General features: G+C 44.2%; 49 protein-coding genes, 2 tRNA genes and 1 pseudogene (1 of these 52 running past the window's edge). 36 read left to right on the forward strand and 16 right to left on the reverse strand.

The window, feature by feature from the left end:
* Window positions 1–121: 121 nt before the first annotated feature.
* From idi to GKR71_RS07860, 4 genes are all read right to left on the reverse strand, one after another.
* Window positions 122–643 carry an isopentenyl-diphosphate Delta-isomerase gene (gene idi / locus GKR71_RS07845; RefSeq protein ID WP_154599534.1) on the reverse strand — a complete coding sequence of 174 codons (522 nt, stop codon included), beginning with the start codon at window positions 641–643 and terminating at the stop codon, window positions 122–124.
* 178 nt (window positions 644–821) lie between these two features.
* A complete protein-coding gene (gene narL, locus GKR71_RS07850; protein ID WP_036950165.1) occupies window positions 822–1460 on the reverse strand; it encodes a two-component system response regulator NarL in 639 nt (212 codons plus the stop codon).
* Window positions 1461–1514: 54 nt separating this feature from the next.
* Window positions 1515–3293, reverse strand: coding sequence for a nitrate/nitrite two-component system sensor histidine kinase NarX (gene narX / locus GKR71_RS07855; RefSeq protein WP_108479617.1), 1779 nt, complete (start codon window positions 3291–3293; stop codon window positions 1515–1517).
* Between the two features lie 74 nt (window positions 3294–3367).
* The gene (locus tag GKR71_RS07860; RefSeq protein ID WP_036950169.1) at window positions 3368–4288 is read right to left on the reverse strand and encodes a DUF808 domain-containing protein; all 921 of its coding nucleotides are present in this window, start codon (window positions 4286–4288) and stop codon (window positions 3368–3370) included.
* A 212-nt stretch (window positions 4289–4500) separates the two neighbouring features.
* On the opposite strand from GKR71_RS07860, the gene GKR71_RS07865 reads away from it, so the two are divergent.
* The 5 genes from GKR71_RS07865 (at window position 4501) to GKR71_RS07885 (ending at window position 10073) form a co-directional block, all read left to right on the forward strand.
* Window positions 4501–5487: a glycosyltransferase gene (locus GKR71_RS07865; protein WP_036950171.1), complete on the forward strand. Its 987-nt coding sequence runs from the start codon at window positions 4501–4503 to the stop codon at window positions 5485–5487.
* A gap of 239 nt (window positions 5488–5726) precedes the next feature.
* On the forward strand, window positions 5727–6473 hold the full coding sequence (locus GKR71_RS07870) for a helix-turn-helix transcriptional regulator (RefSeq protein ID WP_036950174.1): 747 nt from the start codon (window positions 5727–5729) through the stop codon (window positions 6471–6473).
* 349 nt (window positions 6474–6822) lie between these two features.
* Window positions 6823–8124 carry an NAD(P)/FAD-dependent oxidoreductase gene (locus tag GKR71_RS07875; RefSeq protein WP_036950176.1) on the forward strand — a complete coding sequence of 434 codons (1302 nt, stop codon included), beginning with the start codon at window positions 6823–6825 and terminating at the stop codon, window positions 8122–8124.
* Between the two features lie 57 nt (window positions 8125–8181).
* Entirely contained in the window at window positions 8182–8550 is a 369-nt protein-coding gene (locus tag GKR71_RS07880; RefSeq protein ID WP_036950178.1) for a cupin domain-containing protein, read from the forward strand.
* Window positions 8551–8579: 29 nt separating this feature from the next.
* Window positions 8580–10073 carry an aldehyde dehydrogenase family protein gene (locus tag GKR71_RS07885; protein ID WP_154599533.1) on the forward strand — a complete coding sequence of 498 codons (1494 nt, stop codon included), beginning with the start codon at window positions 8580–8582 and terminating at the stop codon, window positions 10071–10073.
* Between the two features lie 63 nt (window positions 10074–10136).
* Here GKR71_RS07885 and GKR71_RS07890 read toward each other — a convergent pair whose 3' ends face one another.
* Window positions 10137–10805 (reverse strand): helix-turn-helix transcriptional regulator, encoded by a 669-nt coding sequence (locus tag GKR71_RS07890; RefSeq protein ID WP_132496283.1) that lies wholly within the window; start codon window positions 10803–10805, stop codon window positions 10137–10139.
* 397 nt (window positions 10806–11202) lie between these two features.
* Between GKR71_RS07890 and GKR71_RS07895 the strand changes: the two genes are divergently transcribed.
* The 5 genes from GKR71_RS07895 (at window position 11203) to GKR71_RS07915 (ending at window position 16038) form a co-directional block, all read left to right on the forward strand.
* Complete coding sequence (locus GKR71_RS07895; protein ID WP_036950184.1) at window positions 11203–12696, forward strand: APC family permease; 1494 nt, start codon at window positions 11203–11205, stop codon at window positions 12694–12696.
* On the forward strand, window positions 12671–13276 hold the full coding sequence (locus GKR71_RS07900) for a DUF3156 family protein (RefSeq protein WP_230083374.1): 606 nt from the start codon (window positions 12671–12673) through the stop codon (window positions 13274–13276). Before GKR71_RS07895 ends, GKR71_RS07900 begins: the two co-directional genes overlap by 26 nt.
* Window positions 13277–13472: 196 nt before the next feature.
* Entirely contained in the window at window positions 13473–14912 is a 1440-nt protein-coding gene (gene phoA / locus GKR71_RS07905) for an alkaline phosphatase (protein ID WP_036950188.1), read from the forward strand.
* Window positions 14913–15100: 188 nt separating this feature from the next.
* Window positions 15101–15631 carry a GNAT family N-acetyltransferase gene (locus GKR71_RS07910; RefSeq protein WP_036950191.1) on the forward strand — a complete coding sequence of 177 codons (531 nt, stop codon included), beginning with the start codon at window positions 15101–15103 and terminating at the stop codon, window positions 15629–15631.
* Window positions 15632–15783: 152 nt separating this feature from the next.
* Window positions 15784–16038 (forward strand): DUF1435 family protein, encoded by a 255-nt coding sequence (locus GKR71_RS07915; RefSeq protein WP_036950193.1) that lies wholly within the window; start codon window positions 15784–15786, stop codon window positions 16036–16038.
* A 109-nt stretch (window positions 16039–16147) separates the two neighbouring features.
* On the opposite strand, the gene GKR71_RS07920 is transcribed toward GKR71_RS07915, so the two are convergent.
* The 3 genes from GKR71_RS07920 to rsmC form a co-directional block, all read right to left on the reverse strand.
* Window positions 16148–16233: transfer RNA gene (locus tag GKR71_RS07920), tRNA-Leu, on the reverse strand.
* Window positions 16234–16355: 122 nt separating this feature from the next.
* Window positions 16356–16441 (reverse strand) — tRNA-Leu (locus GKR71_RS07925).
* Between the two features lie 174 nt (window positions 16442–16615).
* Window positions 16616–17629: a 16S rRNA (guanine(1207)-N(2))-methyltransferase RsmC gene (gene rsmC / locus GKR71_RS07930; protein ID WP_154599532.1), complete on the reverse strand. Its 1014-nt coding sequence runs from the start codon at window positions 17627–17629 to the stop codon at window positions 16616–16618.
* Window positions 17630–17761: 132 nt separating this feature from the next.
* On the opposite strand from rsmC, the gene GKR71_RS07935 reads away from it, so the two are divergent.
* Window positions 17762–18172, forward strand: coding sequence for a DNA polymerase III subunit psi (locus GKR71_RS07935; RefSeq protein WP_036950197.1), 411 nt, complete (start codon window positions 17762–17764; stop codon window positions 18170–18172).
* The gene (gene rimI, locus GKR71_RS07940; protein ID WP_154634107.1) at window positions 18141–18611 is read left to right on the forward strand and encodes a ribosomal protein S18-alanine N-acetyltransferase; all 471 of its coding nucleotides are present in this window, start codon (window positions 18141–18143) and stop codon (window positions 18609–18611) included. The genes GKR71_RS07935 and rimI overlap by 32 nt, the downstream gene beginning before the upstream one ends.
* Window positions 18612–18704: 93 nt before the next feature.
* On the opposite strand, the gene GKR71_RS07945 is transcribed toward rimI, so the two are convergent.
* On the reverse strand, window positions 18705–20267 hold the full coding sequence (locus tag GKR71_RS07945) for a BCCT family transporter (protein ID WP_148444757.1): 1563 nt from the start codon (window positions 20265–20267) through the stop codon (window positions 18705–18707).
* A 292-nt stretch (window positions 20268–20559) separates the two neighbouring features.
* Here GKR71_RS07945 and GKR71_RS07950 point away from each other — a divergent pair.
* The 3 genes and pseudogenes from GKR71_RS07950 to GKR71_RS07960 all read left to right on the forward strand — a co-directional run bounded on the left by GKR71_RS07950 (window position 20560) and on the right by GKR71_RS07960 (window position 24131).
* Window positions 20560–21687: pseudogene (locus tag GKR71_RS07950) on the forward strand (aromatic ring-hydroxylating oxygenase subunit alpha).
* 24 nt (window positions 21688–21711) lie between these two features.
* The gene (locus tag GKR71_RS07955) at window positions 21712–23160 is read left to right on the forward strand and encodes an NAD-dependent succinate-semialdehyde dehydrogenase (RefSeq protein ID WP_154599531.1); all 1449 of its coding nucleotides are present in this window, start codon (window positions 21712–21714) and stop codon (window positions 23158–23160) included.
* A gap of 17 nt (window positions 23161–23177) precedes the next feature.
* Window positions 23178–24131 carry a PDR/VanB family oxidoreductase gene (locus GKR71_RS07960; RefSeq protein WP_036950203.1) on the forward strand — a complete coding sequence of 318 codons (954 nt, stop codon included), beginning with the start codon at window positions 23178–23180 and terminating at the stop codon, window positions 24129–24131.
* A 62-nt stretch (window positions 24132–24193) separates the two neighbouring features.
* Here GKR71_RS07960 and GKR71_RS07965 read toward each other — a convergent pair whose 3' ends face one another.
* Both GKR71_RS07965 and GKR71_RS07970 read right to left on the reverse strand, forming a co-directional pair.
* On the reverse strand, window positions 24194–25099 hold the full coding sequence (locus GKR71_RS07965; protein WP_154634108.1) for a helix-turn-helix domain-containing protein: 906 nt from the start codon (window positions 25097–25099) through the stop codon (window positions 24194–24196).
* Window positions 25099–26043 (reverse strand): LysR substrate-binding domain-containing protein, encoded by a 945-nt coding sequence (locus GKR71_RS07970; protein ID WP_036950207.1) that lies wholly within the window; start codon window positions 26041–26043, stop codon window positions 25099–25101. Before GKR71_RS07970 ends, GKR71_RS07965 begins: the two co-directional genes overlap by 1 nt.
* A gap of 96 nt (window positions 26044–26139) precedes the next feature.
* Between GKR71_RS07970 and GKR71_RS07975 the strand changes: the two genes are divergently transcribed.
* Window positions 26140–27210, forward strand: coding sequence for a tartrate dehydrogenase (locus GKR71_RS07975; protein ID WP_154599530.1), 1071 nt, complete (start codon window positions 26140–26142; stop codon window positions 27208–27210).
* Between the two features lie 859 nt (window positions 27211–28069).
* A complete protein-coding gene (locus tag GKR71_RS20340) occupies window positions 28070–28264 on the forward strand; it encodes a DNA-binding protein (protein ID WP_154634109.1) in 195 nt (64 codons plus the stop codon).
* Between the two features lie 11 nt (window positions 28265–28275).
* On the opposite strand, the gene GKR71_RS07985 is transcribed toward GKR71_RS20340, so the two are convergent.
* The 3 genes from GKR71_RS07985 to GKR71_RS07995 are packed head-to-tail and all read right to left on the reverse strand — an operon-like array spanning window position 28276 to window position 30765.
* Window positions 28276–29517, reverse strand: coding sequence for a tyrosine-type recombinase/integrase (locus GKR71_RS07985; protein ID WP_154634110.1), 1242 nt, complete (start codon window positions 29515–29517; stop codon window positions 28276–28278).
* 1 nt (window position 29518) lies between these two features.
* A complete protein-coding gene (locus GKR71_RS20345; protein WP_154634111.1) occupies window positions 29519–29788 on the reverse strand; it encodes a hypothetical protein in 270 nt (89 codons plus the stop codon).
* Window positions 29789–29790: 2 nt separating this feature from the next.
* Window positions 29791–30765, reverse strand: coding sequence for a ParM/StbA family protein (locus GKR71_RS07995; protein WP_000497807.1), 975 nt, complete (start codon window positions 30763–30765; stop codon window positions 29791–29793).
* A 482-nt stretch (window positions 30766–31247) separates the two neighbouring features.
* Between GKR71_RS07995 and mobI the strand changes: the two genes are divergently transcribed.
* Window positions 31248–31673: a conjugative transfer protein MobI(A/C) gene (gene mobI, locus GKR71_RS08000; RefSeq protein ID WP_442959411.1), complete on the forward strand. Its 426-nt coding sequence runs from the start codon at window positions 31248–31250 to the stop codon at window positions 31671–31673.
* Window positions 31674–31683: 10 nt separating this feature from the next.
* Here the strand turns inward: mobI and umuC are convergent, their stop codons facing one another.
* Both umuC and umuD read right to left on the reverse strand, forming a co-directional pair.
* Window positions 31684–32952 (reverse strand): translesion error-prone DNA polymerase V subunit UmuC, encoded by a 1269-nt coding sequence (gene umuC, locus GKR71_RS08005; RefSeq protein WP_154634113.1) that lies wholly within the window; start codon window positions 32950–32952, stop codon window positions 31684–31686.
* 7 nt (window positions 32953–32959) lie between these two features.
* Window positions 32960–33409, reverse strand: a complete 450-nt coding sequence (gene umuD, locus GKR71_RS08010; protein ID WP_154634114.1) for a translesion error-prone DNA polymerase V autoproteolytic subunit — start codon at window positions 33407–33409, stop codon at window positions 32960–32962.
* A gap of 646 nt (window positions 33410–34055) precedes the next feature.
* On the opposite strand from umuD, the gene GKR71_RS08015 reads away from it, so the two are divergent.
* From GKR71_RS08015 to GKR71_RS20350, 18 genes are all read left to right on the forward strand, one after another.
* The gene (locus GKR71_RS08015) at window positions 34056–34964 is read left to right on the forward strand and encodes a 3'-5' exonuclease (RefSeq protein ID WP_154634115.1); all 909 of its coding nucleotides are present in this window, start codon (window positions 34056–34058) and stop codon (window positions 34962–34964) included.
* A gap of 73 nt (window positions 34965–35037) precedes the next feature.
* Window positions 35038–35352: a hypothetical protein gene (locus GKR71_RS08020; RefSeq protein ID WP_000284113.1), complete on the forward strand. Its 315-nt coding sequence runs from the start codon at window positions 35038–35040 to the stop codon at window positions 35350–35352.
* A 68-nt stretch (window positions 35353–35420) separates the two neighbouring features.
* The gene (locus GKR71_RS08025) at window positions 35421–36347 is read left to right on the forward strand and encodes a WYL domain-containing protein (RefSeq protein WP_154634116.1); all 927 of its coding nucleotides are present in this window, start codon (window positions 35421–35423) and stop codon (window positions 36345–36347) included.
* 9 nt (window positions 36348–36356) lie between these two features.
* Window positions 36357–36956, forward strand: coding sequence for a DUF1819 family protein (locus GKR71_RS08030; RefSeq protein ID WP_001021937.1), 600 nt, complete (start codon window positions 36357–36359; stop codon window positions 36954–36956).
* On the forward strand, window positions 36953–37537 hold the full coding sequence (locus tag GKR71_RS08035; RefSeq protein WP_000645939.1) for a DUF1788 domain-containing protein: 585 nt from the start codon (window positions 36953–36955) through the stop codon (window positions 37535–37537). Before GKR71_RS08030 ends, GKR71_RS08035 begins: the two co-directional genes overlap by 4 nt.
* An 18-nt stretch (window positions 37538–37555) precedes the next feature.
* Window positions 37556–41233: a BREX system P-loop protein BrxC gene (gene brxC / locus GKR71_RS08040; RefSeq protein WP_108479632.1), complete on the forward strand. Its 3678-nt coding sequence runs from the start codon at window positions 37556–37558 to the stop codon at window positions 41231–41233.
* 16 nt (window positions 41234–41249) lie between these two features.
* Window positions 41250–43013 (forward strand): DUF262 domain-containing protein, encoded by a 1764-nt coding sequence (locus GKR71_RS08045; protein ID WP_108479633.1) that lies wholly within the window; start codon window positions 41250–41252, stop codon window positions 43011–43013.
* Between the two features lie 15 nt (window positions 43014–43028).
* Entirely contained in the window at window positions 43029–46667 is a 3639-nt protein-coding gene (gene pglX / locus GKR71_RS08050; protein WP_154634117.1) for a BREX-1 system adenine-specific DNA-methyltransferase PglX, read from the forward strand.
* Window positions 46667–49324 carry a BREX-1 system phosphatase PglZ type A gene (pglZ, locus tag GKR71_RS08055; protein WP_108479635.1) on the forward strand — a complete coding sequence of 886 codons (2658 nt, stop codon included), beginning with the start codon at window positions 46667–46669 and terminating at the stop codon, window positions 49322–49324. Before pglX ends, pglZ begins: the two co-directional genes overlap by 1 nt.
* A 16-nt stretch (window positions 49325–49340) precedes the next feature.
* On the forward strand, window positions 49341–51416 hold the full coding sequence (brxL, locus tag GKR71_RS08060; protein ID WP_047929053.1) for a protease Lon-related BREX system protein BrxL: 2076 nt from the start codon (window positions 49341–49343) through the stop codon (window positions 51414–51416).
* Window positions 51417–51434: 18 nt separating this feature from the next.
* Window positions 51435–52925 (forward strand): sigma-54-dependent transcriptional regulator, encoded by a 1491-nt coding sequence (locus GKR71_RS08065; RefSeq protein ID WP_108479636.1) that lies wholly within the window; start codon window positions 51435–51437, stop codon window positions 52923–52925.
* A 93-nt stretch (window positions 52926–53018) separates the two neighbouring features.
* Window positions 53019–53393 carry a thermonuclease family protein gene (locus GKR71_RS08070; protein WP_108479637.1) on the forward strand — a complete coding sequence of 125 codons (375 nt, stop codon included), beginning with the start codon at window positions 53019–53021 and terminating at the stop codon, window positions 53391–53393.
* Between the two features lie 46 nt (window positions 53394–53439).
* Entirely contained in the window at window positions 53440–54150 is a 711-nt protein-coding gene (locus tag GKR71_RS08075; RefSeq protein ID WP_108479638.1) for a vWA domain-containing protein, read from the forward strand.
* Between the two features lie 21 nt (window positions 54151–54171).
* Entirely contained in the window at window positions 54172–54441 is a 270-nt protein-coding gene (locus tag GKR71_RS08080) for a WXG100 family type VII secretion target (RefSeq protein WP_039183657.1), read from the forward strand.
* A gap of 8 nt (window positions 54442–54449) precedes the next feature.
* The gene (locus tag GKR71_RS08085; protein WP_108479639.1) at window positions 54450–55778 is read left to right on the forward strand and encodes a hypothetical protein; all 1329 of its coding nucleotides are present in this window, start codon (window positions 54450–54452) and stop codon (window positions 55776–55778) included.
* Complete coding sequence (locus GKR71_RS08090) at window positions 55768–56145, forward strand: hypothetical protein (RefSeq protein ID WP_199908615.1); 378 nt, start codon at window positions 55768–55770, stop codon at window positions 56143–56145. The genes GKR71_RS08085 and GKR71_RS08090 overlap by 11 nt, the downstream gene beginning before the upstream one ends.
* Complete coding sequence (locus GKR71_RS08095) at window positions 56138–56359, forward strand: hypothetical protein (protein ID WP_108479641.1); 222 nt, start codon at window positions 56138–56140, stop codon at window positions 56357–56359. The genes GKR71_RS08090 and GKR71_RS08095 overlap by 8 nt, the downstream gene beginning before the upstream one ends.
* 22 nt (window positions 56360–56381) lie before the next feature.
* Window positions 56382–57671, forward strand: partial view of an FtsK/SpoIIIE domain-containing protein gene (locus GKR71_RS20350; RefSeq protein ID WP_199908616.1) — the beginning only. Its footprint extends 1866 nt past the window's final position; 1290 of the gene's 3156 nt are visible here — the first part of the coding sequence; the start codon lies at window positions 56382–56384; the stop codon falls past the right edge of the window.

A 57671-nucleotide genomic window follows, 5' to 3' on the forward strand; every position in this document is an offset into this window, starting at 1 on the left:
TATTCTATTGTAAGAAAATATCTATATATTAATTGGTTATACTATCTGTTGCTTATGAAAAGACTATCTGGTAACAGAGAAAAAAGGAATACGTTATGGCTGACGTAATATAAAAGAAGGATTAGGAAGAAAAATTCAGTAACGGGTATTTTTCCCAGATTTTCTTGAACCACGGAGTAAATTTTTCAGGATGAGTACTGATTTCTTGGGCTAAAGTTTCAAGGCTAATCCAGCAGGTAGCACTGACTTCTTCAGGATTAGGAATGACTTGATTGTCATAGTAGCCCACAAATAGGTGGTCATACTCATGCTCAATTAGCCCGCCATTCACATCAGCTTTATAAATAAACTCACCAACATGAGTTAATGAAGTTGAAAACCCGAGTTCTTCTGTTAAGCGGCGTAAAGCTGCATCATGGGTATCTTCTTGCGGCCTTGGATGGCTACAGCAGGAATTTGCCCACTGCCCAGCGGAATGATATTTATGAAATGCGCGTTGTTGAATGAGTAATTCGTTCTTACGGTTATAAATAAAGATAGAAAATGCACGATGTAGGCAACCTTGCTGATGAGCAAGTAGTTTTGGCATGCTACCAATTGGCGTGTCTTGTTCATTAACTAAAATAAGTTGTTCTTCTATCATAAGGATAATCTGTATCAGTAAGAGTCAAAAGCAAGCTTATTATAACTGGAAAAAAATGACTTGTAGATTAGAGCTATTAATAGCCCTTGCTAATTTATACAGTGAGATTGATAAGTGCACTCATAGCTAGATGAATCAATCATTTAGCTATGAATGAAGACGGTATGATGAAAAAATATTATTTTTGTTGGAGCACCCAGACAGCAGCTTCGACTCTAGATTTTAGATTTAGTTTTTTAAGTAAATGTTTTACATGTACTTTTACTGTGCTCTCTGCGATATCTAAATTTCGAGCGATCATTTTATTTGATAATCCTTGAGCGATAAGCTCTAAAATGTCGGATTCTCGTGGTGTTAGTGCGATTGCATCGCTTTCATTTTGTGATTGGTTTTCTCTTAATGATTCAGCAAGGACAGAGGTTAATGTCGGGCTAACCACCATTTTTCCACTTGCGGCTTCTTTGAGTGCGATAATCAGTTCTTCAGGCTCCATATCTTTTAGCAAATAACCATCAGCACCTCGCTTAAGCGCACTGATCAAATCATCACTATAATTCGATACGGTAAAGAGAATAATTCTGCCTGAGAGTTCACGTTTTCTGAGTTCATCTAGGGTTTCAAAGCCATTCATTCCAGGCATATTGAGATCTAAAAGGATCAGGTCAGGATCTTGCTCTTCTGCTATCTGAATACCTGTTTTTCCATCTCCAGCTTCACCGATAACTTTAAGTGAAGGCTCTAAGCTAATCAGCTGTTTTACACCATTTCGGAGCATTGGGTGATCATCAATAAGTAGGATCGTTGATTTTTCGGTCATTATATTTTTAGTCTCCATGAATGATTTGATCCGGTGTTCTAAATATCAGATGTTTTAGATGTCAGATAAGGGGAATGTGACTTTCACTTCGGTTCCCCCTCCGGCACGTTGAGTAATGTAGCACTCGCCATTCAGGCTAAGTGCTCTTTCTCTCATAATAATGAGGCCATAATGGTTAAGTTTATTTGGATTGTCATCAATACCATTACCATTATCATCAATTGTAATGGTGACAGTGCCTCTATGTTGGCTTAATGAAACTTTAGCCCAAGTTGCATTAGCATGCTTCAGAATATTACTTAGTGCTTCTCGAATTATTTGTATTATGTGGATAGATTGGTGTGGTGAGATACTTTTCGCTGGAATTTCATAATGAAGCTGAATATTAAAGCCAATACGCCCACTAAATTCACCTAAAGTACTTTTGAGTGAAGGTAATAGACCTGATTCAGTGAGTTTCAAGCGGAAAGTCGTTAATAATTCCCGTAACTGGCTGTATGCAGTATTAATTTCTGTACGCATCTCATTGAGCAAATGTAGAGTTGTTTCTGGTAATGGTTCTGGTTGCATTTGCAGATAGCTAATTTGCATTTTTAAACATGAGAGTGATTGTGCGATAGAGTCATGAAGCTCTCTAGCAATAGCGGCACGTTCATCCATGATTAGCAGCTGCTGCTGTTGCTCTATCTGTTGCTCCATGGTGAGCATACCTGAAATCTGTTTCGCTAGCATAAGAACCAATCTGTTTTTTTCATCAGAAAATGGTTGTTTTTGCTCAATTTCACCAATAATTACACCATATCGGTGCATGTTATCAGAGAGATCCCACTGTAACGTTTGATATTCTTTTGCTGGATCATTGTGTAATGGATGCTGATTAGTGGAAGATAGCTTTGTTTTATCTATTTCGAGATTGGTCGTGGCATAAGAGATTTCATGAAAATATTGTTCATTGCTATCTTCATATAATTTGAGGCGCAAGTTCTCTAGCTGCGTAATGTTTTTCAGCTCGGCGAGAACTTTTTGTAATCTTGAATAAAGCGTTTCCGATGAGTGTAATATTTGATTTGATTGATAAAGATATGACAAAACTCGGTTTTTAGCGAGTAAGTCCGCGGTTTTTTCGGCCACACGTTCTTCGAGTTGGTGGTAACTTTGCGCCAGCTCATCAGACATATGATTGAGGGTTTCACCTAGGGCATTGAGCTCATCTTGCTTATTATTCTTCATGGGATAGCGCTGAGTAAAGTCTTTACGCCCAATAGCATTAACCATAGAAAGCAGTTTCATCCATGGGTAATAAATTTTTCGTCTTAAATGCCAGATTGTTCCCATCAACAGTAAAAAGACTAAGCTAATAAAAATCAGCTGAGTCATTGCAACGTAAGCGATTTTTTTCTCAGTTTTATCATCAATGTTATGAACTAACTCATTGAGCATATTAACAAAAGTAATGACTTCATAACGGGCATCATCAGGTGAAGATGCTTTTGTGAGTGCGGGTCTTAAAGTGTTTAGCCAAAATTCATGTATTTTATTAAATTCAGGTGTAAGGTTTTCAATTTTAACCACTTGGGTGAGTTCGGGGCTGAGTAAGTCTTTCTCTAATTCATCAAGATAATTCTGACTATGCTGGTTTATGGGCGTTAAAGAAAGTAGGCGGTAACTTTGCATGCGCAAGGAACCTGATGTGTTAATGGCATGAGCATTGCCTTGTACACTGATGATCATACGGTTGGAAATTGTCATACCGATAATGCCTAAAACAGCAATAAGTAGCATTAACCCAATAACCTGGTTGATGATCGAAAATCGTCGGTAAAGTGTCGGCATTCTCTCTTTTTCCTGATACAAAATAAACTGACTATTACCATAATGTATTTAAGGATATTAGTCAGTTTTTAGCTTTATTTTGTTTTTTTAAATCGAGCAAAAAAGTTAATAATGAAAACAATAAGTAAACCGATAACTAGACCAAAAATTAAATTAAGAATGGAAGGAGTCAAAAATTGTAGTGTATTACCAACAACACCGATGCTGCCTGTCTTTTCTGCCATTTTTTCGATCCATAAATGCAGATAGGTAATTCCGTGAGTGAGTATCCCCCCTCCGACCATAAACATCGCGGCCGTTCCTACAACAGATAATGTTTTCATTAAATAAGGGGTTACATAAATTAACCCATTACCGCATTTACGCAGCAAAGTAGAGGCTTTTTTCTGTAGATAGAAGCCTAAGTCATCTAGTTTGACTATACCAGCAACTAATCCATACACCCCGACAGTCATGACAATGGCAATAATTGATAAAACTGCAAATTGGTTTAGGAGCGTTGTTGAAGAAACGATACCTAAAGTAATAGCGATAATTTCCGCCGATAAAACAAAATCAGTACGGATTGCACCTTTAATTTTTTGTTTTTCAAATGCCGCTATTTCTTGTTCTGAACGCTGAGCTTCTCGTGCTGCTTCTGATGGTGAGATTTCATGTTTGTGTAGATACTTATGGGCAAGTTTTTCAGCGCCTTCAAAGCAGAGATATGCGCCTCCAATCATTAATAATGGTGTGACTGCCCACGGAATGAAAGCGCTAATCAGTAATGCTAGTGGGACTAAAATGAGTTTGTTGATGAATGAGCCCTTTGCGACAGCCAAGACGACAGGGATCTCTCTTTCAGCGCGAACGCCTGTGACTTGTTGCGCATTTAAAGCGAGGTCATCACCCAGAACACCAGATGTTTTTTTTGCCGCCATTTTTGTCATCACGGACACATCATCTAAAACTGCTGCAATATCATCTAATAAGGCAAGTAAGCTACTTCCAGCCACAGGAGGATCCTTTTGTTAAGGTGAGGTATAATTGACATTTCTTAGGTAAGATAAGTCAAAATTAGTTCACAGCGATTTGATAATTTGAGTAATAATCGGGATAGGTAAAGTTGCTCTTATCATAACAGCTTTGATTTGATTATGAATTTTTCATGAAAAACAAGAATATATTTTGTCATTATCATCATTTTTAATGAGCGTAAGGTTAATCCATGTCCCTTCAGCCTGTATTGAGTATCGTTGTTGCTGTTTATAACGGCGAAAAGTTTTTACCCCATTTTTTTGACAGCTTAATTGCCCAAAAGCTCGAAAACTGGGAACTGATCGTTGTGAACGATGGTTCAACAGATGATAGCGAATCAGTCATTCGTCAATACGAAGATAAGTTTGAGAATTTCAAAGTACTCACTCAGGAAAACGGTGGCGTTTCCGTTGCGCGTAATACCGGAATGGCTGTCGCAACAGGGAAATACATCACTTTCCCTGATATTGATGATGAAATTGATGCCAGAATGTATGGTCGTTTATTAGAGATTGCCTTAGTGGGGGATCTGGACGTAGCAACTTGCAATGGTACTTATGTGTACACCAATGGGGATGCGCCAAAAGCTATTTTTCCGCCAAATAAAGTGCCTTCTACTGGCGTGATCACGGGCCCTCAATGGCTGCAAATTGGCTTGAGCTCTCGTAAATTTCTCCATGTAACTTGGTTGAATCTGTATCGCTTGTCATTAATTAGAGAACACAATTTTTCCTTTGAACCAAGATTACACCATCAAGATATTCCTTGGACTACCGAAATGCTGCTCGTTGCTAAACGAGTGCAGTTTATCAATGAACAATATTATGAATATCTGATCCATAACCAATCCGTTTCTCACTCTTTAACCGGAGATGAGCGCTCAGTACGTAAGATCAATACCTATCTGAAGATCTTAGATATGTTGATGGATATCTATAAGCGCCATCCTGAAGAAGTGAAACAAGCACCGGCTTGCTTATGGCAAGTGGGGAAAGAAGGCTTAGGGGTTGTTTTAGCGCTATTAGCCATCAAGTCACCGGAAACGCAAAAGCAGATGGTTCAGCTGTTTTTCGATAAAGGTTACTGGGATATTGTTTGGAAGCATGCCACAACGCTGAAATTAAAGTGGCGTTTGATCCGTCGTTACAGCAAATTGAAGGCCATTATCAATAAATAGTTCTCTAGCAGCCTTTCGGGGCTGCTCTCTTTTATTACTTCTGTACTTTCTTCGATCCCCTTCAACTTATTAAATAATTGATAAAATATTATTAATATCCATAGCATATATTGTGATTTAATTAACATATTAATAACAAAAAAATTGAGCTTCCTCTCAGAATATGGTCTTTATAGGGTTATAGTTCGCCTGAATATACACGGTGATAAATTATTAATAAGTTAATGAGTGAGGGCTGAATGGATCATTATCTGCATAAATTACCTGACCTTATTGACTCCGTGGCAACCAACCAGTTTTACCCCAATTTGTTGTCATGGCTGTCCTCTTTTGTGGTCTTTGATAACGCCATTATTTATGCCTTTGAAAAAGAAGGTGCGCCGCGTTTTCTGTCGAAAGTTGAGAAGCGCAATAGTGACAGTATCAATCGTATTTATCAGCGTGGCGCTTATCTGATGGATCCTTTCTATCAAGAACTACAAAAAGGTGGCAGCTCGAAGGTGCTGACATTGAAAGAAGTTGCACCGAAAGGGTTTTATCATACTGATTATTATCTTAACTTTTATCGTAAGACCGGTTGGTGCGATGAGGCGGGGCTGTTGCTGGAGCTATCGGCCGATAAACAATTAGGTATTTTCTTTGGTAATGAAGACCAGCCTTTTCTTTCAGACGAAAATAAACAAGCCTCATTAAAAGAAGCCTTTGATATTATTCGAAGTATCGCTCGATTACATAAGGAAGTCGTGCCTAACTCAGTATCCAGCCATTACCGTAATACTGACTTACAAACTTGCTTTGGTTTGACGCCAAGAGAGTGTGAGGTCGTTGAATTAATTTTGGAAGGTAAAGGCTCCCCACAAATTGCCGAGGCGCTGTTTATTAGCTTGGGTACTGTCAAAAATCACCGCAAGAATATCTATCAAAAATTAGAGATTAACTCTCAAGTTGAATTGTTTAATTTATTAATGACTCCAATAAAACAGTAATTGAGTAGAGTTAGTGTATTTCTTGTATATATCAGATGGTTAAACTAGACAACCTTGATAAAGTTTTATTTTTCAATTAGTTGTATTTGTCTCTTAGCAATGAAATACTCCTTGCCTTCATCCTTTACTAAAATATGTAATAATTTCTATTAATATAATAATAAATATTTATCCTTTTGAATTAAAACATAAAAGGTTTAAATTGATTTAATCTTATTTATAAGTAAATATTGTATCCACGTCACAAATGTTAACTTTATGTTTCGAATGTCCCTAAAGGGCTATGTAACTGTTAATGATTGGTTAAGATAATCAAGGTTATTGCAAGATACTAGATAGGGTATCCATTATGAATAACCAAGTAGAATCATTAACTTATTACTCAGCAACCAAAAAATATGATCTGCGTTTCCCAACTTTGAAAGAAGACATTGATGTGGATGTCGTGATCATCGGTGGTGGATTCTCAGGGATTAATACAGCATTAGAATTGTGTGAAAAGGGAATTACCAACATTGCTATCTTGGAAGGTCGCCATCTTGGTTATGGCGGTACAGGACGTAACGGTGGGCAAGTGATGGCTGGTATTGGTCATGACCTCGATGCGATTAAAAAACACGTTGGTTCTGAAGGTTTAGAAACGATTTTTAAACTGAGCAACATGGGCGCGGGGATCATGCGTGACCGTATCGCCAAATACAATATTGATGCGGATTTTTGCCATGGTTATGCCTACTTAGGTAGTAACAAGCGCCAAGAAAAAACATTGCGCAGTTGGCTTGCAGATTTTAAAGCCGTCGCGCCAGATGAAGAAATTGAATTTTATACAGGTTCAGATTTAAAGCAGATTATCGGATCTGACGCTTATACATGTGGAATCAAACACATGGGAGGCGGACATGTTCATTCACTTAACCTGTTACTGGGGGAAGCGAAAGCGGTGAGTGAATATGGCGCAAAAATTTTTGAAAACAGCCAAGTTTTGAATGTTGAGTACGGCGATACAGTAACGGTTCGTACCGCGATGGGTTCCGTGAAAGCGAAAAAAATGTTGTGGGCGTGCGATGGCTTCTTGAATGGTCTTGAGCCGACGTTATACCCAAAAACAATTAACACCTATGCTTATCAGTTAATGACGGAAGAGCTTTCCGATGAATTAATTGAACGCATTAGCCCAATTCGCGGGGCATACAGCGATATTCGCCCAGTCATCGATTACTACCGTGTAACAAACGAAAATCGCCTGCTATTTGGTAGCTCGACGTACTTTTTAGAATACATTCCATCCGACTTGAAAGAGTGGAACCGCAAATTGATGCTGAATGTTTTCCCATACCTGAAAGACGTCAAAATCGAGCTGGCATGGGGAGGGCCAATGGCGTGTAGTGCTAACTTATTCCCGCAAATTGGCACGATCCCTGGTCATAAAAACGTGTTCTACGTACAAGGCTATTCAGGCTTTGGTGTTACGCCAAGCCAGATCGTGTGTAAGGTGCTTGCTGAGGGAATGGTTGAAGGTTCCAGCCGCTATGACCTGATGAGTTCGATTCCTCATGCTGACATTATGGGGAAAGACAGCATGCGTAATGCCATTGTGTCACTTGCCAAGTGTTGGCATCAGTTATCAGGATATTGGCAAGGTCGCCGCTAAGTTTTCCTAAATTTAATGTCCATTTTTGATTTTATTACATAAGAGAAGGTAAGAAAGATGATCAGCCCATTACTGTTAAACAAAGCACTTCCTGAATTACTGAACATTGGTAGCGTGAGCAATTTAGGTTCTGTGGTTGTTGAAGGTGATCCACAAGCAAGCGTGGCGATGATCCACGGAGAGCCAACAGATAATCTGACTTGCGGTATTTTTGCTTGTACAACAGGTAAATTTAAGATGGTTTACCCATTTGATGAAATGGCAACTGTCCATGAAGGTTCGGTGAAATTAACCGACGTAAAAACAGGCGTCACCGTGGAATACCATAAAGGCGACTCTTGGTTTGCAGCCAAAGGCACTGAAGTACTTTGGGAAATCAGCGCACCACGTTTTGTAAAACACTATTTAGCCTGCGTGAATGCGTAATTCGATAAATTAACGAGGTGGAGATAACGATGAGTGAGTTAACCCTGTTACCAGAAGTTAGAGAATTCTTGAACCGTCAACACGGTCATTTTATTAATGGATTGCCTGTTTCTGGCAAGGGAGATGCTTATTTTGAAGTCGTGAATCCAGCCACCGAGCAAGTGATTGCGAAAGTGAAAGAAGGAACTTGCGAAGAAGTTGATGCAGCGATGAATGCGGCATATGCCGCATTTAAAGGCTCATGGGCAAATACCACGCCGATGGAACGAGGCAACTGTTTGAATCGTTTAGCGGATTTGCTCGAAAAACACTTAGAAGAATTAGCGCAATTAGAAACCTTAAGTTCTGGGAAAACCATTCAGTTATCACGCTTTCTGGAAGTAGGTTCAGCGGCACAGTTTTTACGTTATTTTGCGGGCTGGGCAACTAAAATTAGCGGTGAAACCCTGAATGTTTCTTTGCCATCATTTAATGGCGAAAAATACTCGGCATTTACCCAGCGTGAGCCTGTCGGGGTGGTTGCTGGGATTATCCCATGGAACTTCTCCATTATGATTTCCATTTGGAAATTAGCGGCTGCATTGACATGTGGCTGCACGATTGTACTGAAGCCAAGTGAGTTTACCCCTCTGACCATGTTGCGCGTGGCTGAATTAGCCAAAGAAGCGGGTATTCCTGATGGTGTAATCAATATTGTAAATGGTGGTGGTCGCGAAGTGGGACCTGCTTTAATTAGCCATGAACTTTGTTCGAAAGTGACCTTTACAGGCTCAGTGCCGACTGGATTGGCGGTAGGGCGCTCAGCGATGGAAGGCAAACTGACTCGCGTCACATTAGAATTGGGTGGTAAAAATGGTGCAGCATTCTTAGCGGATTTATCCGTGGATAAGATTGTGAGCGGCATCATTGAAGCGGGTTATTTAAACCAAGGGCAAATCTGTGCAGCGGCAGAGCGTTTCTATATTCCATCTAAATTGATGGATACGGTTCTGGAAGCGCTAAAAACGCGTTTATCGGCAATGAAGGTTGGCTCGCCATTGGATGAAACCACAGAAATGGGACCATTAGCCAATAAAGCTCATTACGATAAGATCTTAAGCCTATTTGAAAAAGCACGCCAAGATGGCAGTGAAATTGTCTATGGTGGGCAGCCAATTGCTGGTGCGGGTTACTTTGTTCCGCCTACGATTATCCGAGCAAATGGCCCAGATGATGTGTTAATGAAAGAAGAGACATTTGGTCCTATCGGCACTTTCTTGGCTTATGATGATGAAGATGAGCTGATTACGATGATGAATAGCACGCCATTTGGCTTGGCTGCGAGCGTATGGACAAATGATCTTAGTAAAGCAATGCGCATGGTCTCACAAATTGAAGCTGGAACTGTTTGGGTGAATATGCACACCTTCCTCGACCCAGCAGTACCTTTCGGTGGTATTAAGTCCTCTGGAATTGGTCGTGAATTTGGTAGTGCATTCATCGAGCACTACACTGAATTAAAGTCCGTCATGGTGCGTTATTAGAGCGTTAGTGGTTTTGTTTTTTCTGTAAAGCAACAGTTTTCCCGGCCAATGCGCCGGGATTTTTTATAAAATTTTATCTTGGCGCAGTATAAATCCGGAGGAAACTAATTCTGTCCGGTTGCTCACATTGGCTTTGGTAAAAATATTGCGTAGATGGGTTTTTACAGTGGAAAGCGAAACACCCAACAGCAGCGCAATACGCTTATTACTGGCGCCTTCTCGCACTAAATGAATAATTTCTTGCTCTTTCGGGGTATAGGAAACCAGAGAATCGGGTCGCACATCAAATGTCATAAGCTCCGCAATTGGTAAGATTGCATTGAGCCTAATCACCTCTTCCGGCGTAAATGGCGTATCGCGTAGCACGGAAATTCCCGCCACAATCTTATTTTTACGGCGAATAAAAATCTCTGCCATATCTGCGATATGGTTTGGCTGCATAAAATCATGGAAGAAGGTTTGATCGTGCTGACGCATTTCCACTGGCATCTTCACTAAACGGAGATCCTCACCACGAAAATGGTCGGGATGTAGAGGGTCGTGCTGGGAAAAGGCAGAGAGATACTCTTCATGCATACGTGCAGAAATTCCATATAGTACATGGTTTTCTGGCTGCCAGTGCTCATTTACTAGATAATAAACCGCCGCAGAAATAGGAATGATATGGGCAATTGTATTTAGGCAGCAGTCGATTAAGCCCTGTTGACTCTCACTAAATAGCGGTTGAACCATCATCATACCCCATCAAAATATACAGCTTACTATCATGCAATTTAATTCGATTAACATAAAATAAACATGTTAATAACGTGAGCGTGGTTACACTATTTAAAACTTGTTTTTTATCGTTTAAAGGGAGTTTACTGCCTTTGGGTATCTTTCGTAGTGTGTTTGTTAATATGTTAATGAGGTTGTTTTTTACTAACCATTGATATTTCAATGATTATTATATTATTTGAGTTTTAAAAGGGTACTTTTCGTTTTAGGCTCTGTGTGCTCCCCTCTCTCTGGGTATCGTTCTAAAGGACGATGGCGAGATGTTTAGGCTTATTTCTATAGTGAGAATGCAGTCACTTCATTTTTACAAAAAATTCACAATTTGGGCTGTGAGCAGAGAGAGGGAAGCAAAATGAATTTATCCTCAAAATTAACATCACACATTGAAAAAGGTAAGGTTGGCTTTCCAACAACGCTCGCTAGTTCGGTTGGCGTGATTATGGCAAGCCCTGTGATCCTCACTGTAACCAGTGGTTTTGGGATCGGCGGTGATACTTTTGCCTTAGCTGTTTTACTGAGCTTTATCATGATGCAGGCTCAATTAACCACATTCTCCGAAGCGGCGGCAATTTTACCGACCTCCGGTTCTGTTTACGACTATATCTCCTGCGGTATGGGGCGCTTTTGGGCGATTACAGGGGCACTGTCTGCCTATCTGATAGTTCACGTTTTTGCAGGTACAGCAGAGACCATTTTGTCCGGTATTATGGCGTTAGTGAACTTTGAAAGCTTGAATACAGTGCTGGAAACTAATAACTCCTCTTGGATGGTGGGGGTTGGTTTAGTTGTGGCATTCGGCTTATTGAATGCATTTGGTATCGAAGCTTTCGGCAAAGTGGAAGTGGTGCTCACTTTTGCAATGTGGAGCACGTTGGTGATTTTCAGTATTTGTGGGCTGCTAATGCCATTCCATGTTTCCGCAGAAGGCTGGTTTGGTCAAGGGCTGAATATTTCTGACCCGACCCTTGTTCTTAGCTTTGTGGGAATGGCGATGTTTATGTTTGTCGGCTGTGAATTAGTGACACCGATGGCGCCGGAAATTAAAAATTCAGCCAAAGTGATCCCGCGTGCGATGGCGATTGGTTTATGTGGCGTGGCATTCTGTATGTTCCTGTTTGGTGCGGCACTGACAAACCAAGTCGAAAACGTGATTGTTGACCCTCAAAATGGTGTGAGCCTATTAGAAACACCGATGGCTATTCCTGCGTTTGCTGGGCAAATTATGGGTGACTTCGGTAAATACTGGATTGGAATCGCCTTATTGCTGGCGGGTGGGGCAACTATCAATACATTGATGGCGGCAGTTCCACGCATTCTTTACGGCATGGCATTAGATGGTGCATTACCAAAAGTGTTCGCTTATTTACACCCTCGCTTTAAAACGCCAGTGTTTGGTATTTTAGTGGCGGTGATGATCCCATGTTTACACGCATTTGCTATCCAAGGGGATTTAGATCGCATTATCCCGTTGGTGCTGGCGGCTGTGTGTTCGTGGGGAACGGCGTACTTATTAGTGACGATTTCTGTGGTGCTATTGCGTATTCGTCGCCCTGATTTACATCGTGCTTATCGCTCACCATTCTTCCCTATCCCTCAAATTATTTCGAGTGTGGGGATTATTCTAGCGATTGTTTACATCACGCCGCCGGGCATGAATAAAGCGGACGTGTATATTCCATTTGCCATTATGTTGGGATTAACTGCGAGTTATGCATTAGGTTGGACCGTGTTAGTGCAGAAAGTGAATCCATTTAAGCCCGTTCCGGTTGAACAAGTATTGTCCAACTCATTTGACGATGACAATGCAGAGGAGGTGGAACTTGAGCCTTTACGTAACCTTGCCTAAGTCACCATGGTGGAAAAGGTTAACTCAAAAACGCCTCCCGACAGGGTATCAAGCGGGGTTAACTTTAAATCGGATTGAGAAAGATATCGCTCCTTATGTTTGTGAGTGGGGGGCGCCTGGAGTGTTGCTCATCCAATTGCCTCAAGGTATTAAAGTGGAAGTGACTGAGCGTGTGAAAACCTTGTTTATGGCGTTTATTGTGCATAGTCGCTTTGCAGTTTCGGGAAAATGTGACAGTGCGCTGGTGGCACAGATTGATGTGAAAACAGCAGGGTCAGCGCGGAAAAAACACGTTCAGTTCACGACCCAACAAACGGAAGGGAAATTTTTGGTCGAAAGCTTAGAGCAGTACCCCGTGATCCGCCAAACTTTCGAAGAGCTAGATTTCACTCACTGTCATATTGCTGTCAAAAATGGCGTTTGGCGTTGCGAAATTGAGCCTTACACCGCTTCTGAAATGGTTAGTCGGCTCCCTGCTGCTCGGCGTTATTTACGTTTGACTGATCAGCAGCGACATCGCTTATTAAGCGCACTACAGCTGATTTCTCAACTCATGAGCCAACAAACACCTCATCAATAATTTTTTCTCATCGATAACGCCCTGATTGGGCGTTTCGCTTTTATGATTGTTATGTTTATGGCTGCTATGTTTATGACAATCATCTTTATATCGACATAAAACCGTCATTCAACTGTCATCTGGCTGCTCTAGCATGCTGGTCAATTATTCGAAGTATATTCACTCTTCTTTTTATTGATTGGCAAGGATAAAAGTTATGACAGGTAATTTTATGAAATCTATGTTAGCCGTCGCTGTAAGTACGTTAATTTTAGGAACTGCAATCCCCGCTTATGCCGCGGATAAAAATGATGCAGTTTCAGAAAGTCGCGCTGCAAAAGGGGATATCACTAAGTTTGGTGGTGCTCGCCGTTTATCGACTGAACAGACGGATATCATGAAAGCGGCACTGCATAATGGTCAAGCAAAGAACGTCATTTTATTTATCGGCGATGGTATGGGGGATTCTGAAATTACCGTCGCACGTAACTATGCTGAAGGGGCTGGCGGTTTCTTTAAAGGAATCGATGCATTGCCAATCACTGGACAATACACCCATTACGCATTAGATAAGAAAACACAAAAACCAGACTATGTAACTGATTCTGCGGCATCTGCAACAGCATGGTCATCCGGTGTGAAAACCTATAACGGCGCTTTAGGGATTGATGTATTCGGTAAAGACCATGACACATTGATTGAAATTGCGAAACGTAATGGTAAAGCAACGGGTAACGTGACGACATCTGAAATCCAAGATGCAACGCCAGCGGCTCAGTTTTCTCATGTGACGGGGCGTAAATGTTACGGTCCTGAAGAGACCAGTGAAAAGTGTGCAACCAATGCGCTGGAAAATGGCGGTCGTGGTTCTATCTCTGAACAGTTAATGATCACCCGTGCCGATGTCACATTAGGTGGTGGTGCGAAAAGCTTTAAGCAGGAAGCTAAAGCGGGTGATTACAAAGGGAAAACCTTGGAAAAACAAGCGGAAGAGCGTGGATTCACTATCGTCCGTGATGCTAAGTCACTCGATGCAATCAAAGAAGCAAACCAAGATAAACCTGTGTTAGGTCTGTTCCATGATGGCAACATGACCGTGGCGTGGGAAGGCCCAAAAGCTACTTATCACGGTAACTTAAATAACGCAGCATTAGAGTGTAAACCGAATTCTAAGTTAGACCCGAATGCACCGACATTAGCGCAAATGACTGAAAAAGCGATTGATTTATTGAAAGTAAATCCGAATGGCTTCTTCTTACAAGTTGAAAGCGCTTCTATCGATAAGCAGGATCATAAAGCGAATCCATGTGGTCAAATCGGTGAGACTGTCTCGCTGGATCAAGCGGTACAAGTGGGATTAGATTTCGCTAAGAAGCACGGTGATACACTGGTTATCGTGACCGCTGACCACTCGCATTCTAGTCAAATTATTCCAGACGGAACTAAATCATCAGGCTTAACTCAAGCGCTGATTACTAAAGATGGTACCGTGATGACCGTAAACTACGGTAACTCTGAAGAAGAAGATTCACAGGAGCATACAGGTGCTCAGCTACGTGTTGCGGCCTATGGTCCACACGCCGCGAACGTGATGGGTCTGACTGACCAAACCGATTTGTTCTTTACCATGCGCGATGCGATGGGATTGAAGCAATAAACCAACCCCTGTAGTTAAAAGTTCTCTGCGGTAGGATGCTACAGAGAACTTTTTTGTTTATAAAGTCCAATAAATCCTCATTAAGTTTCCTTCTTCATGCCCTGATTTCTTTTTGATTGTGTAGCCTGTATGCTCTCTATGTATCCGATTTATATAGCCTTTATACAAGCATTAAGAGACCAATAAAAATGAGAATAACACGCGAGCTCACGCGGGATGAGATCCCAAATGTGTGGTCGATTGATAGAACTGAATTGATTGAACACCTTTATCTTCACCAACAAGGAGAGTTAGTTCTTTCTGCTCAACGCTTTGATATGAAAGGTTGGCCGGAAGGTGAAACCGATGCATACACCCCGCATTTGCTGGAAAGTTATGATAATGGCGCTGTTTTCTTTGGTATTTTTGATGATGAAAAACTGATCGCCGCAGCGAGTTTAGATAATGTATGGCGAGGGGAAAATCAGGATCTGTTACAGCTCTCTTTTCTTCATGTTAGTTACCAATATCGTGGTGAAGGGCTGGGCGGCCAGCTTTTCAAACTATGTCAGCAGAGGGCGTTGGAGAAAGGCGCTGGTGGATTGTATGTTTCTGCAACCCCCTCCGAAAATACGGTGCATTTTTATCAATATATGGGCTGTGAACTACTCGAAAAGCCTGATCCTGTGCTGTTTGCGCTAGAGCCTGAAGATATTCACTTTATTTGTATTTTTGAGTGATGTTTTTACCGTGGGGGAAATATTTTCCTCACAAAAATTTGATTGATTTTTATAGAAACGCAGATATGATTGATAATCATTATCATCTTTAGCGAAATTATAGACTAATTATGAGTTAGCTAAAGACTCGTTAGCTATAAATGGGAGGCGTTATGGGAACTAGCGTATCAAAAGCAACAGGGTTGCGGCGTATTGGCGCTGGTTTGTGGGGCGTCTTCGCGGTGGTGTTACTGAGTATTATGTATTTGCTGAGCAATATGGGGTTTGATCCACTGAAAGTGGCAATGATCACCTTGATGATTGCGACGGCAGGCATGCTGTTTAATCGTGGCTCACGGCGTTTACTCATTATTCCAGCAGTAATGTCTTTAGGCTGCTTCTTGCTGATTTTTATTATGCGAAGCTAAGATTGTTTAAACGATATTTAGGTTAGGAATGTTGGTGGGCGAATGGCTATCGAGGATTGAACCTTTGAAGATTGAATTCTTGAAGATTAAGGTTACGAATCATTAACAGTGGTGCGAAAGGGGGGACTTGAACCCCCACGTCCATAGGACACTAACACCTGAAGCTAGCGCGTCTACCAATTCCGCCACCCTCGCAAATACTGTCAAAATTCTTTCTATTGATACTTGTGTATATCATGCTCAATACATAGATAACTATGTGATACGGATAGCGAAGAGCAGTCAACGCATAGATAATTGAAATTATGAAGAGTAAGTGGTGCGAAAGGGGGGACTTGAACCCCCACGTCCAAAGGACACTAACACCTGAAGCTAGCGCGTCTACCAATTCCGCCACCCTCGCAATACTAACTCTTTTGCATAATTGCTCATGCATCAATAGTACGGTGCGGATTTTAGGCTAATTTGCGCAGACGTCAATAAATTTTTATCCGCGTAATTTTGTTTGATGAAAAAACGGTCAACTTAGAAAGTTGACCGTTAGAAACAAAATCGACAATGAGATAATTTCGTCGTTTTAGCGCTTAATGGCTTCGTAAACTTTGAATTTACCTGTCTTAGCCAGAACCACATGACCGCCAAACGCTTTATCCAGTAAGTCAGGATAAGGTAAAAATGCATTCGCCACGATCCGTAAGCGCCCACCTTTTTTCAGGTATTTAGGGGCTTGGAAAATAAGCGTTTCTACCGCGTTATAACTGGTGTTGATCCCATCATGGAACGGCGGGTTAGAAATGATCCAATCAAATTTATCATCAAGATCGGAATAAACGTCGCTTGGGATCACTTTTCCGGTCAGGTTGTTGGCCGCTAATGTTGCTGTAGCTGAATCAATCGCGGATGCGCTGACATCACTCAGGGTTAAGGTGACATCTGGATTTTGTGAGCCGATAACCGCGGCGAGTACGCCGTTACCGCAAGCCAGATCAAGCACATTACCGCTCATTGGCTCAGTCAATGTGGAGAGCAGTAAATCACTGCCGATATCTAACTCGTTATGGCTGAATACACCTGGAAGTGCATGAATTTTCACATTATCAACCTGATAGTTACGCCACCAGCGCTTAATATCAAATTCGGTTGGTTGCTCTAATTCACCGTAATAGAGCCCACAGCGGCGTGCGGAATCAATTTTTTGCAGTGTCGCAATCCCTTCCATTATCGCTTCGGCACTTTTTACGCCGCTGCGGTTTTCGCCGACGATAAAAATTTGGCTGCCAGCAGCAAGATGGGTACATAAATCATCAAGTTGGAACGCGGCTTCTTGTTTGTTCTTAGACCAAAAGTAAATTAAGGTGTCGCAAGGTTTAACGAATTCCGCGGTTGCTGTTGAAGCAAACAGAACATTTTCACCCAATGCCGGCTGTAAGTTTTTCCAGCGATGGTACTGGTTAGTGAGCACGCGCACGCTGGCGGCTTCTAAAATTGCACCCAGTTCATCCTGAATATCGCCTGCCAAAAGAACATGACGATCGGTAAAGTGCTCTAAATGGCGTTGAATAACTTCGCTGGCGGGTGTCAGTAATGACATATTCTGTCTATCTCCTAAAATGAATATAACCACGCGGACTACCTTACCAGAAAAAAGATAAATAGCATTGCTGTTGGCGCTATTAATCCCCTTTGATAAGATGTGGTTGTTAACTAACGACTGGGTAAAGCAATGACACGACGTGACAGACTTTTAGAACAAATGGGGATCACTCAATGGATGGTGAGAAATCCGACTGTGTTACGTGGTGAACGTGGTGTACGCATTCCTGAGTCGACTAAGCTTATTATTATCACTGATGAGAACCTTGATTTAAACAGCCAGCTGTTAAAAGATATTTTTCTCACAATGAAGATCGATGAGATTGACGTTGTGTGCATTAATTCCGATCAGCTCAAACTCATTCCAACACCAATAACAATACCTTGTTGGGTGATAGGGGATGGCATTCATCCCGAAGGTTCAAAAGTCACATTTCTTTCTCCTGTTTTGTCTGAACTGATAGCAAGCAGCAATGCTAAACAGGCACTATGGAAACAAATTTATCAATATGATGAAAATTTCAACACTCAAGCAATCTGATCTCGCGACAGCCTTCTTAATTGAAAAGTTAAGTCATGATTTTCCATGGACTGAGCGAGTTTTTTATGGAAACCAAGGTGAAAAATACCATAATCTAAAAATATCAGTTAATAATCAAATTGTTGGGTATGCAATAACTCAGTATGTATTAGATGAAGCTACGCTGTTCAATATTGCTATTCACCCTGATTTTCAAGGACATGGCTATGGACGAATGCTATTAGAAAGATTAATTCACGATCTTGTTAATCGAGGGGTTTCAACGCTGTGGTTGGAAGTGAGAGAGTCTAACGCTTCAGCCATTCATCTGTATGATAAACTTGGTTTTCAACAGGCGACAGTACGTAAAGACTATTATCCGACGAAAACGGGTCGAGAAGATGCGTTAGTACTGGCATTAACCTTGTTCAGCGAAGACATGTTTAGCCAAAAAGCGTAATACATTTTTCTAAAGAAAAACCACGGTAGCCTGAAGTGACCCGATAAAGTCAGCAGCTACCGTGGTTTTTTTATGCCTTAATGAACCTATAATTTACGATTTTTCTGTTTCCGTGAAGATAGGTTTTCTAAGGCGACCAACTTTTTCTCTCAGGCTCCTTTTTACTTTGGCCGTGGTTTTGACTTCTTCATTCAAACCTTTATAGGTTGAGTAGCACATAATCAACATTAATACCGAAAGTGGAATTGCTGTGGCGACAAGTGCGGACTGCAAACCCGTTAGCCCTCCGGTCATGATAAGCACGATAGCAATTGCTGCAATTACCACTCCCCAGATAGTTTTGGTCACATGACTTGGATTTGGGTTACCATTTTCACTGACCATACCTAAAACGAATACCGCTGAGTTTGCTGACGTAATAAAGAACACCATCACCAAGACCATGGCTAAAATACTAATTAACGTCGGTGCTGGGAAATAATCTAAGAATTTAAACAGTGCAGACGTGACATCGGTTTTGACAGCATCCGCCAAGGCCACTTCACCGAGATTTTGGATAATATGGATGGCTGAGCCGCCCATCACCGCAAACCAAGCAAATGAACCTAATACCGGAATAAATACGGCACCAATCATAAACTCTTTGATTGTACGACCTTTGGAAATACGCGCCACGAAGCTACCCACTAATGGCGCCCATGCAATCCACCAGCCGAAGTAAAACAGTGTCCAGTTAGCAATCCAGGAACCATCATTATAAGGCTCAGTACGAAATGACATGCTGACGAAATTTTGCATGTAATCCCCGATACCTTGGAACAGTACTTTCAAGATAGTTTGTGTTGGACCGGCAAACAGAATAAACCCCATTAATGCGAAGGCAAGCAACATGTTGAGGTTAGAAAGATGCTTGATGGCGCCCTGCAATCCTGAAATGGTAGAAGCGATATAAATCACAGTCACAACGGCAATAATCGCGATTTGAATATAAATACTAACAGGCAAATCCCACAGATAATGCATTCCGCTGTTGACTTGTAGCGTACCAAACCCGAGGGATGTGGCGATACCAATCACAATGGATAACACGACCAGTACATCCACCCATTTTCCAATTGATCCTTTGATACGATCGCCAATTAATGGATAAAACACGGAACTTAATGAGGATGGTAATTTTTTTCTGAATTGGAAAAAAGCTAAAGAAACCCCGACTAAGGCATAACACGCCCAAGCGGAAACCCCCCAATGCAGATAGACATATTGCATCGCTGTTTTTGCCGATTGCTCAGTCATTCCGGGTCCCATTGGTGGGCTGATGTAGTAAGAAACGGGTTCTGCGACTCCCCAGAATACTAAGCTGATCCCTATGGATGCGCTAAACAGCATTCCAACCCAAGTAGCCGTGTTGTATTCCGGTTTGTCATTATCATCGCCTAAGCGAATATGGCCAAATTTCGAAAATCCAAGGTACATACAAAAGCTAAAAAAAATAAACACGGCACCAAGGATAAACCAACCTAAGTTGTTATAGATAAAGCTCAGGGCAGAGTGTGAAAATGTTTCCAGTTTATCGGGAATAAAAGCCCCTAAGCCGATGAGGATCAGGCTAAAAGCGAGGGATACGTAAAATACAGACCTTTTATGATTCATCATACCTCTTCTCCAGTTGCTCACTTCTTTATTATCTCTTTTATTGAGTCGTTATTTTGCAGGTGATGCTTACTTTGGGTTTACAAAGAATAGCCGTGCAAAGATTGCATAGTCAACAAATAATTAACCAAGTATTAACATTACGTTTGTGTATTTATTTTTTATCTGATTGAATTTTATGGTTAATAATTTTTTTTATAAAGTCTGATGATATTTTGTTTGATCATTATTGCGATCTTCGTTAACATCCGATTAAAATATGTTAACTATAAGTTTACAAAAAGAGAGGGCAATTATGAGCAATGCAGCTAAAGTCATTTCGATTAATGATCACCTTGATATAGATAATGCATGGACTATCCCTGCACGTTATTACACATCTGAAGACATTTTTGATTTTGAAAAAGAAAAAATTTTTGCTAATTCATGGGTTTGTGTTGGTCATGTGAGTGAGGTAAAAGAAAAAAATTCCTATATTACACGCCAACTAATTGGTGAAAGCCTTGTGATTGTTCGTGGTCGTGATGATGTTCTGCGCGGTTTCTACAATGTTTGCCCACACCGTGGTCATTAACTAATTAGTGGGGATGGCGGGAAAATGAAAAATGTGATTACCTGCCCTTACCATGCTTGGGCATTCAAGTTGGATGGGCAGTTGGCGCATGCAACCAATTGTGAAAACGTGAACAACTTTGAAGCGGATGCTATGTCATTAAGTTCTTTCCATGTGACTGAGCACGCAGGTTTTATCTATATAAACCTGACGGAAGGTGAACCTCAGCCAATTGAAGAGCAGCTACCTGGTTTAGCAGAAAAAATGGAAGAAGCGTGCGCGGTTATCAATGACCTGAAATTAGCAGCGCGCTTTGTTAGCCATACCCCAGCTAATTGGAAAACCATCGTTGATAACTACATTGAATGCTATCACTGCCCGACTAACCACGTTAGCTTTGCCAGTTCGGTGGATGTGAATGTGTATGAGCATTTGCTTAAAGATAATTGGACGGTACAAATCGGCAAAGCCAAGCCATCTGAATCTTCTTATCAGTTCGATGAGTCAGTATTAGACCCGCGCTTCTTTGGTTTTTGGATTTGGCCAAGCACCATGTTCAATATGCCTCCTGGCGGCGATTTTATGACGGTGATTTATGAATTCCCTGTGAATGCGGGTGAGACATTGCAGCATTACGATATCTATTTCCTGAATGAAGAACTGACTGAATATCAGAAAAATTTAGTGGAATGGTACCGCACGGTATTCCGCCCTGAAGATTTACGTTTGGTGGAAAGTGTACAAAAAGGTCTGCGTTCCCGTGGATATCGTGGTCAAGGGCGCATTATGGCTGATAGACAACGCAGTGGGATCAGTGAGCACGGTGTTGCTCATTTCCACAAAATTGTGGCTGGCGCTCATACGGAATAATCGCAAGGGATGGGAGATGTGACGATGAACAGGTTAAAACATGCCGCGCTATTTCGCCAAGCCTGCTATATCAATGGTCGCTGGGTGGAAACGGAGAAAACAATTCCCGTGACAAATCCTGCCTCTCAAACTGTGCTGGGCACCATTCCCAGCCTAACAGCAGCGCAGGTTGATGAAGCCATTGAACAAGCCCATGCCGCGATGGCGGGATGGAGCCAATTAACTGCGAAAGCGCGCTCAATTATTTTGCGCCGTTGGTTTGAGTTGATTGAGGCAAATATTGATGATCTTGGGTTGTTGATGACTCTTGAGCAAGGTAAGCCGCTGCATGAAGCAAAAGGCGAAATTCGTTATGCCGCCTCTTTTATTGAGTGGTTCGCAGAAGAAGGAAAACGTGTTTATGGGGAAACTATCCCACAAACCGTTGGAACTAATCGCCTTTCTACGATTAAGCAACCTATTGGCGTATGCAGTGCGATTACGCCATGGAATTTCCCTGCTGCGATGATCACACGCAAAGCGGCACCCGCACTTGCAGCAGGGTGCAGTATCATCATCAAGCCAGCTACAGAAACACCATTTACCGCATTGGCACTGGCTCAACTTGCCGATGAAGCGGGGATCCCTGCGGGTATTTTTAACGTGGTGACTGGAGAATCACGTTTTTTGGGGGAAAGGCTGACCAAACATGCGCTGATCAGTAAATTTTCTTTTACGGGTTCCACCCAAGTGGGGCGTGTATTAGCGGAGCAATGTGCATCGACTATCAAGAAAACATCGCTTGAATTAGGTGGAAACGCACCATTTATTGTTTTCGAGGATGCGGATATTGATAAAGCGGTCACTAGCGCCATTCAAGCCAAATTCCGTAATGGTGGGCAAACCTGTGTCTGCGTTAACCGTTTTTATCTTCATGATGTCATTTTTGATGAATTTGAACGAAAGTTTGTGGCACAAGTAGCCAAATTGAAAGTCGGTAATGGCGTGGATGCTGGTGTGGATATTGGACCGATGATCACCATTAAGGCAATTGATGGTATGAACCAATTACTTGAGGATGCTCTCGCTAAAGGCGCCCGTCGAGTGACATTAGGTTCTGAAATTGAGGAGCATGGCCACTTTATCAATCCGAAAGTGCTGGTGGATGTCGATGATTCAATGGATATCGTCCACGAAGAGATCTTTGGCCCTATTGCTACATTGATTCGATTTAGTGATGAAGATGAAGTTCTCAGCCGTGCCAATAACACCATTTATGGTTTAGCCGCTTATTTCTTTTCTCGGGATGTAAACCGTATTTACCGAGTGGCTGAAAAGCTGCAAAGCGGAATGGTTGGGATCAATACCGGTTTGATTTCAAATGAAGTGGCTCCGTTTGGTGGGGTTAAACAGTCGGGGTTAGGTAAAGAAGGTTCCCATTATGGTATCGATGATTATTTAAGCATCAAATATCTGTGCCTTGATATTGCGTAACGGAAAAAGGAACTGTGATGAGCCAACAAAAAATAGCGGTGAATGTTAGCCGAATTGAACAGGTCAGCCCAACCATTAAAATGTTCGAATTCGTGGCGCAAAAAGGACAACTTAGCCCGTTTAGCGCGGGGAGCCATGTCACGGTTCATATGGATGAGCAAATTGGGCTACAACGTGCTTATTCATTAATAAGTGACCCTCAGCAGTGCGATCGTTACTGTATCTCTGTTTTGCGTGACCAGAACTCGAAAGGGGGCTCTGTTTTCATGCACGATAACATTGCGCAGGGGGATGCACTCTATTTATCCCCTGCGCAAAATTTTTTCGCATTAGCGCAAGCGCAGAGCAGCAAACATATTTTGATCGCTGGAGGGATTGGGATCACACCATTTTTATCCTACTTGTATGAGCTTGAGCACTCAGGAATGGATTTTGAGCTTCATTACGGGTTCAGTGATAAAGCGACGGCGGCGTTTGTCGATGAATTACAGGAACGCATTGGCTCCCGTTTATACACTTATGATAAATCCCAAGCTCAACGGATGCCTGTCGCCACATTAATCCAATCCCAACCTAAAAATAGCCATGTGTATGTGTGCGGGCCTGAAAGATTGATTAATGACGTGATTGAACAGGGCAATCAGCACCTTGGTAGCGCACAAGTGCATTTTGAAAATTTTGGCGAAGTGGCGAGTGAGGGGGATTCTTTTGAAGTGCATTTTCAGCGTTCAGGATTCAGTTTACAGGTTGCGGAAGATCAATCCATTTTGCAGGTTATCGAAGCGGATAAGCGTATAAAGGTGGAGTGTATGTGCCGCAATGGCGTTTGTGGAACCTGTGAAACGGCAATTTTGGAAGGGGAAGCTGACCATCGTGATTTATATCTTGACGATGATGAGAAAGCGGAGCAAAAAACTATGATGCTGTGTGTTTCTCGGGCGAAGGGGAAGCGGCTGGTGTTAGATTTATGATGGTGAATGTGTAGATTGGTAGTGGAAAGCCCCAGTTTAATCACTGGGGTTTTTACTGATATTTACGAGGGTTTTAGTTCAAACATCAAGAAGGATTGATGCTCATCATTAAGATGATGATAGGCGGTGATCTGCTTGTCCTGAAACACAATTTGCCCACGACCTGTTTGGATAACATCGTCGAGCCACGTTTTATGATTAATGGCTAACTGATAGAGAAGGCGCTGTAAGGCTAAATAATCAATATCTGTTGATTGGCTTTTAAGATTGCTGGCGAGGATTTCTCCGGCTTTGTCGGTAAAGGTAACCAAATGTTGGAAGTGTGTCAGTAACACATCAAAGTAGCATTTGATTTTTCGTAGACGTAACTCATTGTTTTTTCGCTCAGTATTATCCAAGCTGATCCCAACTAATTTTGTGACTTTGCCGTTAGGTCCTTTAACGCCCGCGGCTCTGGATGTTATCCAGCGGTAGTCACCTTCCCAGTTGATTTTAAAATCCATTTCATGGGCACCGCCTTCTTTAATAATTTTGGAGTAACCATTGACCAGCTTATCTTTGGATGCCGGATCCATTAACGCCCAGAAATCTTCGTTGGTGGTGATTTTTATGCCATACACCGCTTCAACGTTATCGGAATAATTCAGTTCGCCAGTCAATAAATCCCATTCCCAAGTGACTATCTCCGCCGATTCTTGTAAATGTACTTCATTGATATTGCGTGTGCCGCCTACGCTGGACTGGGGATGTTGGGATTGCGTGTATTCACCATACTTGAGCCAAATCTTATCGACATCGAGTAAGTCTGCCAGCTTATTGAGGTTATCTTCGTCAATCATGCCGCCTTTTGTCCATTTATTGACGGCAGTACGGGAAACACCAAGCTGTTCCCCAACTTTTAACTGGCTCATTTTTTTCTGTTTTAATAGCTTGAGTAAGCGCTCTTTAAAAGTCTCTGGTTCGGTCATTAATGGGCATCCAATTGGTTATATTCATCCCCAAAGATGGGTGGTAAATGGGTGGCGAGATACTTTTCAAGATTTTCAATGAAAACTCTAAGACTAGCACTATTACGTAAACTACGTGAATAGACAGCAAAAACGTCAGCACCTTGATGCCATTGTGGTAGAACGCGCACTAATTTTCCTGACTGAAGTTCAGGAAGTACACTCCAAAGTGAACGTAATAAAATTCCTTCACCGCTGAGACACCACTGTTTGGCGACTTCACCGTTATTGACCATTAATTTACTATTCGGTGTGATGGTCATGCTTTCTTGTTGGTGCTCTAGTTTCCAGATTGCGGGAGCTTGATTGCGCTCTTTGATGGCAATGCACAAATGTTTCTGCTCTAGCTCTTGGGGCAAAGAAGGCTGTCCATATTTTTGAATATACGCAGGTGAGGCACAAAGTACTCGGCTATTGCGGGCTAACCGGCGTGCAATAAATTGATCCGAAATGGTGCCGCCAATGCAGATATCAAGATCGATGTTCTCACTGATGATATCGACAGATCGATCCGTTAACGTCAGATCAATACCTAAAAGAGGGTAATCAGCACGTAATGCCAGAATAAAGGGATTCAGATAGGTGCTACCAAAGCCTGTACTGCAACTGATACGCAGCTCTCCGCTGATCTCCTCGCGGCAAGCTTGTAATTCTCCCTGCATACGTTCCAATTCTTCCAGCAACCGCTCACTACTACGCAGAACAATTTTCCCTTCCGGGGTCAATTGAATGGCGCGAGCATTACGGAAAAACAGCGTTTGCCCTAAGTTTTCTTCCAGTAATTTAATGCGTTTCGATATATAGGCTGGAGATACCAATAGTTGCTCTGCCGCTTGAGAGAAGCTCATCAATCGGGCGGCGGTGACAAATACACGGATATCTTCAAGCAAAGGTAGCTTGTTCATAGTTTGTAAACCTAGGGATTACAGTTCATGCCTATACTTTATCACAGCAAGCCATAAACTGGAGGACATGCATAGATAATAATAAGGGCGTTGAAAATGGCACAATTCAATATAGCAGTCATTCCGGGTGATGGAATTGGAACGGAAGTGATCCCTGAAGGATTACGTGTTTTAGAGGCAGCGGCGCAGAAGCATGGTGTAAAACTTAACTTTACACACTTTGATTGGTCGTGTGAAACCTATCATCGTACAGGACGCATGATGCCGGAAGATGGCTTAGAGCAACTGAAAAAATTTGATGCTATTTTCCTTGGTGCCGTTGGGTTTCCGGGGGTTCCTGACCACATTTCCTTATGGGGCTTATTACTACCAATCCGCCGTGCGTTTAATCAATATGTGAATCTGCGCCCAGTTCGTTTATTTGAGGGGATTAAATGCCCATTAGCGGATAAAAAACCAGGGGATATTGATTTTTATGTAGTGCGTGAAAACGTAGAGGGCGAATATTCTGCAATTGGCGGGATTCAGTATGAAGGGACGGAAGATGAAATGGTGTCCCAGCAAAGTATTTTTACCCGCAAAGGGACTGACCGAATTTTAAAATATGCTTTCGAACTTGCCCGTTCTCGGTATAAAAAACATTTAAGTTCAGCCACGAAATCCAATGGATTATTCCACTCCATGCCGTATTGGGATAGCCGTGTGGCTGAAATGGCAAAACAGTATCCAGATGTGAAAGTCGATCAATTCCACATTGATATTTTTGCGGCTAACTTAGTGAGAATGCCGGAATTTTATGATGTGATTGTGGGATCAAACTTATTTGGGGATATTTTGTCGGATCTTGGTCCTGCGTGTACGGGGACGATTGCCATTGCACCGTCAGCGAATATCAACCCTGAAAAACAGTTTCCATCGATGTTTGAACCGGTACACGGTTCTGCGCCAGATATTGCTGGGAAAAATATTGCCAACCCAATTGGGACTATCTGGGCGGCAGCGATGATGATGCAGCATCTCGGTTGTCAAGAAATGCACGATACGATCATGTCAGCGGTTGAAACGGCGATTCGTGAACGTCGTCACTTGACTCGCGATATGGGAGGAAATTCCAGCACACAAGAATTAGGACTAGAAATTGCTCAGTTAGTGGCAGCGTCGATGTAAATTTATTGGGCTCCATCCAGTGGGTGGAGCACCTAACATCTCAGGCTCTGATTGTTTATAACCCCAAGATCTGCGAAAATAACCGCCAATTACGATTAACAATACGGATTTGCTGCGCTTAGAGCCACCTCGAGCCTCTTCCTGATGCCCATACAAATCTGGATATAGACGAAAAGAACGGTTAAATGACAGATCAGAATTTTCTCCATGAAGTTAGCACCCGTAGAACGTTTGCTATCATTTCTCACCCTGATGCCGCCCAGCCTTTCAACGCTTAAAATCACCTTTCATTGCACACCACAATCACATCTCTACGCACTGAATTTAAAGGCTTTTTGTCTTTTTCTCGTTTCTTTGCTTTTCAATGATGTTCAAGCGTAACCTCGGAAAGTGTGTACAAACTTGAGTACAAATTCCGTTTTAGAGGCCTTTGGCGAAAATTCCATGACACAAATCTGGCTTTAGGCCTTGTGGTTACTGGGTTTGATGAAGAAAGTACCTCCTGCTTTTGGTACTTTGGTTTCGACATTACAAAAGCGGAACAAATGCGATCATCTCTAGTTTTTTGTTTATAAACTTATGAATTTAAAGGGTTCGTCATTGTGGATTTTGGTGTGTCATCGTTGCGAGTGTACAAACAGTGTGTACAAATTTTTCTCGTTAGGCGTGTTGATTGCTATTCATGACACAAACCGCCTTGTAGCCCTTGTTATTCATAGGTTTGAGCTGAAAAGTACCTAATAGCAACATTTGGGTTTTGATAAGGCTGATCTTCTGAATAAATCATGCATCTTTCTAACCATCAACTAGTGATGAATCAGGCGATGATAGCTTTACATTGATTTTCAGGAGAATGCAGATGACAGCAATAGCGCACCAGGTAACCCCTTTTCTAACGTCTTATGAAGTGATGGCTCGTTACCACATTAGCTATACGACGCTCTGGCGAAGAATAAAAGATGGCAGCTTGCCGCAACCTCGTATCAACCGAAATACGCGAAACAAACTCTGGCACATTGAAGACTTGGAAGAGTATGAGAAGAAAGAGGACTGAGCCTCTTTCTTTTATTTTCCGAAACGCCAGTTGAATGGAAAGCCTGTCGGCTCGATGATGGTTTCTAGTTGTTGATACCAAACGTCGTAAGCATGACGCATTTCATCCAGGTACTGATATTGGTTGTAGATAGCATCCAACCCTTTTTTGCTGTGGCCAATCATCAACTCGGCAACTTCTTGCGTCGTGATGGCAGACATTCGCGTTCGCATCGTTCTGCGAAGATCATGCATAGACCAGTGTTCCATCTCAATACCAAGCGACCTGCGAGCCCAGATTTTCACATTGTTAGGAATAGTGGTATCAAAGCCGTTTGTGGCAAGCTCTTCTTGTCCGTTCGCGGGAAACAAGTAAGTTGATTTGCTCATCTGCATAGCCAGTTCAATCAGCTCGATAGCTGGTTTAATTAATGGCCGCATGATCGGCGCTCCAATTTTCTCACCTTGTTTGCGGATCTCTATGGGCACTGTCCACATTGCAGATTGCAAGTCAAAGTGATGCTTTTCAGCTTGAATGAGTTCGCCCTTGCGCCCCCCCAATAAGAGAAGCAGTTTTATGTAGATGCGATTCTTCTCAGTGATTTTTGACTCATGCAAATAGCGCCAAAGTATCCTGATCTCGTTGTCATTTAGCACCCGAGTTCGTTTGCCTTTCTTTCCGCCAACCTTCTTTGCTGTGATCCCTGCGGCAGCGTTAATTTCCAAAATTTGTTCATCAATCAGCCAGTCATAGAACTTATGCAGTACAGACACTAGGCGTTCTGTGTTTGAAGGGGACGACTCCGAAACCTCACGAAGACAGTTTCGCAAGGACAATTCATTGATGTCAGTTAATGGGTACTTGCCAAGTCGGGGCAGCAAATATATTTCACTGCTGCGTTTTTGGTAGTGCCACGTTTTCTCCTTTAACCCTTGCTTACCGGCAGAGTCTATCCAGTCTCGAAAAATCGATTCGAAGCTTTGGTTAGCAGAATACTTAGCCCGTTCCTGCTGTAGGTAGAGCTTGGGGTTTCGGCCCTGATCAAGTACTGCCCTTAACCTATCCAGCTCATTCCTGGCTTCAGCAAGCTTCATAAGTGGGTAAGTACCAATGTCTACCCGCTGTTGCTTGCCATCGAAACGATAACGAAACTGAAAAACAATTTTGCCCTTGGGCGATACCCGAGCACTTAGCCCATCTCGGTCGGCTTTTACTACGGTTTCTTTTGCTTCTTTATTTAACCTGGCATCGAGCCAGCTAACTGATAACGCCATGTTATAAGCCCAGCCCTAGTTTGGATTTTAATGATTGTTTACGTGATTCTGCTTTGGGTTCTGGCGCTGTACTCATAGAAGTCACTTCATCATTTGGTGCATGGCCATCCACCGGTGCAGATGTCGTGGATAGATTGGGTTGGCTCATGTGAATTAACCCAAAGGTGGCCAGCATCCGCAGACGCTCAGCGCGTTCCCGTGGTGGCGTCTTTTCCAATTCTTTGAGTAGTTCTGGGTGGCTCCCTGGGGGAATGTTGACGACGACTCTCATGATCACGCCCCATAAAACCAGAAGCCTCGGACGTTCGCCAAAACAGACTGTTCCGGCACGATAATCTTGCTTCGTGAAAAAATCTCCTTGGCCGCTTCCTTATAAGCCAAGGCTCCACCTCCGGCGATCAATACCAAGTCCGCATTAATGCTTTCGTCACGCATGGATTGGCGCATGGCTGTAAGAGCAACAGGCGCTACCTTTTTCATGGCGGCATTCAGATAAGGTGAAATATCGACTTTTTCACCAAATAGCAGCACCTGTAAGTCGCCGGTTCTCATGGCTTTTTCAAGTCGATCCATACCCACTTTGGCACCATGATCTTCCGAAATCAGCTTATCAATGGTTTCCAGTAGCACGGACATTGCCTGAAGACTGGTTCCTGATGAGCTGTAGCGAATTTCTCCGGCCTCAAGGGCAACCCAGTCAACAGAAAAGAAGCCTGGATCGATGACGACGACGCGACCTTCTTCAATCAAGCCCAAATCACCACCTGTTTGAACCAGATCCATATAGGCACCGGCAGGCTGTGGCAGCACTTTGACGTCATGAACGGTGATGCTGCGCTTAGGCGTCACTTGATGGACACCTTTTAAACGCTGCACAAGGTCAGACTTACGTTGTGGTTCATGAAACTGTGAAACCGGTAATCCAGTGACAACCAAATCGATGGATTCCGTTTCAGCCATTAACAAGGCGGCATGAAAAAGTGCCTTATAGGTTTTTGTGGTGGGATATTCCGGGTGAAGCTCTCGTTCCCAGCCTTGAAGGCGTCCAGCAGGAACACCAGCGGCCCAACGCTCATTATCGACTGACACATACAAACAAGTTTCATCATCGCCTCCACCGATACGCTCTGGCATACGATCCGCAGGACCGGCACCCGCAGGCAGAATAATGGTTTTCGGTTCACTGCCTGATTGGCCAATTGCCAGCTTCAGGTTTGAGTAACCGATATCTACGCCTAGTACAAACATACTTATCTCCTGTGCACTCAAAGTGCTCTAACGGTTTTCAATCAACCGCACTGGCCACGCTTGGGCATTTCCAAGTGCTCTGGCGGTTCACTCAAATGTCATTATCAGGATTCGGTGCACTGGCGGTGGGCAGAAAGGTGACAAATCCTTTCATCTATCTGCCTATTGCATTTTCGCAAAAGTATGATAATAGGCTCTGTTTGGCGGCGGATGACCTAGTCAAAAAAATCGAGACGCCAAACGTCGTTTGCATTCTGGCCTGAACTCGCCAAATGGTTTGTATCTTCATGACGATACGTCGTTTTAGGCGTTTTTAAGTGAAATCGGGCTGTATCCCTTGTCAGGTATGGGATTGCGCGAGTTGATTTATATCGAGACGCCAAACAGTGATTGTTACGGCAGTTTTACGTTTGGCGTTTCGATCCAAAAGCCAAACGGATAGTGGTTTTGGCTTTTGGGGTTAATTGGATGGGGAAATTGGTTTGGTAGAAATCGTCAATGAACAATGGAAAGCAGAAGTATCAGATTTACTTCAGCAAGAAACGGACAGGCTAAAAGCACTGGCACGAGCTGAAGTTGATGACTTTTGGGTTACCCATTACAAGGTTCGCGAAAATGCGCCCTTTAAAGACTGGGGGCTGCTTGGTGTCCGTATTAGAGACTTTAAGTATGGCTTTGGCATTGAGTGGTACATCAACAGCTTTCACGGTCAACGAGGTAAGCGCGTAGTCTTTAGTAAAGGACTGCGTATCTCAAAGACGAAGCTGAGATACTCATTTTTGGACTGCCAAGGTTTGGCCAAAGAATGGGAGTTAGCGCTGGCCATGGAGAAAGAAGATTTCTTCAGTGATATTCGACGCCAGGTTGATAAGCTCAACATGCTACGTCGCAGAGTGAATGCCTATTGAATCACCGGGTCTACTTAACTCGTGGTAATTGGTCCCAGCGTGTTGTATAGGCGGGAGACAAATGCTCTCGCTTCATCGACCAATCTTTCTTCGTACCTTGTCCAGCAAAGAAAACCTTTCCGGCACCGCTTTGGTTAATGGTGTCCAATACAGACATTAACTGCTGGCTATTAGAGCGGGTCGATACGTCATCGAATAGTCCTGGTTGAAACATGCCTGGATCGTAAAAGTCAGACAGCATGACACCCGCTTTGGCATAACGAAAACCATCCTTCCATATCCGCTTGAGTAAGTGATTGGCCAGCTCGATAAAATCTCGTGTATCGCAACTGGGGATCAGCAACTCGCCCGATGCGGAGTTGCTGTATTGCGGCTCATTGTCCTTAAAGGGGCTGGTACGTATGAACACGGTAAGCACTTTGGCTTGCTGCTGTTCTTTGCGAAGCTTCTCAGTGGCGCGGGTTGCGTATTCGCAGACGGCTTCACGTAACAATTCAAATTGCGTTACTTTTGCGCCAAATGAACGGCTACAGACGATTTGTTTCTTAGTTGGCGGGATCTCTTCAAGTTCAATGCACGACTCACCATTGAGCTCTCTGACGGTTCTTTCTAAAACCACCGAGAACTGGTCTCTGATGGCTCTAGGAGAGGCATTGGCTAGGTCTAGGGCTGTGGTGATACCCAACGCATTTAAACGCTTAGAAAGCCGTCTACCAACGCCCCAAACATCATCAACCGGGACTAATGCGAGCAATCGACGTTGTCGATCTGGATTGGTCAGGTCTACAACCCCCTGAGTGGCTGGATACTTTTTGGCGGCATGGTTAGCCAGCTTGGCGAGTGTTTTAGTCGGTGCCATGCCTACACAGACGGTGATCCCAATCCAGTGGCCTATGCGCTCTCGCACTTGTTGTCCGAACTCGACAAGGGATATGGCAGACTCTATACCGGTTAAATCCAAAAACGCTTCGTCAATGGAGTAAACCTCTACTAGTGGTGCCATCTCTTCCAAAGTGCGCATCACTCGACTGCTCAAATCTGCGTACAGCGCGTAATTGGACGAGAATGCCAAAATACCATGACGCTGCATTTCAGCTTTGATTTGAAAGACGGGTACGCCCATTTTAATACCGAGTAACTTAGCTTCACGCGACCGTGCAACCACGCAGCCGTCATTGTTGGACAGCACCACAACCGGCGTATCTTTTAAATCAGGACGAAACAGCTTCTCACAACTGGCGTAAAAATTGTTGCAGTCCACCAAGGCAAATACAGGCATGGGATAGTCACGACTTGCGGCGCATGTTTCGCACCACATTGGTGACCACACCAAATATCTCTAACTCTGTCCCTTCAGGAATATGAATGGGCTCATACGCCGGGTTTCTTGGGATCAGCATGACGCACGGTCTTAGTTGAAGCTCCTTTACCGTGAGTTCACCATGGATTCCCGCGATGACAATGTCACCGTGTTCTGCTTGGACAGAGCGATCAACCACCAGAATATCATCTGGGTGAATCCCGGCATCAATCATTGAATCACCTTCAACACGCACAAAGAACGTTGCAGCCGGTCGCTTGATGCACAGCTCGTTAAGGTCGAGCGTTTGCTCAATATAATCCTGCGCTGGTGAGGGAAAACCAGCAGAAACACGTTCCATGAACAATGGGATACGAAGGCGCTTGGCTTTGATGAAGGCAAGTGCGCCGCTACGGCCTATCAGCGAGACACTCATGACGAACCTCGAAAAATCATAATTGATACTGTTTGTTTATACAGTATCTAATGCTATGCTGATTTCTACAAGTAAAATTGTAGGTAAAACTGTAGTTGTTCGAGTAAGACGTTGTGTTGTCGGTGATTTATTTTTTGTGTTGAAAAGCTTGATGTGGGGGATCGCTCGCCCTCGTCAAAGCCTGCAAGGCTTGGACAATACTGCTTCTGCCTACTGCTCTTGTTTCTGTTACTGATCCTGTTACTGCTACTGCTACTGGTTAACGCATGGGTCAAGTAACCGTCAGACAAGGCTTGTTGAACCCTTTGCAAAGGGTTTAAAAACAGTTAGTAAAATTCTGCTTCGTATTGAATTTACTGGCTTAAAGCGAAGTCAGGAGCATCATTAAAATGCTCAGTCGAACTCAGTTAAAGCCTTTTGCAACCGTTTGAAAAGGGATTGGCTAAGCCATACGTAAAGGGTATCGGTAAGGGTTACCTAAACGGTTTAGCTAAGGCTTTCTGAAAGGCTTAGCCAAAGCCTTCATACATGGGTTCAACCAATAGAAAGATTAAAAAAACGCAGAGGTATTCAAGGTGCATTTTGAAAAACCTGTGGCACAGTGAAATAACCTAAAGCGAACAATAGAATTGAAGAGGAACCATCAATGACAAGAGCCCCTGCGCCATTTCCGCTAGAGCGCCTGGCGGATATCCCAGAAAGGCCAGAAGATTTTAGATTGCTGGAGCGTATTCCATTAACGCGTGAGCCGCAGTCCTGGCCACTTGAACTATCTCCCATGGTCGGTGATGAACAGCCAATGGTGCTGCTCGATACTGAGACAACCGGACTGTCTGCCGATGACGAGTCCATTATTGAGCTTGGTATGGTTAAGGTGCTTTACAGCCCCTCTGCTCAGCGGATTGTGTCGATTGTTGATGTGATCAGCTTGTATGAAGATCCCGGCAAGCCAATCCCCGAGCTGATTACCGAGCTAACCGGTATTACCGATGAGATGGTGCAAGGCCAGCGCATTGATGATGCTCTGGTAGCGAGTTGGTTATCCGATGATCCGCTGGTGGTTGCACACAATGCGCAGTTTGATCGTCCTTTCTTTGAAAAGCGATTTGCCGCATTAGGCCATCTATCTTGGGCCTGTTCAGCTAGCGGCATAGATTGGAAAGCACTGGGCTTTGAAAGTCGGAAACTTGAGTACCTGCTGCTTCGCTTAGGTTGGTTCTATGAAGGACACCGAGCTGCAACCGATTGTTTGGCGATGGCCTGGTTGTTTCATTTGTTGCCCGAGTCCGTTGCAAACTTGTTGTCTGAAGCAAACAGGCGAACAGTGTTAGTTCGTGCGTTTGGTGCGCCATTTGACGTAAAGGACTATTTAAAAGAGCGTGGTTACCGCTGGCATGACGGTGTTAAAGGTGCCAACAAACATTGGTGGCGCGAAATCAGCGAAGACGAGTTGCCGCAGGAACAAACTTACCTGGATGATTTGTATCATCGTGGTTCAGAACATGCCCACTATGACTACAAAGATGCTCGCAATCGATTTAAAGCCTTGTCATAGCCCCTTGCATATTTGAAAACCTCTGGAAAATGGAAAGTGAACTCATGGTTTAACCAATAAGAGGAATCTTTCCATGTACCAAGACACCTACATTGAATACTGGGGCGAAATCTTCGTCTCTGCCCGCATCATTGAATTTGGCATCACGTTCGAGCGCTTTCTTAAAGATCCATGGAAGCATTTGATGTCCTGTGGCCAAGAGTCTGCCCCAGACGCGATTGCTGAAGGGATGCTGCCATTGCTACCAGCCCAGGCAGAAGTTGCTAGACGTGTTCGAGAGAATGAATTGCGTCAGTTGGCATTCCAGCGTGAGCTTCTATCAAGGCCAGAAAAGAAACATTCGAACAATGTCAAGCCAATTTTTATAGCCAACAAGACGACTTGTTGATACTATGAGACCTAATGAAAAAAAGTAGGTTGCTTGATGGCATTCAATCGATGGCTTCCTAGTTTTAAATGATTAGGGCTTGTCCCAGATGGATTGAGAGGCTGACAGTGCAAGACAACACTGGACTTGAAGAGCTTAGCCAAGCACAGAGAGAACGACTCGCTCATATTGATTTCACTTTGTTATTTAAAGGTGAAGCTGGGCGTAGTTATTTAACCGAGCGCTTTAGCGTAGCGCCGTCTGTGGCAACACAAGATTTTGCGCGGTACAAAGAGTTGGCTCCTAACAACGTTATGTATGACGAAAAGCGCAGAGTGCACTTGAAGACGAGCGCATTCCAGCCGTTGTTTGATTATGACGTTGTTCGAACTCTTGCGACGATAAGCCAAGGGTTCGGTGATGGCTTTCTTGGCAAGGTCAGGCCACCTATGGCTTGTGAAGCACCATTTCATCTCAATAAGCCGAAATTGGAAGTGGTAGCGGCTATTAGTGAAGCCATACATAAGCGCGCTGTGATTAATATTGAGTACACCTCATTGTCGAGTGGTCATGGGAGCAGGCAAATAGTTCCTCATACCTTGATTGACAATGGCTTGAGATGGCATGTCCGAGCATTCGATAGAAAGCATAGAGAATTTAGGGATTTTGTTTTAACCAGAATAAGTGAAGTTGAGTTGTTAGAGGATGAGGTTAACGACGAAGTTGAGACTCTTCAGTGGGATAAGCAATGGAACCGAATCGTTGAACTAGAGCTGATACCTCATCCAAAACTAGCACATCCAGAAGCTGTATCGATGGACTACGCAATGGAAAACAATAGGTTGCGTGTAGAGATAAGAGCTGCGTTCGCTGGATATTTACTGCGTTTATGGAATATCGATTGTTCAAAGAATAGTAAGAGCAATGGGCGAGAGTTCCAATTAGCACTTAAAAATCCAGAAGCACTATACGGCGTTGACAATACTGCACTTGCTCCTGGATATAGCGAATCGTGAGATGAATTTATGAATATAAAAGAATATTTAGGCGATCTTATCGGAGGCAGTTTATTGATAACTGAATCTAGAATAATCGCAGAATCGCTACTGAAAAAACTTCCAGAAGATGAGTGGAAGTCGCTGATCGTTGAGCAAAATGTTCTTCAGAAAAAATCCGGTCAGACTGCTATTCGTTATGCCAGAACAATCCGTTGGCGTATTGAAGGCCTGGGTGATGAGTTTATGACTGATCTTTTAGCCGCGAGTGAACGCGCCTATGTCCAAATGCTGATGATGTCATTACTCATTCATTCTCCGGTTGTCGCTGATTTTATGAGACTTACCTTAGCCGAGGCTCGTCGCACCTATAAACCCTCTTTAACCGCTGATGCATGGTCTGAGTTTTATGACACGAGAGTGCGGGCATATGCCGAACTTGGCGGTTTTTCTGACTCAACTGTCAAAAAAATGGGTAACAACGCAATTAAGGCATTGGTTGATAGTGGCTACTTGAGTGATAGCAGGACAAAGAAAATACAACCTGTTTACCTAATGCCAGAAGTTAAAGATTGGTTAGTTCGTCTGGGCCGGGAAGATTTGATTGATGTAATGGAGTGCACAATATGAAGGCTCTTCAGACCAGGCTTGATCTGATATTGGAACGAATTGAAAGCCCTAAGTTTTTGAAAAACGATGGCTTGGGCAATGAAATTGGATTTTGGGTATTTGACTATCCAGCCAAGTATGAACTGCTTGTACGAGAGCACCTTAAGCACGTTGACGAAAAACTCAACAAGCGTGGTTACCGCTTTGTCCATCTCAATATTTTTGAAGTCTTGATAGATATGCTTGAGGAGCGAGGCCTTTTCGACCGAGCTTGCCAGCGTGAACTGCAAGTCGGTGTTGATGGCCTTCGAAAAACACTAGCCGGGCCTCTGAGCCAAGAGAAAGTGGCAAGGTATATCGCGGACAAATATAAGCCATCAGAACTTGAGTTTGTGTTGCTGTCAGGCTTAGGCAGTGCGTGGCCTCTTGTTCGAGGGCATGAGTTACTTAGTGCTCTGCAAGACGTTATGGGTAGCACGCCATTAGTGCTTTTCTATCCGGGTGAATATAGCGGAAGGGATTTGCATCCTTTCGGCATGATCGAATCTAAAAACTACTATCGCGCCTTCAAGCTTGTGCCTGAAGACGGTAAAAAAAATTAAGAGCAGGGAGCCTCCCGAATGAAAATTGAACAGATTTTTTCCAAGAAGTTGACGCGTGACATTAATGGCGTTGTTAAAGCGGAACAAAAAGACAATGACAGTGTGTATGTCGAGCTTGATGAGTATGTTGTAACCCGAGAGCTAGATCGTCACTTTCGAGCATTCTTTGAAGCTTATGTACCATCTGTTGCGAAAAGCCACGGTGATATGTCAGGTAAAATTGGCGTATGGATTTCTGGCTTCTTTGGCTCGGGTAAATCGCACTTCCTGAAAATTTTATCTTATTTGCTTGAGAATAAATCTGTTGAAAAAGATGGCCAAGGCCGACAAGCGTTTGAGTTTTTCAAAGACAAAATCAACGACGCCATGCTGTTGGCGGACATCCAAAACGCTGTTACCAAAGACACTGATGTTATTCTTTTTAACATCGATTCGCGAGCCAATACGGACGACCGAGAAAATGCCATTCTTAAGGTTTTCCTCAAAGTATTTAATGAACGTGTAGGATACTGCGCTGACTTTCCTCACATTGCCCACTTAGAACGCGAACTTGATAAACGTAATCAATACGCATCTTTCAAGGATAAATTTGCTGAGTTGACCCAATCAACTTGGGAAAAGGAGCGTGACGCCTATGACTTCTATCGAGACGAACTTTCAGAAGCTCTCGCTCATGCCAGTGAGCAATCATTAGAGTCTGCAAAAGCTTGGGTTGAGCAGGTTGAAAACAATTTCCCGCTAGATATCCGAAACTTCTGTAAGTGGGTTAATGAATACTTAGATCGAACTGGGGATCGTAACCTTCTTTTCTTAGTCGATGAAGTCGGTCAGTTTATCGGTAAGAACACACAAATGATGTTGAAGCTTCAGACCATTACTGAAGATCTTGGCACATATTGTGGTGGCAGAGCTTGGGTCGTTGTTACCTCTCAGGCAGACATTGATGCTGCCATTGGTGGTATGGATAAGCGCGATGGCGAGGACTTCTCTAAAATTCAAGGGCGTTTTAGTACCCGCTTACAGCTGTCGAGCTCGAATACCTCGGAAGTTATTCAAAAGCGTTTGTTGTCCAAAACGGAAGAAGCTCGTACACACCTCATCGATGTCTTTGCAGAAAAGGGCGACATTCTTCGTAACCAGCTGACATTTGATAAAACGACAACCGCTTCTCTAAAAGGTTACACCGACGCTCCGTCTTTCGTGGACAACTATCCGTTTGTGCCTTACCACTACACGTTGGTTCAAAAAGTGTTTGAGTCAATTCGAACAAAAGGCGCGACGGGTAAGCACTTAGCTATGGGTGAGCGTTCATTACTTGATGCCTTCCAATCAGCTGCAAAACAGATGAAGGACTCTGGCCTTGATGTGTTAATCCCGTTTTACAGTTTCTATGCACCGATTGAAAGCTTTTTGGAGCCAGCTGTTAAGCGAACGATTGACCAAGCCTGTGAGTTGGATTCCTTAACAGAATTCGATGGCAAGATCCTAAAAACTCTTTTCTTGATCCGTTATGTGGACGTTGTCAAAAGCACACTAGACAACCTTGTAACGCTGTCAATTGATCGAATCGATGCAGATAAAATTGCGCTGCGTAAACAAATTGAAGAGAGCTTGAATCGTCTTGAACGCCAATTGCTGATTGCCCGTAATGGTGATGAATTTATCTTCCTGACCAACGAAGAAAAAGAGATCGAAAACGAGATCCGCCACACTGACGTTGAAATGTCAGAGGTCTCTAACAAGCTTTCAGCAATCGTATTTGACGGTATTTTGAAAGGTAATCGTGCCTATCGTTACCCGATTAATAAGCAAGACTTTGCGGTGAGCCGTTTTTGCAATGGTCATCCAAAAGATGGCACCACGCTGGAAGACCTAGTCATTAAAGTCATTTCACCTTTGGATTCGCACTTTGAAAATTACTCCCACGATCAAGCGTGCATCAATCATACGCTTGAGGCTGATGGGTGCGTGCTCGTCAAGCTGGGCGAACATAAGCGTCTTTGGGATGACCTGACAACCTTTATTAAAACTGACCGATTCTTAAAACAAAATTCAGGACAGCGACCAGAGCAAGAACACCTTCTCCGCGAAAAGCAGATGGAAAATATTGAGCGTGAAAAACGCTTAAGAACGGATTTTGAAGCTTTGTTTGCAGAGGCTGACGTTTACGCTATCGGCACAAAACTACCGAAGAAATCAGCAACGCCAAGTGCCATCGTCGAAGAGGCATACAAATACGTTATCGAAAACACCTTCGCTAAATTGAATATGCTCAAGGCAACGCCTGGTGAGGTTTTGCGTGAGCTACAGGCCGTTCTTGTTGCTGATGATATTGCTCAGATTGGACTGGATCTTCAAGCGGATGAATGTAACCCAGAAGCTACGCGTGAGGTTGAGCAGTACGTAACGCTAAAAGTCGAGCGTAATGAGCCTGTTTACTTACGTGACATCGTTGCCCGCTTCGGCAAGCGCCCATATGGCTGGCCAGACAATGAAATCTTATTGCTCACTGCAAGGCTGGGCTTGGCTGGAAAGGTATCTTTTAGTACCCAAGGCACAGATCTGGCGTTGAAAAAAGCTTACGAGCCGTTTACCAGTGTGCGTAAACGCGGCGAGATCCGTGTACATAAAATCAGGCAACATGACGAGCGCCAAATTAAAAAGGCTGCTGGTCTTGTTAAAGAGATCTTTTCAAAAACCTTTACCGGCTCTGGTGAAAAGGAGCTCTACGAATTAGTGCGCGATGAATTACTGGCTTGGAATGAAGAGCTTAAATCATTCAGAACCAAGTCACAGACAGGCCATTTCCCAGGTAAATCTCAAATTGACGATGGTCTTGCATTGGTCGCGGGTATTCTTGAGCAAACTTCAAGCTTCGCCCTTATCGCCCGATTCTTAGAAGACGCTGATGCCCTTGAAGAGTTTGCTGAGGACTTTGAGGATCTTGATGACTTCTACAATAGCCAATTTCAAACTTGGCAAGCCCTTGCTGGCGCATTGAACGAGAAGTTTAAGGCCAATAGACCCGCGTTAGAAAAAGACAGTGAAGCATTAAAAGCGCTCACTGAATTAGAACGCATTTACAATATGCCCTCACCGTATGAGCAGCTGCGCCACATTAATCCGCTTATCGAGCAGGTGGCAAAAGTTAACTCAACATTGGTTGAAGAAAAACGCACTCATGCCTTAGAGCGTGTTGATCTGCGCATCGGACGTGTAAAAGAAGCGCTAGCTGAAGCTCATGCACCGTCTGAACTACAGAACCAAGCACTGCGCCCGTTACAAATGTGCCGACAGCGCATTGAAGCAACCTCTTCAATACCACAAGTTATCAGTGAGCAAACTGAAGCGGAAGGTTACGAGGACGAAGCTTATGAGTTGCTGAATGGCTTTATCGAAGATCAACGCACAAAAGCTGAAGCTGAGCAAAGACGTCGTGAACTCGAACAGAAGAAACGCGAAGAAGAAGCAGCGAAAGCCGGTAAGGCAGCTCCAGCACCTGAGCCAGTCCCTGAACCAGTGCAGCCACAGCCGGTTGCAAAACGTACTGTAACGATTAACCCAACTGATGCCATGGCAAAGTCAGTAACAACCGGATTCATTGAAAGTGAAGCCGAAGTTGATGCCTATCTTGCCGCTTTAAGAGAACAGCTGATTGCTGCTGTCAAAGCTGGCGACCGAGTGAGAATTAAGTAAGAGGCAACGGATAGCTATGTATCAAGCGGGTGGAACAATAAGATCATTACTCGACAAGGTTGCTGAGCAGGAATACCTGTTACCGGCCATCCAGCGAGAGTTTGTATGGCGACCAGAACAGATCTGTCGTCTATTTGATAGCCTGTTGCAAGGTTACCCGTTTGGGACCTTTCTATTCTGGAAGATAAAACCAGAGAACCGGGATAGCTATCAGTTTTATCAGTTCATGCAGCATTACCATGAGCGAGATAACTACCATTGTGAAAATGTCACTCAGTTACCAGAGCGCGAGTTCATTGCCGTCCTAGATGGACAGCAGCGGATTACTGCTTTGAATATCGGCTTACGCGGCTCATTTGCGTGGAAGCTGACAGGTAAATGGTGGAGTAATGATGACGCCTTCCCTGTGCGCAGGCTTCACTTAAATCTGTTAAGCCAGCCCGACTTAGAAACTGGGTCGATGTATGACTTTGAGTTCCTAACCGACGATAAAGCCTCTCTGGATGCATCTGAACGGTACTGGTTCCGTGTAGGCCGGATTATGGAAGAGGAAGAGGATGCACTTATCGATGAAGTTGCTGATGATGACAGGTTGAGTTCGGAGCAACGCAAAGAGGCTCGCTCAACTCTTCGTCACTTGTATCGAACCATCCATGACAAAGACAAGATTTCGTTTTACGAAGAAAGTGATCAGAGCCTAGAACGTGTTCTGAATATATTTATCCGCATGAATAGCGGCGGTACTACCTTGTCCTATTCAGACTTACTACTTTCAATAGCAGTAGCCCAGTGGAGCTCGTTAGATGCCCGTGAAGAAATTCATGCATTAGTAGATGAGATGAACCGTGTTGGTGATGGATTCAACGTATCAAAGGATCTCGTGTTAAAAGCAGGCTTAATGCTCTCTGACATCGGTAGCGTGGGCTTTAAGGTTGAGAACTTTAACAAGGAAAACATGGCGATTCTGGAAAAGAACTGGACGCCAATTCGTGATGCGTTATTGCTCTCAATGCAGTTGCTTGCAAGTTTTGGTTTTAATGCACAAAACCTCAGAGCAACAAGTGCCATCCTCCCGTTGGCGTATTACCTGCACCACCGTAAATTAACAGCAAGCTACCTTTCTAGGGTTGAATATGCGGTCGATAGAGAATGCATCAGAAACTGGCTCATTAGGTCGTTGTTGAAAGCGTCAGGCATCTGGGGAAGTGGTTTGGATACCCTGCTTACTATGCTTCGCTCAGACATCAAACAATCGGGTGATACGAGTTTCCCGCTAGCTAAAATTGAAGCGACCATGCAGCAACGTGGAAAATCGTTGCGCTTTGACCCAGAGGAAATTAGTGAACTAGCCCAGTTGGATTATGGTAATCCGCGTACCTTTGCCTTGTTGACATTGTTGTTCCCTGGATTCGATTTTTCACGACACTTTCATGTGGACCACATTTACCCCAAAGGTTTGTTTACACGTAACAAGCTTGCAAAAGTTGGTGTCCCAGCAGAACAGCTAAATGAACTCATCGAGGCATCTAACAAGCTGCCAAACCTTCAACTGTTGGAAGGGACAATCAACAACCAGAAGCGGCAAAAAATGCCCCATGAATGGTATGCGCAGCAGTGGCCTGATGTGAATGCAAGACAAGCACATCTGCAATCGCAAGCCATAACATCATTACCTGAACAACTAAACCAGTTTATGGACTTTTACCGCGAGCGTCAGGAAACACTGCTTGCCCGCATTAGAACTGCATTACAACCCGCAAGCAGCGTAGAGACAGAATAAGAGGCGCAAGAACATATGAATACGAACAACATTAAAAAATACGCACCAAAAGCGCGCCGCGAATTTATGGATGCGGTAGCTAAACGATTAAATACCTTTGGTATCACCGCGAATAAAAAGGGCGAGCTACAAATTGCAGAAGCGAATCTACAAGGTTCTGTGCTTCAAATCGCCGGTAACAGTTTTGACGGTAAACTGGCCGAGCCCAGAAAACGCATAGTGGCCAGAAGCCAGAAACTTGGATATGCACAACTTATTGAACAAGTAGCTTACACCTGGTTCAACCGTCTGTGTGCCATTCGCTATATGGAAATCCATGACTATCTAGGTCACGGTTTTCGTGTTTTGTCACACCCTGACAACCCTAAAGGCTTTGAAATTATCGATCATGCGCAAGATGCTGCGGATGAACTCGGATTAGATAGAGCTCGCATAATTGAACTCAAGCTTGCGGGCAACAAAGACGAAGAGCTTTATCGTGAACTGCTGTTGGGCCAGTGCCATAAGCTTCATGAAGCGATGCCTTTCTTATTTGACGCATTGGACGATGAAACTGAGCTTCTGCTACCAGATAACCTAACACGTACCGACTCAATTCTGCGTGGATTGGTAGACGGCATCCCTGAAGAGGACTGGCAACAGGTAGAAGTGATTGGCTGGCTTTACCAGTTCTACATTTCTGAAAAGAAAGATCAGGTAATGGGCAAGGTGGTCAAAAGTGAAGACATCCCTGCCGCCACCCAGCTATTTACACCCAACTGGATTGTGAAGTACCTGGTACAAAACTCAGTCGGTCGTCAATGGCTGCAAACCTACCCAGATTCTGCCATTAAAACGCAGATGGAATACTACATTGAGCCTGCTGAACAATCTGACGAAGTTAACCAACAGCTAAAGGCTATTACGCCAGAATCTATTGAACCTGAAACCATCAAAGTACTCGATCCCGCTTGTGGCTCGGGCCACATATTGATTGAAGCCTATAACGTGTTAAAAGCCATCTACGAAGAACGTGGTTTCCGCTCTCGTGACATTCCAAAGATGATTCTGGAGAACAACCTCTACGGCTTAGACATAGATGATCGTGCAGCGCAGTTGTCTGGCTTTGCGCTGATGATGATGGCTAGAGATGACGATAAGCGTATTTTTACCCGTAACGTGCGACTCAATGTACTGTCATTGCAGGAAAGTAACCATATCGACCTGCCGATGTTGTGGAAAGCACTCAACCTATCGGGAAGTTGGCAAAGCGGCACATCACAAGGACTGTTCTCTGACGAAGAGCAAGATTTAAGCTCGTTCAATGCAGACAACCGCTACCAACTGCTGAAGCGAACGTTGGCAAGATTCACTCAGGCCAAAACCTTTGGTTCTTTGGTTGATGTTCCAAGCGATGAGCATGAGCAATTAAAAGAGCTACTGAACACTCTTGTAGAGCTTCAAGAGTCAGGCGATTCAATGCAAAAGCCTGCGGCGAAGCAATTGATTGAAATTGTTCATCAGGCTTTGGTTTTATCTATTCGTTACGATGCTGTTATTGCGAATCCTCCCTATATGGGAAGTAAAAGCATGAACTCTCAGTTGAAAAAACTCGCAAAAGATGACTATGCAAACAGCAAGGCAGATTTGTATGCCATCTTTATGGAGAGAGGTTTTAGCTTGCTCAATGAAAGAGGATTTAATGCCCAAATTAACATGCACTCATGGATGTTCATAACTAGCTTTGAAGAACTAAGACGTCAAATTTTGCAATACAAACGTATAGTTACTATGGCTCATCTAGGGGCAAGAGCGTTTAGTCAAATTGGTGGAGAGGTAGTTCAAACAACAGCTTGGATTATTAACAATACATACATAAATAGTTACAAGCCTGTATTTTATCGTCTTGTCGATGGTGATGAGAATGAAAAGAAAATCAGCCTTTTGAATCGGAATAATGAGCATAGAACGATAGAACAAGAAAACCTTACGAAGTTGCCAGGTTCTCCTGTTGCATACTGGGCAAGCTTGGATTTTATCAAATTAATGGAAAATGCTGACTTATTGGATGCGCGAGCGGTTAAAGGGCTTGATACCAATGGTAATATTGATTTATTCCTCAAACGTTGGCATGAAATAGATATAAATAAATTTAGTGAATTTGCTAACGATAGTAAAAAATCAGTCTGGTACCCTATCGCTAAAGGAGGAGAATTCAGAAAGTGGTATGGAAATAATGAATACGTTATTAATTATGAAAATGACGGTCAAGCATTAAAGGCCAATAAGGCAAACTTGAGAAATATGGATAAATATTTTCAAGAAGGTGCTACGTGGACCGTGGTTTCAACAGCAGGATTTGCGGTTAGATATTTACCTAGAGGATTTACTTTTGATCAAGGTGGATCTGGAATATTTGTAAGCACTAACGACAGATATTCGATATGGGATGTTCTATCAAGCCTTAATTCTTCAATTGTGTACGGAGTTGCTAAATTACTTTGCCCAACTTTGAATTATACAACGGGTGATGTTAGAAAATTTCCTATTTGGAAGTTTGAATGTTTAGAAGAAGTAACCAAAGAGTTAGTCGATATTCATAAAAAGGATTGGGATTCGTCAGAAGTTTCATGGGGTTTCCAGAGAAATGCGCTTTTAGATGAAGTGGCCGAGACCAATATAGAGTGCTCTTTGGAGAAATGCCTGACTAAACAGTCTGAGTTAGTCAGTAGGGCAATTGAGTTAGAGACTCTAAATAATAAAGTCATTGAGAAATCTTTTGATAATGCTGAAAAGGAAAACATGCTTGATGTATCAAATATTACGATGCTTGTTAATCCTTTGTATTCATTTGGGTCAAAAAGTGTTGATGATTTTAAACCATTGTCAAAGTCAAAATTAATATCAGAATTAATATCGTACTCCATGGGGTGTATGATGGGGAGGTTTTCTCTTTCGAGGAAAGGTCTTGTATTTGCTGGATCAGCAGGTCGTGAATTTGATGAGCTTTTAATTGATGGTGCTTATGAGGGTTTTATTCCCGATGAAGATGGAATTATTCCGTTAACTGATAGAGAGTGGTTTAAAGATGATGCTACCAACCGATTCCGCGAGTTTGTTCAGGTTGTTTGGGGTGAGGAACACTTACAAGAAAATCTCGATTTTGTTGCCGAGTCACTGTGCTTAAATGCCATAAAGCCCAAGAAATCAGAATCAGCGCTTGAGACGATTCGCCGTTATTTATCAACTCAGTTCTATAAAGATCACCTGAAGACTTACAAAAAACGCCCTATTTATTGGCTATTTAGCTCAGGCAAACAGAAGGCTTTTGAGTGCCTGGTTTACCTGCACCGTTACAACGAGGGCACGCTTTCGCGTATGCGTACCGAGTATGTCACCCCGTTACTCGGCAAATACGATGCGTATGCAGAACAGCTTGAGAAGCAGATTGAAACGGCTGACTCGACCAGTGAAGCAAACCGCTTCAAGAAAGAGTTGGATGCCTTAATCAAGAAACAGGTTGAACTACGAGAGTTTGATGACAAGCTAAAACACTACGCTGATATGCGTATTTCACTGGATCTGGATGATGGCGTGAAAGTGAATTACGGCAAGTTTGGTGATCTGTTGGCTGATGTTAAGGCCATTACCGGTTCGGCCCCGGAGGTTAACTAATGCAGATTAGCGAACTGGCACAAGGTGTCGCTGCCAAGCTCGAACAAAGCCGCATTGTGTTTTGGTACGACCCAGAGCAAAGCTTTACTGAAGAGCTTGAGCATTTAGCTAACGCCCTATCTATTGCAAAAGAAGTAGGCGATAGCGCAGCAGATATAACTGCCAGAGTACTGCCAAATGATTTGACCATCCTCAATATGGGTAGTGAGTCCGTATTGGCAGTGAAAAAACGCATTGAAGTAGATGAGCGTGAAGCTAAATTCCTTATCTATTTTCCAAGCGCTGAGCCAGAGCCTGACCGCGATTGGTTGCTAGACGTGCGTTTGTATAGCGAGCAGTTTTTTGCTGATCACAGCTCAATGCTGCTTAATGAGCTGGGTATCCCGAAAATGGCGCTACGCACGCACATTCGTAAGCGCCAAAGCTTTTTTGCTAATAAACAGCGCATAGCCGGTTTAAAGAAGTGGGTGACTGAGAACGAAGACGAACTGTCGTTAGACAGGAAGATGATGGCAGTGGTTGTAAAAGCTGATTCTGCGTCTTTGTCGGACATTTTGCTTGGGTTACTACGCGAATATGCGGCTTATATCGAAGATGAAAGCCTTGGCCAACCTTTATGGAGCCAGCTAGGAAAGTTTGATCTTGAGACCTCACTCTGGGCATATCTGAGTGAGGGTTTTGGCTATACAGTCGAAGAGCCAACCTTCCCAGACTTCGTGTTGAAATTATTCTGTACTGAATTCTGGAGCCAAATTGAAGGTGTTGAACGCGATTGGTTGCTTAACAATGTTCTAAAAAGCGCATCAGGCCGGGCGACAGCCTTGGCGTTTATGGTGAGCTGGCGCGACAGCCGCTCTTTCGCCGCTTACTACGAAAGCATCTCTAAGGTGCTTAGCCAACAGTTGGAAATTTCGACTCGTGCTGGCCAGTACCATCCGGTTGAACTTATCGAATGCGAAACGTTCGAGGCTGTGGAACAGGCCATAATCCGTGGTTTAGTTCGTGATTTGCTCGATAGCAGTAAAGCGCTAGACCGAGTTCAGTTTGATACGGTCTTATCAAGACGTCTTGCTAGCCACTGGACATTGTCACGCAAAGAATACTTCGCAATTTATGAAGCTATCCGCAACGCTGAAGAGTTAATGCACTTGCGAAATCGCTATGTGGACGGGTTCCACTTTGATAACGCGAAAGCAATGTACGACGCCTATACCACAGACATTTATCGTTTTGACCAGGCTTACCGTTTGTTCAATGAACATGTGCACTCTGTATTGAGTAAAGGTGCAGACATACTGCGTCAGCTCGACGACGAAGTCGAAAGCATTTATACCAACTGGTACTTATATGAGCTTGGCCTTGCCTGGGATCGTCACTTGGCCAATGAGAAATTACTTGAAAAGTGGCAGATTTCTGGCGTACCGCACCAGTATGACTTCTATGAAAAAGAAGTTCGCACACGACTGAGTCTGAAACAGACAAAACGAGTGTTTGTGATCATCTCTGATGCCCTGCGTTTTGAAATTGCGAATGAGCTTGGCGCTATCATTAACAACGAGAAGCGATTTAAGGCAGAGGTGTCTACGCAGTTGGGCGTTTTGCCGAGTTATACCCAACTTGGGATGGCGGCATTATTGCCTCATAAGGCGCTCAGTTACCAGCCAGAGCAAGGCACGGCTGTTTATGTGGATGGTATTTCTTCACAGGGTTTAGACAACCGCAACGCCATCCTACAAAAAGTAGGTGGTATGGCAGTGAGTTCTAAGGAACTGATGAGCTGGAGTAACCAGGAGGGGCGTGACAAGGTTCGAGACGTAGAAGTAGTTTATATCTATCACGATACCATTGATGCGATTGGTGATAAGGCTGCAACTGAAGAGAAAACGTTTGAAGCCTGTCGTAGTGCCATTGAAGAGCTAAAAGACCTTGTTGGCAGGGTCATCAACCGTCTAAACGGCAGCCGAGTTGTGATCACCGCTGACCATGGCTTCCTCTTCCAACAAAAAGCACTTGTAGCGGCTGATAAAACCTCGTTGAAAACCAAACCTGCTGGCGCGATAGAAGCCAAGAAACGTTATATCGTTGGTAATAACTTGCCTTCAGATGAAGCCTGTTGGAAAGGCTCAATTAACGATACGGCTCATGGCTCTAGTGATACCGAGTTCCTGCTTCCAAAAGCGGCTCAACGCTTCCACTTCGTTGGTGGTGCTAAGTTTGTGCATGGCGGAGCGATGCTACAGGAAGTCTGCGTACCGGTACTACATGTGCGAGAGCTACAAAAAGAACAAGCAGCAAAACATGAGAAACAACCGGTAGGTGTTGTAGCAGCCACTCAGCCCATCAAATTAGTAAACAATATCGACAAGGTCAGATTTATTCAGACAGACCCTGTAGGCGAGCGTTTCGTCGCACGGTTGTTGGATGTCTATATCGTCGATGCACAAGGTAATGAAGTCTCCAGTCGTGAAACGATTAACTTTGATAGCGTGAGTAAAGTGATGGATGAACGTACTCGCGAAGCTAGGTTAAAGCTTATTGGCTCCCAGTTCGACAGAAACGCTCAATACACATTAGTTCTTGAGAATGCGGAAATGAGAACCCGTTATAGCCAATACGCGGTAACCATTGATTTGGCATTCCAAGATGATTTTTTCTAAGGCGCTGAGGTGAAACATGACAACTGATTTTTCACAAGATCATAAAGACGAAAAAAATCAGATGCAAAGCGCCGATTTAGACGCATTGCTCAATCAATATTTTAAAGGCCGTGTCGTTCGAAAAGATCTGACAAAGCAATTGAAAGAAGGCGCTAACGTCCCAGTCTATGTGCTTGAGTATTTACTAGGCATGTATTGTGCGTCCGATGACGACGAAGTCGTAATGCAAGGCCTTGAGAATGTGAAAAAAATCTTGGCTGAGAACTATGTCCGACCTGATGAAGCGGAGAAAGTGAAGTCACTTATCCGTGAACGCGGAACGTTTAAAATCATCGACAAAGTAAGCGTTAAGCTCAATCAGAAAAAAGACGTCTATGAAGCTGCGTTGTCGAACCTGGGGATCAAGGATGCCCTTGTGCCGACCAAAATTGTACAAGACAACGAAAAATTATTAACTGGCGGTATCTGGTGCATTATTACCGTGCAGTATTTCTTTGAGGAAGGTCAGAAGACATCACCTTTCTCCATTATGAGTTTAAAACCGATACAAATGCCGTCCATGAATATGGATGAGGTGTTTTCAACCAGAAGACATTTTAGTACCGATCAGTGGATGGATGTGTTGCTTCGTTCCGTGGGTATGGAGCCAACCAACTTAGAGCATCGGGTGAAGTGGCATCTTATTACTCGCATGATCCCATTCGTTGAAAACAACTACAACGTTTGTGAGCTCGGGCCAAGAGGGACAGGTAAAAGCCATGTCTACAAAGAGTGCTCACCAAATTCATTGCTTGTCTCGGGCGGACAAACGACTGTGGCGAACTTGTTCTATAACATGAGCTCGCGCCAAGTTGGGTTGGTTGGTATGTGGGATGTTGTCGCATTTGATGAAGTGGCCGGTATTAACTTCAAAGACAAAGACGGCGTTCAAATAATGAAAGATTATATGGCGTCAGGGTCTTTTGCCCGTGGTCGTGATTCAATCGAAGCGAAGGCTTCCATGGTATTCGTCGGTAACATCAATCAAAGCGTTGAGACACTGGTGAAGACCAGTCATCTGTTGGCACCTTTTCCTGACGCCATGATTGACACTGCTTTTTTTGACCGTTTCCATTCCTATATTCCTGGATGGGAAATACCGAAGATGCGTCCTGAGTTTTTTACCAATAGTTACGGATTAATCACAGACTATCTTGCTGAATACATGCGTGAAATGCGCAAAAGAAGTTTTGCGGACGCTATCGATAAGTTCTTCAAACTCGGTAATAACCTTAATCAGCGTGATGTAATTGCTGTACGCAGAACGGTTTCGGGCTTGTTAAAGCTACTACACCCCGACGCACAGTACACAAAAGATGATGTAAGAGCCTGCCTGACCTATGCGCTGGAAACTAGACGTAGAGTCAAAGAGCAATTGAAAAAGCTTGGCGGAATGGAATTTTTTGATGTGCACTTTAGCTACATCGATAACGATTCATTAGAAGAATTCTTCGTCAATGTACCGGAACAAGGTGGCAGCAAGCTAATTCCTGAGGGCTTACCTCGCGCTGGTGTCGTGCACTTGGTTACTCAGGGAAGCACTGGGCAGCTTGGGTTATATCGCTATGAAACCCAGATGATGGCTGGTTCTGGTAAACACTCAGTGTCTGGCCTTGGTTCGAATACCGCAGCGAAAGAAGCTGTGCGTGTTGGCTTTGATTATTTCAAAGGTAACCTGAATAGAATAAGTGCGTCGGCGAAGTTTTCTGATCATGAGTATCACCTCCATGTTGTTGAGCTCCACAATACGGGGCCAAGTACAAAGTCATCGCTCGCTGCATTAATTGCGTTCTGTTCAATTCTGATGAACCGACCGATTCAAGAGCAGATGGTTGTTTTGGGTGAGATGACTTTAGGTGGTGTTGTAAATCCTGTTCAAGATCTTGCAGGCAGTCTTCAGTTAGCTATGGACAGTGGCGCAAAGCGTATTTTGCTCCCAATGGCCTCAGCCTCAGATATTCCAACGGTTCCTGCTGAGTTGTTCTCAAAATTCCAGATCAGCTTTTATGCAGACCCCGTCGATGCTGTGTTTAAGGCGCTTGGGGTTAATTAAGAAAGGCAAGGATGCATAATGAATATTCTTTTAAGTTTTACGGGGTTTAATGACCCTTTTAGTAAAGGTCTAGTGGAGCAAGAAGAGCAACCAGGCCCAATACTTAGTGTGTTAAAAGCCAAAACCTTCCAGATCGTTTACTTGTTTGACACTCCAGCTACTCGTGAGGCCAGTAGTAATACAAAAGAAGCTATCAAGAATTTGTATCCTCAATGTATTGTGCATGTCTTGGACATGAAGTTATCAGATCCGACCAACTATCATGATATTTTCAAAGGACTGAAAGAGTTCGCTCTCACCATTCAAGAAGAGCAAAAACATGCAAAGTTCTACATATCGGTAGCGTCGGGAACACCGCAAATGCATGCTTGTTGGGTGCTGCTGGCAGCATCAGGTGAAATTCCTGCCAAGATTCTTCACGTAAGGCCTCCACGGTTTGTAACTAAGGACCGACCACTGCTCAGTGAGATAGAGCTCTCATCCGATGAGTTTCCTTCGGTCAGATTTAAATCCTCCAGCTTCACGATTGATGAACATGAGATGGATGTGGATTCGGTCAGAGCACAGCTCGGGATTGTCGGAGATCATCCGGCTATGCTCAAAGCCCTTGAGATGGGTGCCATGCTGGCCTCATCGCTAGCTCCAATTTTGATCACAGGTGAAACCGGCACCGGAAAAGAATTGTTTGCCCGCTATGTCCATGCATTGAGTGGTCGTCCACAGGAAACCTTTGTCGCTGTAAACTGCGCTGCAATCCCTGAGGATCTTGTTGAAAGCATTCTTTTTGGACACAAAAAAGGTGCCTTCACTGGAGCGGTGAACGATCAGACCGGAAAATTTGATGCGGCTGACAAGGGGACGCTGTTTCTCGACGAGCTTGGAGAATTGCCTCTGCCTGCTCAGGCTAAACTTTTGAGGGTGCTTCAGGATGGTATCGTTGAACCGATCGGACAAAGTAAGGGGCATGCCGTTGACGTTCGGATTGTTGCTGCCACCAACCGAGAGCTTCGCAAGCAAATCCGCCAAGGCAGCTTCCGGGAGGACCTCTATTACCGGCTTAATGTCGGTGAGATCAAACTGCCTTCTTTGCGTGAGCGACGTTCAGATATTCCCAAACTGGTACTCAATATCCTAGATCGTTTGAATACTTCTTTGAAAAGACATCGCCGACTAACTACCGATGCACTTAATCGTCTGCAGGCCCACAATTGGGAGGGGAATATTCGAGATCTTGAGAATGTCATCGAACGCTCTGTAAGGCTGAGCCGATTGGAAGTACTGGATGCTTCAGACCTGCTTATTACCGAACCGATCACCTATGCCGATCCATTGGATGCTTTACCCGAGCCTTACGAGGGATTTTCTCTGGATGAGTTTCTCGGCAGTGCCCGCAAGCAGATGATTTTGAGAGCGCTTGAGGCCGCGAACGGCAACCAGAGTCAGGCAGCGAGAATGTTAGGTGTAACCCCTCAGGCGGTGCACAAGTTTTTGAATAATACTAAGCGATAAATTTAAACCACGGTTGAAATTGTATCAACCTGAGTTGAAATACAGCCAATACCTGTCCCTTGCTGATGATTGCGCAAATGCAGCAATAACAGCATGTTGCGCTGTTTTGAATTATTTGGCACACCGGTTGCTAAAGACCATGTGCAGAAAGAAACGCAATTGGTTGAAAAAGCAAAAGGAGCAACGATGCCAGCATTCAGAGTCACTTCAATTATCGACGGAGATACCTTCGCGGTGTCACCAGAGTGGAAATGGAACGGTGAGACGGGAACCAGAGTCCGTCCTGCCGGTTACGATGCTCCGGAACTGCACACCGCCAAAGGGCAGAAAGCGAAGGATGCTTTGTCAAAGCTTATCAATGGGCAGCAGGTTGAGCTCAGGACTGCTTACAAAGTGGATCGGGGCCGACTGGTCTGCGACGTGTTTGTCGGGAGCAGAAACCTTGCCGAGTTTTTCCCCGAGTATTGAGAATTGTATGAAATTGAAACCAGCAAACTAATCAGGAGGATGATCCATGTTTGATCCTAAAAAATTCACCACCCCGGCCGCCAAGCCGCTTCCCGTCGTTCTGCTTCTGGATGTCAGCTCCAGTATGTCCGGAGATAAAATCGAGAACCTTAACAAGGCCGTCGAGGATATGCTGGATAACTTTGCGCAGGAAGAGAAGATGGAGACAGAGATTCTTGTTTCCGTCATCACTTTCGGCAATCAGGTTGAGCTTCAGGTTCCCTACATCAAGGCTTCTCAGGTGCAGTGGCAAGGTCTGCAGGCAAACGGTATGACCCCGATGGGAACCGCCCTCAAGATGGCCAAGGCCATGATCGAGGACAAGGAGACCACTCCGTCCCGTGCTTACCGCCCGACAATCGTTCTTGTTTCAGACGGACAGCCTAATGACAGCTGGGAAAAGCCGCTGGAGGACTTTATCTCCGAAGGGCGCTCTTCCAAATGTGACCGCATGGCAATGGCTATCGGACGTGATGCGGATGAGACGGTTCTGAAGCGTTTTATCGAGGGCACGCCCCATGACCTTTTCTATGCGGAAAACGCCGGGCAGCTGCATGAATTTTTCCAGCGAGTGACCATGTCGGTCACCATGCGTACCCAGTCCAAGAACCCGAACGTGGTACCGGCCCCGTCGGAGATCAAACTGGATGGCGGCAGTGTCAAGTCGGCTACAGCCGGAAATACAACCGCTTCATCCGATGATGAAGGTTACTGGTAAACAAAAATTTGGAGGTGAATCATGCCACAGGCAATTGGCGACCCTGATGAACTTGACCGTTTCGCGCAGTCTCTGACGCAGTTCATCGACACGTTGAATGAAGCGGTTAACGGTTTGAATCATAGCTTTGGTGCCCTTGGGGATACCTGGCAGGATGAAAAGCGAGCGAGTTTTGAAGAGGACTATAACGCGCTGGTGCAGCAGCTTTCTCATTTTGAGGCGAACGCATCGGAACAGGTCCCATATCTTCATGCTCTGGCTTCACGTTTAAGAGATTATTTACAGAGTTAAGGTGGGGAATGGCGTACGTATCCGTTGGACAAGTTGAGAATCTCGAGGAGGCAATTGCCGGGCTTCAGTCGGCCTATGACTCCATGGAGAGTGCCTGTCAGGCCCAAATTGCTGCGGCTGAAGCCAAGTTGGCCGAAGCACAGCAGGAGGCCGATAACAGCGCTCAACTGCTGGATGCTGCGATTGAAGCCGAAATGGAGGCCGGGCAGCAGCTGGAACAGGCTAATGAGCAGCTTGCTTCAGCCAATGAGCAGTTGAGTTCCGCTTGTTCATCTCTTTCCGCCTGCGAAGCGAGTGGCAGCTATGATGAGGACGGCAACTATGAACCGCCCAACTGTTCATCTGAAGAGGCCGATGTAGCCGCCGCGGAATCTGCCGTCGCAGAAGCGGAATCCGCTGTCGCGGCTGCGGAGGAAGCTTTGGAAGCTGCGAAAGACCATCGCATGCAGATGGAGCAGCGAAATGAAATGGCCCGGCAGTGTCTTGATATGGCAACTCAGCTGGAGGAAACAGTGCAAACGGAGTGTGCAGTCCGGCTTGCCAGTGCTGCGGCTCACCTTGAAACAGGAAAAGCACGACTGGAAAGCGCCAAGGCAGCTCTCAACGCCTATCTCGATACGCACCCGCCAGCGGCGGAATTTTATTCATGGCTGAAATGGACTCCGGACCCAAGTAAGCCGGTTACGCCAAAGGAGCTGCATTCGAGGCTGAATCTATCCGTTGAACAGCAGCGCTACTATTTCGAGTATCTCGCCGATCGTGACCCGGCATTCAGAGCCAAGATTGCCGACTACAGAAGCCAGCTCGAAGCCGCCAACGGTCCTGCTGAAAGGCATGCGGTTCAGCTTAAGATCCGCCGAAACCTGAGTGGCTACTGTGGCGAAAAAATTGTGGAGCAGGCGCTGAGTCCGCTCGGACATAAAGCGGACACGCAGGCCCGGACCACGTTTGAGGACGGCAGATTCACAAAAACCGACCTGATCATCGAAGATCTGAAAGTGCCGGTTATTCTGGGCCGTGGTGAAGGCATGAGTGCTCCGGCTGGAGGCTCTATCGCCATTGAAGTGAAATGCGGCCGGGCTTTGTATCTCTATTCTCAGAAAGACCACATGGTATTCCAGTCCGGTGGACATCAGGAAGCCAGTGCGTCGATGACGATATGTTCACGCGACATCAAGGATTTAACTCCAGAACAGGAAGAAGAGCTGCGTGAAGCCCTTCGGAGTGCCGGATCGCCATTAATAGGAATGCTCCCGACAAAAGACGAGATCGACAAAGCCTGCTGGGACATGGTGACCGGTTCTAATGCAAATAACGGAGGAGCTCATGAAAATTAAAATCGCTCTGATACCAAGTGAACACACAAGCAAAGCTCAGGATCTTTCCTCCAAGCTCCAGAACGCTATGGAGGCAGGTGAGATGAGTGCTGTTGACCAACTCACGGAAGAACTGTTCTCGCTAACAGATAGCGAGTATTCCCTGTCCTTACCGGAAGAATACTGGCACCAGCTGATTGAAAAGGTCAGAAACTCTGATAACGATTTCAAGTCTGACTACATCATGACCAAGCCACAACTCGAAACGATTATTGCAGCCGGTGTGGCTGAATCATTTGCGGATGTTTCAAGGGTTATTGAACAGGCATTAAAGGCTGACGGTGTTGTCCTCCAGCTACCGTTTGAAGAGGAGGATGCCGATGTTTGATGATCTATTTAATGTGACTTCGCAGCAAATGGGCAAATTTTCCGACACCGTTAGAGACCAGTTTGGTCAGTCTATTGTCTCAGACGTTTTCGAACCCCTTTTGCAGGACATCTTCGGCCTTCAGCAAATGGCAGAATTATTTCAGGCCAGAGCCGCCGAGATTGATCAGCTAACTGGAGAATTGCAATCGATAGGAAGCATGGGCCATGAGTAACAGCCGGAAAAACAGGGAGTCCATGCCTAAACGTCTGTTCGATGCCGTTGGCGCAATGAATAAAGCGATTCTAAGGAAGGAAGATACCTACCGTCAGCTTCAAACTGAACTGAAGCAATCGGAGCATGACTGCGACAGAACTGTGGGAAATCTCAGGGCTGTCAGCGACTCTGCGGAAAGAGCTGAACTGGCTGCGCTGCATGATAAAGAGGTAGGCTTACAGAAAGATCTGCAATCGCTAAGCAATGAGATCCGCAGCGTAGAGGATCATGTCAAACAGATTGAAAAAGCTATTTCCGATCTCGCGAATAATAAAGACAGGCTTGACCGTGAGATCAACGAACGCCCCGTCTTAATTTCAATCGTAAAATATGTATTCGGTGACGCTGAACGTGAGGAATCTGAAAGAATTCAGAGAGAGATTCAAAAGAATGAGCTTGGCAAAGATGATTTAATCAAAACCAGATCCAAACTCAGCTCTCGAAAGGCTGGTTTGGAGAATCGCCAGAATGATCTGAAAGTTGAGCTTGCCGGTATCCAGGCCAAAATTAAGCGATTGAGTGATTCCAAACTCGCTGGAGCCAGAAAAAGAAACGACGCGCTGAATGCTCTCAAGTCAAAAAAAGAGCAGATTCGTGAGAGAAAACATCGGGTGTACGAGGAGTTTGAGAAGGAATGGGTTTCGGCCCTGAAGAATCTTGATGATCTATGCAAAAGGGTCCGCCTGCGTCAGCCGCATCTGAATGAGTTAACAGCCGAAAATATCAACACGGGCACCCATTTCCCTGACGCTCTGGCGTTCGGGCGCATGTACCTTACCTATCAGAACTGGAAAGGTTATATCCCACGGTTGATCCCTTTTCCTTTTAAGAAATCGCTCTGGCTTCCTGACCAGACTACAGGACACCGGTTGATTCATCAGCTGATGCTACGGCTGATGCACTGCATGCCGGTCGGCAATGTTGAAATTACCGCTGCAGATCCGCTGAGATTGGGCACGTCTCTGGACCCGTTTCTTTCTCTGTTGAAAGTAAAACGGCTCTTTCCCGAGCAGCGATTGCTGACCCGGTCGGACGAACTGGAAAATGCCCTGGCCCGGTTAACGGACTATGTTGAGGATCTGCTTCAGAATAAATTCAAGGGAGAGATCAAGAGCTGGTCCGCCTACAACGAGGCAAACAGCAGCAATCCCATACCGTATAAACTGCTGCTCATTTTCGGAGTGCCGGAGCAGTTGACGGACAAAAGCCTCTGGTACCTTGGCCGCCTTCTGGAACACGGCCCTGTCTGTGGCGTACTTCCGGTTTTGACC

Origin of the sequence: Providencia sp. wls1922, from assembly GCF_009706505.1 — a bacterium.
Classification (GTDB): Bacteria; Pseudomonadota; Gammaproteobacteria; order Enterobacterales; family Enterobacteriaceae; genus Providencia; species Providencia lanzhouensis.

What these genes read in the sequence shown, in the direction of transcription:
- idi (WP_154599534.1), bottom strand. Translation starts at nt 643, where the DNA reads ATGATAGAAGAACAACTTATTTTAGTTAATGAACAAGACACGCCAATT.
- narL (WP_036950165.1), bottom strand. Translation starts at nt 1,460, where the DNA reads ATGACCGAAAAATCAACGATCCTACTTATTGATGATCACCCAATGCTC.
- narX (WP_108479617.1), bottom strand. Translation starts at nt 3,293, where the DNA reads ATGCCGACACTTTACCGACGATTTTCGATCATCAACCAGGTTATTGGG.
- GKR71_RS07865 (WP_036950171.1), top strand. Translation starts at nt 4,501, where the DNA reads ATGTCCCTTCAGCCTGTATTGAGTATCGTTGTTGCTGTTTATAACGGC.
- GKR71_RS07870 (WP_036950174.1), top strand. Translation starts at nt 5,727, where the DNA reads ATGGATCATTATCTGCATAAATTACCTGACCTTATTGACTCCGTGGCA.
- GKR71_RS07875 (WP_036950176.1), top strand. Translation starts at nt 6,823, where the DNA reads ATGAATAACCAAGTAGAATCATTAACTTATTACTCAGCAACCAAAAAA.
- GKR71_RS07880 (WP_036950178.1), top strand. Translation starts at nt 8,182, where the DNA reads ATGATCAGCCCATTACTGTTAAACAAAGCACTTCCTGAATTACTGAAC.
- GKR71_RS07885 (WP_154599533.1), top strand. Translation starts at nt 8,580, where the DNA reads ATGAGTGAGTTAACCCTGTTACCAGAAGTTAGAGAATTCTTGAACCGT.
- GKR71_RS07890 (WP_132496283.1), bottom strand. Translation starts at nt 10,805, where the DNA reads ATGGTTCAACCGCTATTTAGTGAGAGTCAACAGGGCTTAATCGACTGC.
- GKR71_RS07895 (WP_036950184.1), top strand. Translation starts at nt 11,203, where the DNA reads ATGAATTTATCCTCAAAATTAACATCACACATTGAAAAAGGTAAGGTT.
- phoA (WP_036950188.1), top strand. Translation starts at nt 13,473, where the DNA reads ATGACAGGTAATTTTATGAAATCTATGTTAGCCGTCGCTGTAAGTACG.
- GKR71_RS07910 (WP_036950191.1), top strand. Translation starts at nt 15,101, where the DNA reads ATGAGAATAACACGCGAGCTCACGCGGGATGAGATCCCAAATGTGTGG.
- GKR71_RS07915 (WP_036950193.1), top strand. Translation starts at nt 15,784, where the DNA reads ATGGGAACTAGCGTATCAAAAGCAACAGGGTTGCGGCGTATTGGCGCT.
- rsmC (WP_154599532.1), bottom strand. Translation starts at nt 17,629, where the DNA reads ATGTCATTACTGACACCCGCCAGCGAAGTTATTCAACGCCATTTAGAG.
- GKR71_RS07935 (WP_036950197.1), top strand. Translation starts at nt 17,762, where the DNA reads ATGACACGACGTGACAGACTTTTAGAACAAATGGGGATCACTCAATGG.
- rimI (WP_154634107.1), top strand. Translation starts at nt 18,141, where the DNA reads ATGATGAAAATTTCAACACTCAAGCAATCTGATCTCGCGACAGCCTTC.
- GKR71_RS07945 (WP_148444757.1), bottom strand. Translation starts at nt 20,267, where the DNA reads ATGATGAATCATAAAAGGTCTGTATTTTACGTATCCCTCGCTTTTAGC.
- GKR71_RS07955 (WP_154599531.1), top strand. Translation starts at nt 21,712, where the DNA reads ATGAACAGGTTAAAACATGCCGCGCTATTTCGCCAAGCCTGCTATATC.
- GKR71_RS07960 (WP_036950203.1), top strand. Translation starts at nt 23,178, where the DNA reads ATGAGCCAACAAAAAATAGCGGTGAATGTTAGCCGAATTGAACAGGTC.
- GKR71_RS07965 (WP_154634108.1), bottom strand. Translation starts at nt 25,099, where the DNA reads ATGACCGAACCAGAGACTTTTAAAGAGCGCTTACTCAAGCTATTAAAA.
- GKR71_RS07970 (WP_036950207.1), bottom strand. Translation starts at nt 26,043, where the DNA reads ATGAACAAGCTACCTTTGCTTGAAGATATCCGTGTATTTGTCACCGCC.
- GKR71_RS07975 (WP_154599530.1), top strand. Translation starts at nt 26,140, where the DNA reads ATGGCACAATTCAATATAGCAGTCATTCCGGGTGATGGAATTGGAACG.
- GKR71_RS20340 (WP_154634109.1), top strand. Translation starts at nt 28,070, where the DNA reads ATGACAGCAATAGCGCACCAGGTAACCCCTTTTCTAACGTCTTATGAA.
- GKR71_RS07985 (WP_154634110.1), bottom strand. Translation starts at nt 29,517, where the DNA reads ATGGCGTTATCAGTTAGCTGGCTCGATGCCAGGTTAAATAAAGAAGCA.
- GKR71_RS20345 (WP_154634111.1), bottom strand. Translation starts at nt 29,788, where the DNA reads ATGAGAGTCGTCGTCAACATTCCCCCAGGGAGCCACCCAGAACTACTC.
- GKR71_RS07995 (WP_000497807.1), bottom strand. Translation starts at nt 30,765, where the DNA reads ATGTTTGTACTAGGCGTAGATATCGGTTACTCAAACCTGAAGCTGGCA.
- umuC (WP_154634113.1), bottom strand. Translation starts at nt 32,952, where the DNA reads ATGCCTGTATTTGCCTTGGTGGACTGCAACAATTTTTACGCCAGTTGT.
- umuD (WP_154634114.1), bottom strand. Translation starts at nt 33,409, where the DNA reads ATGAGTGTCTCGCTGATAGGCCGTAGCGGCGCACTTGCCTTCATCAAA.
- GKR71_RS08015 (WP_154634115.1), top strand. Translation starts at nt 34,056, where the DNA reads ATGACAAGAGCCCCTGCGCCATTTCCGCTAGAGCGCCTGGCGGATATC.
- GKR71_RS08020 (WP_000284113.1), top strand. Translation starts at nt 35,038, where the DNA reads ATGTACCAAGACACCTACATTGAATACTGGGGCGAAATCTTCGTCTCT.
- GKR71_RS08025 (WP_154634116.1), top strand. Translation starts at nt 35,421, where the DNA reads ATGATTAGGGCTTGTCCCAGATGGATTGAGAGGCTGACAGTGCAAGAC.
- GKR71_RS08030 (WP_001021937.1), top strand. Translation starts at nt 36,357, where the DNA reads ATGAATATAAAAGAATATTTAGGCGATCTTATCGGAGGCAGTTTATTG.
- GKR71_RS08035 (WP_000645939.1), top strand. Translation starts at nt 36,953, where the DNA reads ATGAAGGCTCTTCAGACCAGGCTTGATCTGATATTGGAACGAATTGAA.
- brxC (WP_108479632.1), top strand. Translation starts at nt 37,556, where the DNA reads ATGAAAATTGAACAGATTTTTTCCAAGAAGTTGACGCGTGACATTAAT.
- GKR71_RS08045 (WP_108479633.1), top strand. Translation starts at nt 41,250, where the DNA reads ATGTATCAAGCGGGTGGAACAATAAGATCATTACTCGACAAGGTTGCT.
- pglX (WP_154634117.1), top strand. Translation starts at nt 43,029, where the DNA reads ATGAATACGAACAACATTAAAAAATACGCACCAAAAGCGCGCCGCGAA.
- pglZ (WP_108479635.1), top strand. Translation starts at nt 46,667, where the DNA reads ATGCAGATTAGCGAACTGGCACAAGGTGTCGCTGCCAAGCTCGAACAA.
- brxL (WP_047929053.1), top strand. Translation starts at nt 49,341, where the DNA reads ATGACAACTGATTTTTCACAAGATCATAAAGACGAAAAAAATCAGATG.
- GKR71_RS08065 (WP_108479636.1), top strand. Translation starts at nt 51,435, where the DNA reads ATGAATATTCTTTTAAGTTTTACGGGGTTTAATGACCCTTTTAGTAAA.
- GKR71_RS08070 (WP_108479637.1), top strand. Translation starts at nt 53,019, where the DNA reads ATGTTGCGCTGTTTTGAATTATTTGGCACACCGGTTGCTAAAGACCAT.
- GKR71_RS08075 (WP_108479638.1), top strand. Translation starts at nt 53,440, where the DNA reads ATGTTTGATCCTAAAAAATTCACCACCCCGGCCGCCAAGCCGCTTCCC.
- GKR71_RS08080 (WP_039183657.1), top strand. Translation starts at nt 54,172, where the DNA reads ATGCCACAGGCAATTGGCGACCCTGATGAACTTGACCGTTTCGCGCAG.
- GKR71_RS08085 (WP_108479639.1), top strand. Translation starts at nt 54,450, where the DNA reads ATGGCGTACGTATCCGTTGGACAAGTTGAGAATCTCGAGGAGGCAATT.
- GKR71_RS08090 (WP_199908615.1), top strand. Translation starts at nt 55,768, where the DNA reads ATGAAAATTAAAATCGCTCTGATACCAAGTGAACACACAAGCAAAGCT.
- GKR71_RS08095 (WP_108479641.1), top strand. Translation starts at nt 56,138, where the DNA reads ATGTTTGATGATCTATTTAATGTGACTTCGCAGCAAATGGGCAAATTT.